The 57,671-nt window shown below is 37.6% G+C and carries 54 protein-coding genes (2 of these 54 only partly in view); 25 read left to right on the forward strand and 29 right to left on the reverse strand.

All coding sequences use genetic code 11. The annotated features are described in order from the left end of the window. The 3 genes from I3217_RS13275 to I3217_RS13285 all read right to left on the reverse strand — a co-directional run. Nucleotides 1-576 carry the 5' portion of a RagB/SusD family nutrient uptake outer membrane protein gene (locus I3217_RS13275; RefSeq protein WP_435050247.1) on the reverse strand. It extends 1,032 nt beyond the left edge of the window, so the window shows 576 of its 1,608 coding nt (coding positions 1-576); the start codon lies at nt 574-576; its stop codon lies beyond the left edge, outside the window. Between the two features lie 11 nt (nt 577-587). Next, on the reverse strand, nt 588-3,692 hold the full coding sequence (locus I3217_RS13280; RefSeq protein WP_435050248.1) for a SusC/RagA family TonB-linked outer membrane protein: 3,105 nt from the start codon (nt 3,690-3,692) through the stop codon (nt 588-590). A gap of 63 nt (nt 3,693-3,755) precedes the next feature. Continuing rightward, nucleotides 3,756-5,201 carry a glycoside hydrolase family 28 protein gene (locus tag I3217_RS13285; protein WP_435050249.1) on the reverse strand — a complete coding sequence of 482 codons (1,446 nt, stop codon included), beginning with the start codon at nt 5,199-5,201 and terminating at the stop codon, nt 3,756-3,758. 294 nt (nt 5,202-5,495) lie between these two features. On the opposite strand from I3217_RS13285, the gene I3217_RS13290 reads away from it, so the two are divergent. Beyond that, nucleotides 5,496-6,512, forward strand: a complete 1,017-nt coding sequence (locus tag I3217_RS13290) for a LacI family DNA-binding transcriptional regulator (RefSeq protein WP_435050250.1) — start codon at nt 5,496-5,498, stop codon at nt 6,510-6,512. Nucleotides 6,513-6,514: 2 nt separating this feature from the next. Here the strand turns inward: I3217_RS13290 and I3217_RS13295 are convergent, their stop codons facing one another. The 8 genes from I3217_RS13295 to kduI all read right to left on the reverse strand — a co-directional run bounded on the left by I3217_RS13295 (nt 6,515) and on the right by kduI (nt 16,001). Then, nucleotides 6,515-8,125: a UxaA family hydrolase gene (locus tag I3217_RS13295; protein WP_435050251.1), complete on the reverse strand. Its 1,611-nt coding sequence runs from the start codon at nt 8,123-8,125 to the stop codon at nt 6,515-6,517. A 21-nt stretch (nt 8,126-8,146) separates the two neighbouring features. Beyond that, nucleotides 8,147-9,607 (reverse strand): tagaturonate reductase, encoded by a 1,461-nt coding sequence (locus I3217_RS13300; protein ID WP_435050252.1) that lies wholly within the window; start codon nt 9,605-9,607, stop codon nt 8,147-8,149. 84 nt (nt 9,608-9,691) lie between these two features. Continuing rightward, the gene (locus tag I3217_RS13305) at nt 9,692-11,113 is read right to left on the reverse strand and encodes an MFS transporter (protein WP_435050253.1); all 1,422 of its coding nucleotides are present in this window, start codon (nt 11,111-11,113) and stop codon (nt 9,692-9,694) included. 98 nt (nt 11,114-11,211) lie between these two features. Next, nucleotides 11,212-11,886, reverse strand: coding sequence for a bifunctional 4-hydroxy-2-oxoglutarate aldolase/2-dehydro-3-deoxy-phosphogluconate aldolase (locus I3217_RS13310; RefSeq protein ID WP_435050254.1), 675 nt, complete (start codon nt 11,884-11,886; stop codon nt 11,212-11,214). Nucleotides 11,887-11,896: 10 nt separating this feature from the next. Continuing rightward, on the reverse strand, nt 11,897-12,907 hold the full coding sequence (locus tag I3217_RS13315; protein ID WP_435050255.1) for a PfkB family carbohydrate kinase: 1,011 nt from the start codon (nt 12,905-12,907) through the stop codon (nt 11,897-11,899). Nucleotides 12,908-12,941: 34 nt separating this feature from the next. Then, entirely contained in the window at nt 12,942-14,360 is a 1,419-nt protein-coding gene (gene uxaC, locus I3217_RS13320) for a glucuronate isomerase (RefSeq protein ID WP_435050256.1), read from the reverse strand. Nucleotides 14,361-14,371: 11 nt separating this feature from the next. Beyond that, nucleotides 14,372-15,157, reverse strand: a complete 786-nt coding sequence (locus tag I3217_RS13325; RefSeq protein ID WP_435050257.1) for a gluconate 5-dehydrogenase — start codon at nt 15,155-15,157, stop codon at nt 14,372-14,374. Nucleotides 15,158-15,164: 7 nt separating this feature from the next. Next, nucleotides 15,165-16,001, reverse strand: a complete 837-nt coding sequence (gene kduI / locus I3217_RS13330; RefSeq protein ID WP_435050258.1) for a 5-dehydro-4-deoxy-D-glucuronate isomerase — start codon at nt 15,999-16,001, stop codon at nt 15,165-15,167. A 530-nt stretch (nt 16,002-16,531) separates the two neighbouring features. Here kduI and I3217_RS13335 point away from each other — a divergent pair. Further along, nucleotides 16,532-16,726 (forward strand): PID-CTERM protein-sorting domain-containing protein, encoded by a 195-nt coding sequence (locus I3217_RS13335; protein WP_435050259.1) that lies wholly within the window; start codon nt 16,532-16,534, stop codon nt 16,724-16,726. Nucleotides 16,727-16,734: 8 nt separating this feature from the next. Here the strand turns inward: I3217_RS13335 and I3217_RS13340 are convergent, their stop codons facing one another. Then, nucleotides 16,735-17,328 (reverse strand): riboflavin synthase, encoded by a 594-nt coding sequence (locus I3217_RS13340; RefSeq protein WP_435050260.1) that lies wholly within the window; start codon nt 17,326-17,328, stop codon nt 16,735-16,737. Nucleotides 17,329-17,393: 65 nt separating this feature from the next. Between I3217_RS13340 and pdxA the strand changes: the two genes are divergently transcribed. The 9 genes from pdxA to I3217_RS13385 all read left to right on the forward strand — a co-directional run bounded on the left by pdxA (nt 17,394) and on the right by I3217_RS13385 (nt 24,816). Further along, nucleotides 17,394-18,416 carry a 4-hydroxythreonine-4-phosphate dehydrogenase PdxA gene (gene pdxA, locus I3217_RS13345; RefSeq protein WP_435050261.1) on the forward strand — a complete coding sequence of 341 codons (1,023 nt, stop codon included), beginning with the start codon at nt 17,394-17,396 and terminating at the stop codon, nt 18,414-18,416. A 97-nt stretch (nt 18,417-18,513) separates the two neighbouring features. Continuing rightward, the gene (locus I3217_RS13350) at nt 18,514-19,056 is read left to right on the forward strand and encodes a YceD family protein (protein ID WP_435050262.1); all 543 of its coding nucleotides are present in this window, start codon (nt 18,514-18,516) and stop codon (nt 19,054-19,056) included. A 7-nt stretch (nt 19,057-19,063) separates the two neighbouring features. Further along, complete coding sequence (gene rpmF, locus I3217_RS13355) at nt 19,064-19,267, forward strand: 50S ribosomal protein L32 (protein WP_007647175.1); 204 nt, start codon at nt 19,064-19,066, stop codon at nt 19,265-19,267. Between the two features lie 181 nt (nt 19,268-19,448). After that, the gene (locus I3217_RS13360; RefSeq protein WP_435050263.1) at nt 19,449-20,444 is read left to right on the forward strand and encodes a beta-ketoacyl-ACP synthase III; all 996 of its coding nucleotides are present in this window, start codon (nt 19,449-19,451) and stop codon (nt 20,442-20,444) included. 38 nt (nt 20,445-20,482) lie between these two features. Continuing rightward, complete coding sequence (gene accB / locus I3217_RS13365) at nt 20,483-20,971, forward strand: acetyl-CoA carboxylase biotin carboxyl carrier protein (protein ID WP_435050264.1); 489 nt, start codon at nt 20,483-20,485, stop codon at nt 20,969-20,971. Nucleotides 20,972-21,045: 74 nt separating this feature from the next. Beyond that, nucleotides 21,046-22,401 (forward strand): acetyl-CoA carboxylase biotin carboxylase subunit, encoded by a 1,356-nt coding sequence (gene accC / locus I3217_RS13370; protein ID WP_435050265.1) that lies wholly within the window; start codon nt 21,046-21,048, stop codon nt 22,399-22,401. A gap of 150 nt (nt 22,402-22,551) precedes the next feature. Next, a complete protein-coding gene (locus I3217_RS13375) occupies nt 22,552-23,673 on the forward strand; it encodes an NAD(P)/FAD-dependent oxidoreductase (RefSeq protein ID WP_435050266.1) in 1,122 nt (373 codons plus the stop codon). Then, complete coding sequence (mtgA, locus tag I3217_RS13380; RefSeq protein WP_435050267.1) at nt 23,673-24,365, forward strand: monofunctional biosynthetic peptidoglycan transglycosylase; 693 nt, start codon at nt 23,673-23,675, stop codon at nt 24,363-24,365. The genes I3217_RS13375 and mtgA overlap by 1 nt, the downstream gene beginning before the upstream one ends. Beyond that, nucleotides 24,355-24,816: a 3-oxoacyl-ACP synthase gene (locus I3217_RS13385; protein WP_435050268.1), complete on the forward strand. Its 462-nt coding sequence runs from the start codon at nt 24,355-24,357 to the stop codon at nt 24,814-24,816. Before mtgA ends, I3217_RS13385 begins: the two co-directional genes overlap by 11 nt. Here I3217_RS13385 and I3217_RS13390 read toward each other — a convergent pair. The 6 genes from I3217_RS13390 to I3217_RS13415 all read right to left on the reverse strand — a co-directional run bounded on the left by I3217_RS13390 (nt 24,813) and on the right by I3217_RS13415 (nt 31,430). Next, complete coding sequence (locus tag I3217_RS13390) at nt 24,813-25,727, reverse strand: ABC transporter ATP-binding protein (protein WP_435050269.1); 915 nt, start codon at nt 25,725-25,727, stop codon at nt 24,813-24,815. The genes I3217_RS13385 and I3217_RS13390 overlap by 4 nt on opposite strands. Before the next feature lie 96 nt (nt 25,728-25,823). Beyond that, nucleotides 25,824-27,989: a prolyl oligopeptidase family serine peptidase gene (locus I3217_RS13395; protein ID WP_435050270.1), complete on the reverse strand. Its 2,166-nt coding sequence runs from the start codon at nt 27,987-27,989 to the stop codon at nt 25,824-25,826. A gap of 98 nt (nt 27,990-28,087) precedes the next feature. Beyond that, nucleotides 28,088-29,077 carry an aspartate-semialdehyde dehydrogenase gene (locus tag I3217_RS13400; protein ID WP_435050271.1) on the reverse strand — a complete coding sequence of 330 codons (990 nt, stop codon included), beginning with the start codon at nt 29,075-29,077 and terminating at the stop codon, nt 28,088-28,090. Between the two features lie 136 nt (nt 29,078-29,213). Further along, the gene (gene mscL / locus I3217_RS13405; protein WP_435050272.1) at nt 29,214-29,624 is read right to left on the reverse strand and encodes a large-conductance mechanosensitive channel protein MscL; all 411 of its coding nucleotides are present in this window, start codon (nt 29,622-29,624) and stop codon (nt 29,214-29,216) included. 59 nt (nt 29,625-29,683) lie between these two features. Continuing rightward, the gene (gene alr, locus I3217_RS13410; RefSeq protein WP_435050273.1) at nt 29,684-30,790 is read right to left on the reverse strand and encodes an alanine racemase; all 1,107 of its coding nucleotides are present in this window, start codon (nt 30,788-30,790) and stop codon (nt 29,684-29,686) included. After that, on the reverse strand, nt 30,783-31,430 hold the full coding sequence (locus tag I3217_RS13415) for a thymidine kinase (RefSeq protein WP_435050274.1): 648 nt from the start codon (nt 31,428-31,430) through the stop codon (nt 30,783-30,785). The genes alr and I3217_RS13415 overlap by 8 nt, the downstream gene beginning before the upstream one ends. Nucleotides 31,431-31,531: 101 nt before the next feature. Here I3217_RS13415 and I3217_RS13420 point away from each other — a divergent pair, with 101 nt between their 5' ends. From I3217_RS13420 to I3217_RS13450, 7 genes are all read left to right on the forward strand, one after another. Beyond that, nucleotides 31,532-32,281, forward strand: coding sequence for a hypothetical protein (locus I3217_RS13420; RefSeq protein WP_435050275.1), 750 nt, complete (start codon nt 31,532-31,534; stop codon nt 32,279-32,281). A 116-nt stretch (nt 32,282-32,397) separates the two neighbouring features. Further along, nucleotides 32,398-33,069 (forward strand): 16S rRNA (cytidine(1402)-2'-O)-methyltransferase, encoded by a 672-nt coding sequence (gene rsmI / locus I3217_RS13425; protein ID WP_435050276.1) that lies wholly within the window; start codon nt 32,398-32,400, stop codon nt 33,067-33,069. Nucleotides 33,070-33,085: 16 nt separating this feature from the next. Then, on the forward strand, nt 33,086-33,430 hold the full coding sequence (locus I3217_RS13430) for a HopJ type III effector protein (RefSeq protein ID WP_435050277.1): 345 nt from the start codon (nt 33,086-33,088) through the stop codon (nt 33,428-33,430). Nucleotides 33,431-33,578: 148 nt separating this feature from the next. Beyond that, complete coding sequence (locus I3217_RS13435) at nt 33,579-34,589, forward strand: dipeptide epimerase (RefSeq protein ID WP_435050278.1); 1,011 nt, start codon at nt 33,579-33,581, stop codon at nt 34,587-34,589. 5 nt (nt 34,590-34,594) lie between these two features. Beyond that, nucleotides 34,595-35,620 carry an aminotransferase class I/II-fold pyridoxal phosphate-dependent enzyme gene (locus I3217_RS13440; protein WP_435050279.1) on the forward strand — a complete coding sequence of 342 codons (1,026 nt, stop codon included), beginning with the start codon at nt 34,595-34,597 and terminating at the stop codon, nt 35,618-35,620. Between the two features lie 47 nt (nt 35,621-35,667). Next, nucleotides 35,668-36,951 carry a D-alanyl-D-alanine carboxypeptidase/D-alanyl-D-alanine-endopeptidase gene (locus I3217_RS13445; protein WP_435050280.1) on the forward strand — a complete coding sequence of 428 codons (1,284 nt, stop codon included), beginning with the start codon at nt 35,668-35,670 and terminating at the stop codon, nt 36,949-36,951. 71 nt (nt 36,952-37,022) lie between these two features. Beyond that, the gene (locus I3217_RS13450) at nt 37,023-37,445 is read left to right on the forward strand and encodes an OsmC family protein (protein ID WP_435050281.1); all 423 of its coding nucleotides are present in this window, start codon (nt 37,023-37,025) and stop codon (nt 37,443-37,445) included. Nucleotides 37,446-37,466: 21 nt separating this feature from the next. On the opposite strand, the gene I3217_RS13455 is transcribed toward I3217_RS13450, so the two are convergent. Genes I3217_RS13455 through I3217_RS13485 form a run of 7 tightly spaced genes read right to left on the reverse strand, consistent with a single transcriptional unit; the run spans nt 37,467 to nt 43,684 of the window. Beyond that, nucleotides 37,467-38,084: a rhodanese-like domain-containing protein gene (locus tag I3217_RS13455; protein WP_435050282.1), complete on the reverse strand. Its 618-nt coding sequence runs from the start codon at nt 38,082-38,084 to the stop codon at nt 37,467-37,469. Nucleotides 38,085-38,113: 29 nt separating this feature from the next. Beyond that, complete coding sequence (locus I3217_RS13460) at nt 38,114-38,776, reverse strand: rhodanese-like domain-containing protein (protein ID WP_435050283.1); 663 nt, start codon at nt 38,774-38,776, stop codon at nt 38,114-38,116. A 15-nt stretch (nt 38,777-38,791) separates the two neighbouring features. After that, entirely contained in the window at nt 38,792-39,382 is a 591-nt protein-coding gene (locus I3217_RS13465; protein WP_435050284.1) for a YeeE/YedE thiosulfate transporter family protein, read from the reverse strand. Between the two features lie 18 nt (nt 39,383-39,400). Further along, a complete protein-coding gene (locus I3217_RS13470) occupies nt 39,401-39,931 on the reverse strand; it encodes a YeeE/YedE thiosulfate transporter family protein (protein WP_435050285.1) in 531 nt (176 codons plus the stop codon). Between the two features lie 10 nt (nt 39,932-39,941). Beyond that, nucleotides 39,942-40,898 carry an NrfD/PsrC family molybdoenzyme membrane anchor subunit gene (gene nrfD / locus I3217_RS13475; RefSeq protein WP_435050286.1) on the reverse strand — a complete coding sequence of 319 codons (957 nt, stop codon included), beginning with the start codon at nt 40,896-40,898 and terminating at the stop codon, nt 39,942-39,944. 12 nt (nt 40,899-40,910) lie between these two features. Beyond that, nucleotides 40,911-41,444, reverse strand: coding sequence for a 4Fe-4S dicluster domain-containing protein (locus I3217_RS13480; protein ID WP_053976641.1), 534 nt, complete (start codon nt 41,442-41,444; stop codon nt 40,911-40,913). Next, nucleotides 41,441-43,684, reverse strand: a complete 2,244-nt coding sequence (locus tag I3217_RS13485) for a molybdopterin-containing oxidoreductase family protein (protein ID WP_435050287.1) — start codon at nt 43,682-43,684, stop codon at nt 41,441-41,443. The genes I3217_RS13480 and I3217_RS13485 overlap by 4 nt, the downstream gene beginning before the upstream one ends. A 165-nt stretch (nt 43,685-43,849) precedes the next feature. On the opposite strand from I3217_RS13485, the gene I3217_RS13490 reads away from it, so the two are divergent. From I3217_RS13490 to I3217_RS13500, 3 genes are all read left to right on the forward strand, one after another. After that, entirely contained in the window at nt 43,850-45,736 is a 1,887-nt protein-coding gene (locus I3217_RS13490; RefSeq protein WP_435050288.1) for a hypothetical protein, read from the forward strand. A gap of 184 nt (nt 45,737-45,920) precedes the next feature. Further along, complete coding sequence (recJ, locus tag I3217_RS13495) at nt 45,921-47,609, forward strand: single-stranded-DNA-specific exonuclease RecJ (RefSeq protein WP_435050289.1); 1,689 nt, start codon at nt 45,921-45,923, stop codon at nt 47,607-47,609. A 75-nt stretch (nt 47,610-47,684) separates the two neighbouring features. Further along, nucleotides 47,685-48,953 (forward strand): MFS transporter, encoded by a 1,269-nt coding sequence (locus tag I3217_RS13500; RefSeq protein ID WP_435050290.1) that lies wholly within the window; start codon nt 47,685-47,687, stop codon nt 48,951-48,953. Here I3217_RS13500 and I3217_RS13505 read toward each other — a convergent pair whose 3' ends face one another. Both I3217_RS13505 and I3217_RS13510 read right to left on the reverse strand, forming a co-directional pair. Beyond that, nucleotides 48,954-49,712, reverse strand: coding sequence for a UDP-2,3-diacylglucosamine diphosphatase (locus I3217_RS13505; RefSeq protein ID WP_435050291.1), 759 nt, complete (start codon nt 49,710-49,712; stop codon nt 48,954-48,956). Between the two features lie 158 nt (nt 49,713-49,870). Then, nucleotides 49,871-50,323, reverse strand: a complete 453-nt coding sequence (locus I3217_RS13510; protein ID WP_435050292.1) for a 6-pyruvoyl trahydropterin synthase family protein — start codon at nt 50,321-50,323, stop codon at nt 49,871-49,873. A 139-nt stretch (nt 50,324-50,462) separates the two neighbouring features. On the opposite strand from I3217_RS13510, the gene I3217_RS13515 reads away from it, so the two are divergent. After that, nucleotides 50,463-51,104, forward strand: coding sequence for a 2OG-Fe(II) oxygenase (locus tag I3217_RS13515; protein WP_435050293.1), 642 nt, complete (start codon nt 50,463-50,465; stop codon nt 51,102-51,104). A gap of 100 nt (nt 51,105-51,204) precedes the next feature. Here I3217_RS13515 and I3217_RS13520 read toward each other — a convergent pair whose 3' ends face one another. Together I3217_RS13520 and I3217_RS13525 are read right to left on the reverse strand one after the other, a co-directional pair. Next, entirely contained in the window at nt 51,205-51,372 is a 168-nt protein-coding gene (locus tag I3217_RS13520) for a hypothetical protein (RefSeq protein ID WP_435050294.1), read from the reverse strand. A gap of 50 nt (nt 51,373-51,422) precedes the next feature. Beyond that, nucleotides 51,423-52,745, reverse strand: coding sequence for an MATE family efflux transporter (locus I3217_RS13525; RefSeq protein ID WP_435050295.1), 1,323 nt, complete (start codon nt 52,743-52,745; stop codon nt 51,423-51,425). 277 nt (nt 52,746-53,022) lie between these two features. Here I3217_RS13525 and I3217_RS13530 point away from each other — a divergent pair, with 277 nt between their 5' ends. The 3 genes from I3217_RS13530 to I3217_RS13540 all read left to right on the forward strand — a co-directional run. Beyond that, nucleotides 53,023-55,407: a TonB-dependent receptor domain-containing protein gene (locus tag I3217_RS13530; RefSeq protein ID WP_435050296.1), complete on the forward strand. Its 2,385-nt coding sequence runs from the start codon at nt 53,023-53,025 to the stop codon at nt 55,405-55,407. A gap of 30 nt (nt 55,408-55,437) precedes the next feature. After that, nucleotides 55,438-56,664: a DUF4374 domain-containing protein gene (locus tag I3217_RS13535; RefSeq protein ID WP_435050297.1), complete on the forward strand. Its 1,227-nt coding sequence runs from the start codon at nt 55,438-55,440 to the stop codon at nt 56,662-56,664. A gap of 61 nt (nt 56,665-56,725) precedes the next feature. After that, nucleotides 56,726-57,671 carry the 5' portion of a PepSY-associated TM helix domain-containing protein gene (locus I3217_RS13540; protein ID WP_435050298.1) on the forward strand. The gene runs 236 nt beyond the window's last position, so 946 of the gene's 1,182 nt are visible here — the first part of the coding sequence; its start codon is at nt 56,726-56,728; its stop codon lies beyond the right edge, outside the window.

The following is a 57,671-nucleotide window of genomic DNA, read 5'->3' on the forward strand; positions in this document are numbered from 1 at the left end:
ATAAGCACCGTCTTCCACTAAATTTATGGCTTCAGTTAATTCTGAAATGATGAAACTGTATACTTCTTCTTCAGAATTTCTATCGAAACTTAATATAGGGCTCGAAATGTAATCGGTAATTAAACCAACTCCTCCATAGGATTGCACCAATAAAAAGTAGGCATTCGCTCTTAAATATTTTAGTTCTCCTTTACGGCTGTTAATATTATCGGTTTGTTCTGTAACATCGGCATAATACAAGCCCATATTGGCCTTTTGTATGGCGTTGTAGGCATTAATATACAAATCTTCTATTTCATCTGTACTAGGACTTAAATTCGCATATTCACTAATTTCTATTGGTTGAGGGTTTCTTCCTTCCGAATACATGTCTGTACCAGCACAGAATACCCAAGGCTCTCCTCCGTAAATATCGCTTAAAAGAGCATAGTTGGCATTTACCAAAGCTTCGTATCCGTCTTCAGATACATAAAATTCTTCGGCAACTACATTGGAGCGCACATCTTCTTCAAGATATTTGTCGCAAGAGTTAAATAATAACCCGCAAATTGCTAAACTTATATATATTTTTTTCATGATTTCTGGTTTTAAAATTTCACACTAAGTCCTAATTGGTAAGTTATAGACCCTACACGACCAACACTTAAACTTGCATCTGCCCATTCCGGATCCCAACCATCGTAATCTGTGAATACAAATGGATCTAAAACATTCGCATAAACTCTTAGTGAAGATAATTTTAATCGTTCAGCCAAATCGTTGTCGAAAGTGTAACCAAACGAGATGTTTTTCACTTTTACGTAGGAAACATCGTGGTAGTTTTGAACGCCATCAAATTGTCCTGCATTTCTACCTTGTGGGTATTTATTTGAGAAATTTGATGCTACACCAGCGGTGTTTTCTGGTACATAATAATCTAAACCGGCTAGTTTTTGACGTCCGCGGTCTGTTGTGTTGGTAAAGTTGGCGTGGAATTCACTGTAGATTAAAGAACCCTGACTCGTTACTACAGAGGCAGACATATCGAACTGTCCGACATTTAAAGTCGTGTTGAAACCTCCGGTCCAGTCTGGTACCGTAGACCCTAAAATCATTCGGTCGTAATCTCCTGTTATTTTTCCGTCCGGCACACCATCAGCACCTGAAATGTCTAACACCTTAACTTGTCCTTCTTTTTGACCGTAAGAGGCTGCTTCATCTCTTTCGTTAGCCTGCCAGATGCCGTTAAATTTATAATCGTAAATAGATCCTAAAGCTTCACCAACAAATAGATTGTTACCTATATCGTCTGCGCCGTCACCGTAAATTTCTTCCACTTTGTTGTTGTTTTTAGCAAAGGTGAAGGTGGTTTTCCATCTCACTTTATCGGTTTTAATGTTTACAGTAGTAAGTCCTACTTCAACCCCTTTGTTAGAGATAGATCCTATATTTGAATTTGTGCTGTCCCAGCCAGATTCTATTGGTAGTTTTTGTCCGAATAGTAAATCTTCAGATAATCTGTCGTAAATATCTACCGAACCGAAAATACGTTGGTTAAAGAATCCGTAGTCAATACCAAAGTTAAATTCTCTTGTTTTTTCCCAGACTAAGCTGCTGTTAGAAAGGTCTCCTGGCAACCATCCGTTAGCTGTAGAACCTCCTAATTCGTAATAGCGTTGCTGATCTAAGATGTTTACAGTAGAGTATGGTGAAATTCCGTTGTTACCCGTGTAACCCCAGCTCACTCTAAATTTAAAGTCGGAAACAAAGTCTACATTTTGCATGAAAGATTCTTCGCTTAAACGCCATGCGAATGCTGCAGAAGGGAAAGAATCCCATTTGTTACCATCAGCGAATTTAGACGAACCATCCCATCTGTTTGAGAAGGTGAATAAATAACGGTCTAAGAAGGAATAATTTAAACGTAAAGCAAAAGATGCCAATGTTTCTTTATAGAAATAAGAGCCTAAACCAAACGTAGATTGCTCACCAGATCCCATATTGTAGAAATCTGTATCGAAAGGCATATTTCTCGAGCTCATGGTTGAACCTTCTGTCTCTGTAGAATAGATACTTTGAAGGGCAAGGAAACTAATAGTATGTTTATCGTTAAACGTACGATCGATATTCATCTGGTTGTCCCAGGTATAGTTAAAATTCGATCTCTTTTCCATTTCGGCAGAAGCTAAATCGTTGTTGGAAATACCTGTATTGGTTTGTGGACCCCAGGCTCTACCACGTCTCCAGCTGTCGTATCCGGCAGAGAACGTAGAACGGAAAGATAACCACTCTAAAGGGCTGTATTCTGCAAACACATTACCAATCATGTTATAACGCTTGGTTTCATCAGATGAATTTGCAATTTCCATTAAGGGGTTGTACGTACTGGTTTTGTTAATTAAGTAATCGCCGTTAGCGTCTACCAGTTTCCCCGGCTGCGGGAATAAGTTTCCGTCTAAGTCGTAAGGCGTCATCGCAGGGGCTAAACGGAAGGCTTCACGCATGGCGTACTGGCTTCCGCGTTCTATTTCGCTTAACGCGAAGGTAATGCTGGCTCCTGTAGAGAATTTGTCGTTTATTCTGTGATTAACACTCGATTTAAAAGTGTATTTGTCTAAAGATTCATTTTCAATGTTTCCGGTTTCTGTTTGTACCCCAACACCAACATTATAGCCTAGGCCATTGTCGGCTCTACCTGAAATAGATAAGAAATTGTTAGACTGAGTACCTGTTTTTAAAACGGCATCATACCAGTCGAAGGTTTCGTTGTTTAAGTAGCGTTCCTGTAAAAGGGTGTTTGAAGTACCGAATACTACCTGATCTAAACGCTCAGGAGAAATGTTCATTGGGTTACCTCCATCTGTAGTTGCTAAATACGCCGATTTATGATAGTCTACCCACTCGGCAGTATCCATCATTTTTGGTAAACGTGCAGTATTTTTTAAACCGTAAAATGTTTCGTAAGATACGGTTAACTTACTCTTGGCTCCGGCACCATTTTTAGTGGTTACTAAAACAACCCCATTAGAACCTCTGGAACCGTAAATAGCGGTAGATGAGGCATCTTTTAAGATGTCGATACTCTGGATGTCGTTTGGGTTTAAGAAGTCAATACCATTGGTAATTACTCCGTCTACCACGTATAAAGGGTCTGAGTCTTCGAAGAATGAGTTGTTACCACGAATAGTAATGTCAAATCCATCCCCTGTTCTACCTGAAGAGTTAGAGATTACTACCCCGGCAACGTTACCCTGCATGGCTTCCATAGGGCTGGTAACATTTCTTTCGGTGATTAACTGGGCATCCATACTACCTACAGATCCGGTTAAATCCTTTTTCTTTTGGGTACCGTATCCTACAAGAACCACTTCGTTAAGTTCTTCCAGATCTGGTGCTAAAGAAATGTTGATCGATGTTTGCCCAGAAACATTAATTTCCTGGGTTTTGTAGCCTAAATAACTAACGACCAAAATACCATTAGAGGCTACCGATAAGGAATAATTTCCGTCAAAATCAGTAGTAGTACCGTTAGATGTGTTTTTTTCAATAATATTAACTCCCGGTAAAGGCATATTACTGTCGGTGTCTGTAATTACACCGCTAACGGTTAACTTTTGCTGGGCAAAAGTTACATTGCAAATCAAAAAGGCCAGAATACATAAGTATTTGTTTAAGGACCTCTGATAGTTAAAAGTTAGAGTATTAAATTTCATAATTAGTGAATTGTTAGTTTCGAATTAAGTTTTGATTGTTTGTTTTAGTGGTTCATTTGTCATTTAATTTGTTTCTGTTTGATTTATGTGTGTATTTATTAATTTAAGGTTATCTACGTGTTCAACTTTTTGGGTCTGGCCAACCGTGTTTATGGTTACATTTTTTAAGGTAACATCTTCAATCGGGTAGTCTTTGTGCCCCAGAGCCAGAATACCATATTTACCACCATTGTCGACAGTTATGTTTTCCAGATTTATATTTTTGATTTTAGGGAAGTTTGTTCCTGACTGATTTTTGTAAATCCCGTAAAACAGATTGATTTTTAAAACAGCTTCTTTTACCTGACCAACCTTAAGATTTCTAACGAAAACGTTTTCGACAAAGCCGCCGCGTTTAGAGTTTGTTTTTATACGTATAGCACGGTCAAGATTCGGGCTGTCCATTTCGCAGTTTTCAACAAATACGTTGCGAACGCCAGCCGAAATTTCGCTACCCATTACCACACCACCGTGACCATCGATCATTTTGCAGTTTTGTACCAGAATGTTCTCACTGGCAATAGCTACACGACGTCCTTCGTCATTACGTCCTGATTTTATGGCAATACAGTCGTCTCCAGTATTGAAAATACAGTTTTTAATGATTATATTTTTAGAGTACTCCGGATCGCAGCCATCGTTATTCGGACCGTGACTTTCAACAGTAACACCATCAACAATTATGTTTTGGGATTTTAAAGGATGAATCACCCAAAACGGAGCATTTATTATTTTAACATCCTGAATTAAAATATTTTCACATTCTAAAGGCTGTATAAATGCAGGTCGTAAGTAATGACCATTTCCAAAAATTCGCTCAGAAACAGGAACATTGTTTTCAGCCATTTCAACTAATCGATCTCTGTTTTCAGGTAAGTGCTGTGATGGATTACCCTCCACCCAACCGTAGGTGTCTTTTCCAACCCAAGGCCACCAATTATCTTTGCTGGCATTTCCGTTCAAGATTCCGTTACCAGTAATGGCTATATTTTTTTTGCCTTTGGCATAAATCAATGGTGAGTAATTCATGAGTTCATTACCTTCAAAGGAGGTGTGTACCAATGGGTAGTAATCATTAGGATTGGAACTAAATTGGATTTCGCTCCCTGTTTCTAAATGTAGATTTACATTATCCTCGAGATGGATTGGTCCGGAAAGGAAAATGCCTTCTGGTATTATTACCTTTCCGCCTCCATTTTTAGTACAGGTGGCAATAGCTGCTTTAATGGCCTGAGTGTCGGAATTGGAATCGTTAGCGGTAGCACCAAAATTGGTAATGTTATACGTTTTCGATTTAAATGCTGGTACTTTTACCGTTTTAGAAATTAGGTCGGCCTGAGCCCATGGAGTAGAAGTATAGTCTGAATTTTGAGCCGTTCCCTGTATTTGAAAGAAAATTACAGTGAAAAGCGACAAGTAGATTGTTAATTTTTCACTACAATAATTACTAAAAAAGCCTGAATCCCCCATGTATATTAGCACTTTGTTAATTATTTGTTACAATTTCACATGTAATCGATTACACGAAGCTAAACATTTAGTATCAAAAAACAAATTTATTTTAGATAAATATGGTAATTATGTAATTTAAAGTATATTTTTTATGTAAAATGTAAACTATATCGGCTTTATATTATATATTTAACAATGTTAAAACGATTTTTTCAATTTGTTACCGATTTTAATGTATAATTATGTAATCGATAACATTAATTTAAGAACCAATTTTTTTAACCTGAACGTTTTTATTGTTAATCTTGCAGAATGAACGAAAAAGTTACGATCTACGACATTGCTAAGCGACTTAATATTACTGCAGCTACGGTATCAAGGGCTTTAAATAACAATCCTAAAATTAGTGAAGCAACACGTCTTTTGGTTTTAAAAACAGCCAAAGAGATGAACTATAAGCAAAATAAACTGGCTTTAGCATTAAAGAGTGGGAAGAGTAACAATGTTGGGGTTATTGTACCTTATATAAACAGAAATTTCTTTTCCTCTGTTATTCGGGGTATAGAAGAAGAGCTGTATCCTAAAGGTTATCATGTAATTATTTGTCAGACACACGAGGAAGAACAAAAGGAGATAGACACCATTAGTAATTTGTTAAATGCGCAGGTAGACGGGGTTCTGATGTCAGTTTCCAAACAAACGACAAAAACAGAACATTTTGAGCGTATTCTGGATAAGCATATACCACTGGTTTTTTTCGACAGACGTGCAAAGTTAAAAGGAGTAAGTAGTGTCACTATTGATGATTATCAGGGCGGCTATGATGCTACTAAACATTTAATCGATCAGGGATGCAGACGTATAGTTCATATAGGCGGCGATACAAAACTGGAAATCTATAAGGATCGTTTTGAAGGCTATAAAGCTGCTTTAGAAGCTTCGGGTATTCCTTTTAATCCGGATTATGTGATTATTACAAAAAGTGATACAGAGGCCGGTCAAAAGGCAGCAGAGGAGCTGTTAAAGATGAAAGTTGTACCCGATGCTGTGTTTTCTTCGAGTGATTTTGTGGCTTTAGGCGTTATTCAAAAGTTTAAGGAGCACGGTTTGAGTATTCCTGAGGATATAAGTGTTGTAGGATTTAGTAATGAGCCTTTTACTAAGTTTATGGAATCTACCATAAGTTCTGTAGATCAATGTGCTATGGAAATGGGACGAGTTTCTGCTCGTGTGTTTCTGGAGCAGGTAAAAAATCCGAAAATAAAAATTGAGAAGAAAGTCGAACTTTCTCCTCAATTATTAATTAGAGATTCTTCTTTAAAGAAGTAATTTTATAAAGAAACACCGCGCTTCCAAGGAATAAAGTCGCTTTGGTTTAATGCCATAGCTTTGGTTTGAACTTCACCGCTGGCTACTTGTAAAATGTGTTCCAGCATAGTATCACCCATTTCTTCAATAGATTTTTCACCACGTATCACGGCTCCGGTATCGATGTCAATAATATCCGGCATTTTTTCGGCCAATTCAGAGTTCGATGCTACTTTTATAATTGGTGTTACCGGGTTTCCTGTAGGTGTACCTAATCCGGTGGTAAATAATATAACATTTGCACCAGAACCCGCCATCGCCGTTGTGCTTTCTACATCATTACCTGGAGTACAAAGTAAGTTTAATCCTGGTTTGTGAATGTATTCACCATAATCCAGAACGTCTACCACAGGCGAAGATCCTCCTTTTTTAGCTGCTCCGGCCGATTTCATGGCGTCTGTTATTAAACCGTCTTTGATATTTCCCGGAGACGGATTCATATCGAAACCAGAACCAGCATCGACTACTGACTTTTCGTAAGCTTTCATTAAGTCTAAGAACTTTTTGCCATCTTCATCGTTTACACAACGGTTAACAAGTTCCTGCTCTACACCACAAAGTTCAGGGAATTCCGATAAGATTGCAGTACCTCCCACGGCTGCTAAAATATCTGAAACGCGACCTAAAGTTGGATTGGCTGAAATTCCTGAGAATCCGTCCGATCCACCACATTCTAAACCGACTTTTAGTTTAGATATCGGTGCAGGTTTTCTTTCGATGTTGTTGGCTGCTTTTATGCCTTCGTAAGAGTCTTTAATGATGCCTTTAAGCATGTCGTCTACCGTTCCCGATTTTTGTTGCTCATAAATGATTATCGGTTTTTTATTGTCCGGATTTATTTCAGCTAAAGCATCCTTAAAGATCTGAATTTGTAGATTCTGACAGCCTAAACTTAATACGGTTGCACCTGCAACATTAGGATTGTTAACGTAACCAGCAAGCAGTTTTGCCAGCAGTTCAGAATCTTGTCGAATTCCACCGCAGCCTCCCTGATGGGTAATAAATTTTACATCTATATTTTTAAAAACTCTGGTGTCTTCAATTTCTTCAGGTACATCTTCGCCAGAATCGCTTACGAGCGATCGTAATAAAAGACGATGTTTATTGATGTTTTTATGTAGTAATTCGTTTTCAAATACATCTTTTAACACTTCAATATTTCTGTTTTCACAAAATACCAAAGGAAAAAATAACCAGACGTTGGCCGTGCCTACCTGACCGTCTTCTCTGTGGTACCCCATAAAAGTACGGTCTTTCCATTTGTCTACATTAGGGGCATTCCAGCCTATAGTTTCAGTTTTTCCGAAAACCTTGGCGCTTTCATGTTTTACATTTTCGGTTGTAAGTACTTCTCCCAGTTCGATGATTCGAGAAGCTTTACCAACCAATACACCATACATTATAATTTCATCTCCAACATTAAAGTGTTGTAAGGCGATTTTATGTTTTGCCTTGGTGTCTTTTGTCGCTGTATAGGTATTTCCTTCCAGAGTTAATTGTTCTCCGGCTTTTAAATTGGTAAGAGCTACAGCAACATTATCATCTGCATGTACTTTTATAATTTTGTTTTGCATGGTGTAACCTTTTAAAAAGGATTAAAATTGTTTACTGAATTTATCGAATCCCGCTTCTGTACCTTGCTCGTCAATTGCTTTTAAAGCTGCAACTATAGCTGCTGTAAATTGATTTATTTTTGTTAAATCTTCTCCCCAGTAATCCGTATTCGCTAATATTGTCTTTGCCGTGGCTTCATAATCGTTAAGTGCCCACGCATCTTTAAAAGTTTTAACGATATCTGCATCATCGTTTATAGGTAAAGTTTCATTGTTCCATGTGCCTTGATAAAAACGTATTAATGCGGCAAAAGAAAACATAAGGTGTGTAGGTAGTTTGTCGTTCGTTTTAATATAATCTAACAAACTAGGCAGCACGCGTACTTTAAATTTTGAAATGGAATTTAAAGCAATACTGGAAAGCATATGCTTAATAAACGGATTTCTGAAACGATCGAAAACATCTTCGCCAAATTGTTTTAATTCGTCTTTATCCATGTCTAGCGTAGGGATGATTTCATTGAATACCGCATCTTTTATAAAGGCTCCGGTGAAACTATCGTCTACAGATTCTTTTACAGTTTGTTTGCCCGAAAGTAAGCAAAACGGTACCATAGCAGTATGCGCACCATTAAGGATTTTTACTTTTCGTGTTCTGTAGGGTTGCATGTTGTCTACGATAAGTACATTTAAGTCGGTCTTATCAAACGGAAGTTTTTTCTTTAAATCGTCTCCACCTTCAATAACCCATAAAAAGAACGTTTCCGCAGTTACAATTAAATTGTCTTTGTAATCCAGTTTACTATTGTAGGCTTCGATTTCGTCTTTAGGATAACCAGGGACAATGCGGTCTACTAAAGTGCTGTGGAATGTAGAGTTTTCTAATAACCAGGTTTTAAAGTCTTCCCCTAAATGCCATAAATCGATGTATTTTAGAATGATTTCTTTTAAGGTTTCCGAATTGTGATTTATCAATTCGCATGGAATTATTGTTAAGCCTTTAGAAGCATCTCCGTTAAAATGTTTGAAGCGTTCGTGTAATAACACTGTTAATTTAGCAGGGAAGCTGCTTGGAGGTTGCATATTTAAAGTGTCAGATTCCACATAAGCTATTCCAGCTTCAGTCGTGTTGGAAATAATGAATTCTAACTCATCTTCTTTAGCCAAACTCAGGTAGTCCTGAAAACTTTGGTAAGGATCTACAGATTTTACTATGTTGGTAATTAATTCCTGTTCCTGAGTTTCCTGGCCTTTTTTAATGCCTTTCATGAAAAGAGTATACAAACCATCCTGATCGTTTAACATGGAAACCAATCCACGATCTATAGGTTGAACTACGGCAATTCCTGCATTTAAATCTGCTTTTTTGTTTAATTCCTGAAAGGCGTAATCTACAAAGGCACGGAGAAAATTACCTTCTCCAAACTGAATAACTTTAACAGGAAGTTTATTATCTAATCCCAGATTAGCACGGGTTAATTGTTTTTTTTTTATATCTGACATTTTTTTTGAATTTATGCGGTTTTAAGTTTAAAGTATGATCTTTTATGAATGTCTGTATCTAAAAAAGGTTAGCGTTTTATATGATTATAAGTCTGTTACTTGTTCGTATTTCGGTAATAAGGCTCTCATTGTCACCCAGGCAATCATATAGGCCACAGCACATACACCGAAAATGATAAAATAACCAGATTCTTCGCCTTGGAAGCCCATGAATTTCATTTGAGTTTCTTTAGAGTAATCGAATAACATTCCTGATCCTTTATTGATAAAGAAAGACCCGATACCTCCCGCTAGACCACCAATTCCTGTAATTGTAGCGATGGCTTTTCTTGGAAATAAATCGCCTACAATAGAGAAAATATTGGCTGACCAGGCCTGATGTGCCGCTCCTGCTATACCGATAATAATTACCGGAATCCAATAACTTATGCGTCCTAAAGGTTGAGCTAGTAGGGTAAGTAGTGGAAATAAGGCAAAAATAAACATGGATTTTAAGCGGGCATCGTACGGGTGTTTTCCTTTGTCTACAAAATAACTAGGTAACCAACCACCAATAATAGCAAGCAGCGTAATGGTATATAATATAAATAAAGGAATAGCAGCTTCGGTAGAGTCCATGCCGTAAATTGAACTTAAATAAGCTGGTGTCCAGAAAAGGAAGAACCACCAAACACCATCGGTCATAAATTTACCAACTATAAATACCCAGGTTTGTTTATAGCTGAAACATTTTAAAAGGTTTACATTTTTACGTTTGCCATCGGTTGGTTCTACATCCATATCGTTGTCTTGCTGGATGTAAGCAAGTTCATCTTCCGATACTTTTTTGTGTTTTTCAGGTTTTTCATATAGGAATACCCAGGCGCCCATCCATATAAAACCTAGGGCTCCAATAATAATGAAAGACATTTCCCATCCGTAAGCTTCTGCAATAAACGGAATAGTTAACGGGGCTCCTAAAGCACCAACAGTTGCTCCGGCATTAAAAATACTGGTAGCCAAAGCCCGATCTTTTTTAGGGAAGTATTCTGCAGTAGTTTTAATGGCTGCCGGGAAGTTTCCTGCCTCTCCAAAGGCTAGTACAAGTCTGGCGAAAATAAAGAAAGTAACACTGGCGCTAACAATCATACCTGTATTACTGGCCATTTCTATAGCTTCTTTGGCATGAGAAAAACTTAGCGTCCATGTATCGGTAACATAACCGGCGGTAAAAATTCCTGAAAACGCATGTAAACAAGCTCCTGCTGACCAAATTCCAATCGCCCAAAGAAATCCTTTTTTGGTATCCAGCCAGTCAATTAACGGACCAGCAACAAGCATGCTTATGGCATAGAATATAGAAAATAACGCCGTAACGTTTCCATAGTCATTATTTGTCCAGTTAAATTCAGGGGCGATAAAATCTTTCCAGGTGAGCGATAATACCTGTCGGTCCATGTAATTGATAGTTGTGGCTACGAATAACATGGTACAGATATACCAGCGAAAGTTTGTTTTAGTTTTCATAAGCTATAATTAGTTTTTATGTTAAATCCTATGGTTAAACAGGGCTTTAGTTGTTTGTTTAATAATTTTTGTCTTTGACAAAGTGTGTTTTACAGACTTTAGTTAGCCGGCCTGTATGTTTTAATCATTTCTAAGGTTTCTGATACTTTTTGTGTTAAGGCTTCAAAATTCTTATTAGCAATGATGTCTTTTGTTATTAGTTTCGACCCCATGCCTACACAGGTTACACCAGCTGCAAACCAGGTTTCTATGCTTTCTTTAGTTGGAGATACGCCTCCTGTTGGCATTATACTGGTCCATGGGCAAGGGGCCTTTATGGCTTTAACAAAGTCTGCTCCGTAGGTTCCTCCAGGGAAAAGTTTTACAATTTCGCAGCCTAATTCTTCGGCTCTTGCAATTTCACCTAAAGTGGCACAGCCCGGTGACCAAAGTACTTTTCTTCTATTACAAACGATTGCAATATCTTCGCGAAGTAATGGCGTTACTATAAAGTGGGCGCCCATTTGCATATACAATGAAGCTGCTGCAGCATCGGTAACAGAACCAACGCCTAACATAAGGTCTGGGCAGGCTTTGGAACAATATTTTGCAAGCTCAGCAAATGTTTCGTGTGCAAAGGCGCCACGTGCTGTAAATTCAAACAGTCTTGCGCCACCATCGTAACAGGCCTTAACGACTTGTTGTAATAGTTCAACGTCACTATGATAAAATAGGGGAACCAGGCCAGTGGCCTTCATTTGTTGAGCAACTTCTATTCGAGAGAATGTTTTCATAACTAAAATATTATCGGCTAACACGACCGGAAAGGTCGCCTTGCATTAAATTTTCAACTTCTTGTTTGGAGACTAAATTAACATCGCCATAAATGGTGTGTTTTAAGCTTGATGCCGCGACTGCAAATTCCAGTGCTTTGGCATCATCATAAGTATTAAGACCATAAATTAAGGCGCCCATAAAACTATCTCCCGCACCTATTCTGTCTACGATATGAGTGATATCGTAAGTTGTGGATTTATGCATGGTTTTACCGTCGTAAAGCACGGCAGACCATGTATTGTGAGATGCGCTAATACTACCTCTGTTGGTGATGGCTATTTTCTTGGCTTTTGGAAAACGTTCCATTAATTTTTCAGATAAAGAACGTTGTAATTCTTCTTCGGTTTTTCCTTCAGGGATAATACTGAAATATTTATCTGAAGCATAATCTCCTGCCAGAATAACATCGCAAAGCCCGACCATGTGTTCCATGATTTCGCTAGGTGATTTACCGTAATTCCAAAGGTTGGCTCTATAATTGAAATCTGTAGAAATTGTCAGTCCTAATTTTGAAGCTGCTTCTATGGCTTCGACGCAAACATAGGCTGCATCTTGTGATACTCCAGGTGTGATTCCTGACCAGTGAAACCAGTTGGCATCTTTAAAAACAGCTTCCCAGTCTATCATTCCTGTTTTAATGGTCGAAAAGGATGAATGGGTTCTGTCGTAAACAATTTTACTGCCTCGCATAGAGGCGCCGTTTTCCAGAAAATAGATGCCCATACGTTCTCCTCCTCTTGGAATAAAAGAGGTGCCTACATTGTATTTATTCATTTGCATGACAGCGCTATCTCCAATATCGTTTTGCGGCAGTCTGGTTATAAATTCTACAGGTAATCCAAAATTTACTATGCTGGTAAGTACATTTAATTCGCTTCCGCCATAATCGGCGTTGAATTTATTCACTTGGGAAAATTTTAAACAATCTTGAGTAGAAAGCCTTAATAATATTTCGCCTAATCCAACTACTTTTTTCAATGCTATTCTGGGTATTAATTAATACGTTATTTTATTATTTAACAGGAAAATTAAAGTATTCTTTTGCGTTGTAATACGAAATACCTTGTATCATTTTTCCTATCCATTCCATGTCCTGTGGTAATTCTCCTTTTTCGATTTCTTCACCAAAAAGATTACAAACAATTCTGCGGAAATACTCGTGTCTAGGGAATGACATAAAGCTTCGGGAGTCTGTAAGCATACCTATAAAACAGCTTATAAGTCCCATGTTAGACAAGGCATTTAATTGTTTGGTCATACCATCTTTTTGATCTAAAAACCACCATCCGGAACCAAACTGCACTTTACCTTTTACACTACCATCGTTGAAATTTCCAATCATAGTGGCTAAAACTTCATTATCGGCAGGGTTAAGATTGTATATAATGGTTTTTGTTAATTTATCTTTGGTATCCAGAGTGTTTAGGAATTTAGAAAGATTCTCTGCCTGAGAGAAATCACCAATCGAGTCCCAACCGGTATCCGGTCCTAATTGTGTTAACATTCTGGCGTTATTATTTCTTAATGCACCTAGGTGGAATTGTTGAACCCAACCAAATTCGTGATAGGTTTCGGCTAAGAATAATAAAAGAGCTGTTTGAAATTTTAACGCTTCTAACAGAGAAATAGTTTCTTTGTTTCTGCGTTTTGCAAAAATGGTTTTGATTTCTGCGTCTGTAAAGTTTACAAACGGAATTGCATTTAAGCCGTGGTCTGATAATTTACAGCCATTGTCATTAAAATATGAAATTCTGTTTTTTAAGGCGTCACAAAGCGCATCGTATGTTTTAATTTCAGAATCGGTAACCTTTTCTAAGGCATCAATATATTCGTTGTAGGAATCTGTATCGATAAAAATGGCTTTGTCCGGTCTAAACGAAGTACTCACATAGGTTTGGTTGCCTTCGTTTTTAGCGTATTGCTGATGAAATTCCAGCGTATCTAAAGGATCTTCAGTAGTACAAACAACTTCAACATTCATTTTGCTTAAAATATTCTGACAGCTATAATCATCTGTTTTTAAAATATCAGAAGCTTGTTTGTAAATGCCAGGGGCCGATTTTTCATTTAAAAGTTCATCTATACCGTAATAACGAAGCAATTCTAAGTGCGTCCAGTGGTATAATGGGTTTCTCATCGTGTAAGGTACCGTTTTTCCCCATTGTAGAAATTTCTCTTCGTCTGAAGCACTACCTGTTATGTACTTTTCATTTACACCTAAAGTTCTCATGGCTCTCCACTTATAGTGGTCGCCGTGAATCCAGATTTGAGAAATGTTTTCAAAAGATCTGTTGTTTGCAATATCCTGTGGTGGTAAGTGACAGTGGTAGTCTATAATTGGTAAACTGCTTGCGTAATTATGGTATAATTCTTCAGCAAATTTGTTTTGTAGTAAAAAGTTGTCGGTAATAAAGGTTTTAGATGCACTCATGGTAGGGATAATTAGTTTTCGTTTGCTGGTTTTCCGATAGTTGCTAGTATACCTCCGTCGACATATACAACCTGTCCGTTTACAAAATCACTAGCTTCTGATGCTAAGAATACTGCGGTTCCACCTAAATCTTCAGGTTTTCCCCAGCGCCCTGCAGGTGTTCTGCTAATTATAAAATCATTAAATGGATGTCCGTCTACGCGAATAGGTTCAGTTTGTGATGTTGCAAAATAACCAGGACCGATACCATTTACCTGAATGTTGTACTTTGCCCATTCTGTCGCTAAGTTTCTGGTTAACATTTTTAATCCGCCTTTAGCCGATGCGTATGCAGAAACAGTGTTTCTTCCTAATTCGCTCATCATGGAGCAAATATTGATTATTTTCCCTCCATTATTAGCTATCATGTGTCGTCCGACTAACTGAGACATAATGAATGGTCCAGTAAGATCGACATCAATAACTCGTCTAAAATCTGCAACTTTCATATCTTCTGCAGGAACACGGTTAATAATACCTGCATTGTTAACTAAAATGTGTACAGGGCCTTCTTTTTCAATGATTTCGGTAACTTTGGCTTCGGCTGTTACTTCATCGGTAACGTCAAAAACGTATCCGGAAGCCTCCAGACCTAAAGCTTTATAGTGTTCTACTGCTTTGATTAAAGCATCTTCGGTGATATTTGTGATTACTAATTTTGCTCCGGCTTTTCCTAAAGCTTCTGCCATAGCCATTCCCAAACCGTGAGTCGCTCCAGTTATGATGGCAGTTTTATTTTCTAAACTAAATAGGTTCATATTGATATTATTTTAATTCGTTTGGTGGACAAACATCCATATCTCCGTAATCTAAGTTTTCACCAGCCATACCCCAGATGAACGAGTAGTTTGAGGTTCCGGAACCAGAATGTATAGACCATTCAGGAGATAATACAGCCTGTTTGTTTTTCATAAAAATATGTCTTGTGTTGTCTGTTTCTCCCATAAAATGTGCAATTGTCTGACTTTCGTCTAAGTCGAAATAGAAATAGGCTTCCATACGTCTGTTGTGCGTATGTGCAGGCATAGTATTCCAGACATTTCCAGGTAGTAATTCTGTTAATCCCATTTGCAATTGGCAGGTTTCTACTATGCTGTTTACTATTAGTTTATTAAGGATGCGTTTGTTGGCTAATTTTTCCTCTCCTAATTGAATGATTTCAGCATCTTCTTTTCCTACTTTTTTGGTTGGAAATTGTTTATGAGCCGGGGCAGAGTTGATGTAGAATAAAGCCTGTCCTCCCGGTTTGCTTTCAAAAGTCACTTCTTTATTGCCCTGCCCTACGTAAAGCGCCTCTTTTTTGTTTAACTCGTAAGTTACACCTTCTACGGTTACAATTCCAGGATCTCCAACACTAACAATGCCTAGTTCTCGGCGATCTAAAAAGTTATCTGACTTTAAATAAGGTATGGTTTCTAATTTTAAAGCTTTCGAGGTTGGCATAATTCCTCCTACGATATATCTGTCATACATTGAATATGTAAGTTGAATGGTGTCTTCCTGAAACAGGTTTTCAATTAAGAAATGTTCACGTAATTCTGTGGTTGAATATTTTTGAGCATCTTTAGGGTGTGATGCGTATCTGAAATTGTAATGAGTCATGCTGATTTAATTTTTGTGTAATCGATTACACAAATATATGTTTTTTATTTTAAAATAAACATGGCGAATTAGGATTATATAAAATTAACTGTATTTTTTTGTTTTTTTCTTTAAAAACACACTGCATAATTGTGTAATTGAGTGAATTTTAGAGGTGAAGCAGTCTGAGTTGAGTTGTTAATCGTGCGTTGTTTAATTAAAATTGTTTTTTTGATTTTATCTTTAGATATAGTGTAATGTTATAAGGGTAAATTAATTTCAGTTTTAAGCTAATGGTTTATTTTAAGTGGGTTTTTTATTGGACAAATTAACTTGAAGTTTGAAAGTTCTCCTTTGTAAAGACTTGATTTAAATGCGTTTGTTTTGGAGGAAATTCGATGAATGGTAAGTATTAATAGGGCAATTAATTGTTAAAGTGTTAATTTTTGTGTTAAATTTACCTGAATCAACTATTGATTTAGTAGTTAGTGAAATGAAACTTTCATAAAACCCCAATTTTTTGGTAAATAAAATTGACCAACTACCATAATATGCGAAAGAAAACCAAAATTATTTTACCCTTTTTGATTTTTGCAGGCATTATGTGTTTTGCTCAGAATCCGCCGCAACCAGATGTAGATGGTAGACTGCCTCCTCCTCCAGGTGGTTTACCAATAGATGGAGGAATCGGTGTGTTGTTAGTGGTAGGTGCGTATTATGGTGTAAGAAAATCAATGAAGAAATAAAGGAGTTTTTAATTAATGTTAAATTCCAGTAAACGTTTAACGTACTTTCCTAAAACATCAAATTCCAGATTAATTTCATCTCCAATTTTAAAATGTTTAAAATTTGTATGTTGGTAGGTGTATGGTATTATGGCTACACTAAATTCGTTGCGTTTTGAATTCACCACGGTTAAACTAGTGCCATTAACTGTGATAGAACCTTTCTCAATAGTAATATTATTAAGGTCTTGGTTATAGCTAAAAGTGAATAGCCAGCTACCTGAAGTCTCTTCAATATTAATACATTTTGCAGTTTGGTCTACATGACCTTGTACAATGTGTCCGTCCAAACGATCTCCCAGTTTCATTGCGCGTTCCAGATTAACCAAGTCGTTTACTTTTAGGGATTTTAAGTTGGTTTTATCCAAGGTTTCTTTAATAGCTGTTACGGTGTAAGTGTCGTTGTTAATATTAACTACGGTAAGGCATACGCCATTATGGGCTACACTTTGGTCAATTTTTAATTCAGAGGCCAAATCGCTTTTTATGGTTACATGGAGATTGTCTAATTCGGTTTGCAAATTTGTAACGATACCTAAATTTTCTATAATTCCTGTAAACATATTATCTCATTTATTTGGTTAAATTTGTGGTGATAAAATTACAAACAAATTAGTTATTAAAATTAATGAAGAAGGAAGAAAATATAGTTGTAGGAATTTCAATTGGTGATCTTAATGGTATTGGAGGGGAGATCGTTTTGAAAACCTTTGAAGATTCAAGGATTTTAGAGTTTTGTACGCCGGTTATCTTCGCATCTGTAAAAGTGATGTCGTTTTTTAAGAATCATTTTAATTTCGATATTAATTTTAATGGAATAAATCAGGTGAGTCAAATTATTCCCGGAAAAATTAATGTTATTAATGTCTGGAAAGAAAATGTTTCTGTAAAGTTTGGTAAGGAAGATTTTAAGATTGGTGAGTATGCTATAAAATCTTTAGAAGCTGCTACAGCTGCCTTAAAAAATGGAGATATCGATTTATTGGTAACTGCTCCTATTAATAAGCATAATATTCAGTCTGAAAAATTTAATTTTCCAGGACATACCAATTATCTGGAACAGGAATTGGAAGGGGATAGTTTAATGTTTATGGTTACTCCTGATTTAAAAGTGGGACTGTTAACAGATCATGTTCCGGTAAGTGATATTGCAATACATATCACTCCTGAATTGATCAACAAAAAAATTAATACCATTTATAAATCTTTACAGCAGGATTTTAGAATTAGCAAACCTAAAATAGCTGTTTTAGGCATTAATCCTCATACGGGAGATAATGGTGTGATTGGAAATGAAGACGATGAGGTATTGCGTCCAACATTGCGTAAAATAAAAGAGTCAGGAAAACTTGTTTTTGGTCCATATGCTGCCGATAGTTTTTTTGGTTCTAATAATTATAAAAATTTCGATGCAATAGTAGCATCATATCACGATCAGGGTTTAATCCCTTTTAAAACTTTATCTTTTGGAGAGGGTGTGAATTTTACCGCAGGATTAAATAAGGTAAGGACTTCGCCAGATCATGGCACGGCTTTTGAAATTGCAGGGAAAGGATGTGCTGATGAAAGTTCATTTAAAGAGGCTTTATTTACTGGAATTCAAATCTATAAGAATAGAATGGAGTATGAAGAGCTGGTGAAAAGAGCATAAATTATTGATTAAAAAAGATATAAACAAAAAAATGTTTATAAGTAAGCTTGCCTAAAATAAAATTTTATATATTTGCAGGCTCAAATTAGATATGAAAATGAAGCTGTTGAAAGAATTTACAATTCAATTTATTGGATTAAAATTAGGGAAGCACGAGTTCGAATATCAAATTGGACCAGAGTTCTTTAAGCATTTTGAATATGACGATTTTAATGATGCTAATATTAAAGTTAAGGTTCTTTTAGAAAAGAAGACCACTTTAATGGAATTGCACTTTGAGATTTCTGGAACCGTAAACGTTTATTGCGATGTTACTAATGAACCTTACGATCAGCCTGTTCAAAATGAATTTGATTTAGTGGTTAAGTTTGGAGACGAATATAACGACGAAGAAATAGACTTGCTAATATTACCACATGGCGAATACGAGGTTAATATTCAGCAATATATTTACGAAATAATAGTGTTGTCTGTTCCCTCAAAACGCATTCATCCAGGAGTTGAGGATGGAACCTTAAAATCGGATATATTGGATAAACTAGATGAACTAAGTCCGAAAGAAAAAGAAATAACAAAAGACCAGGAGGATACAGATCCACGCTGGAATACATTAAAAAAACTATTAACGGATAATAAATAAATAGAAAATGGCACATCCTAAGAGAAAAATCTCTAAAACTAGAAGAGATAAAAGAAGAACACACTACAAGGCAACTGCGCCACAAATTGCTACGTGTCCTACAACAGGAGAAGCTCACTTATATCACAGAGCACATTGGCACGAAGGTAAATTATACTACAGAGGTCAAGTATTAATTGACAACTCAGAGGTAGAAGAAAATTTAGCATAAGTATTATGCATGCATATAAAAAAACGCTCCATAGTGAGCGTTTTTTTATGTCATATATGTTTCTTTAAGCCAAAAAGCACTTAATTTGCATTAAAATAATTCAAAATAGAGTATTTTTGTCAAAATTTTGATGTTTTAGATCAAAATCACTCCATTTTTAGTTCTAAGTAACAAAAAGGTTATGAGTAAAATAACAGCGGCAATTACTGCAGTAGGAGGTTATGTGCCAGACTTTGTTTTATCCAATAAGGTTTTAGAATCTATGGTTGATACAAATGATGAGTGGATAACTACTAGAACAGGTATTAAAGAGCGCCGTATTCTTAAAGACGAAGGCAAAGGTACGTCTTACCTTGCCATTAAAGCAGCAGAAAACCTTATTAACAGATCAGGAGTAGATCCAAAAGAAATAGATTTGGTGGTTGTTGCAACAGCTACACCTGATTTATTAGTAGCGTCTACAGCGGTTTATGTAGCGTCTCAAATTGGAGCAACCAATGCATTTGCTTACGATTTACAAGCAGCATGTTCAAGTTTTTTATATGCTATGTCTACGGCATCAGCATATATAGAATCTGGTCGATATAAAAAGGTACTTATTATAGGGGCAGATAAAATGTCTTCTATTATTGATTATACCGACAGAGCAACCTGTATAATTTTTGGAGATGGAGCCGGAGCAGCTTTGTTTGAGCCGAATGAAGAAGGTTATGGTCTACAGGATGAATATTTAAGAAGTGATGGTGCCGGACGAGAATTCTTGAAAATTGAAGCTGGCGGATCCTTATTACCACCAAGCGAAGATACTGTTAAAAACAAACAGCATTTTGTGCATCAGGATGGTAGAACAGTATTTAAATTTGCTGTGTCTAATATGGCCGATGTGGCTGAAAAAATTATGATGCGAAATAATCTTACGCACGACGATGTATCCTGGTTAATTCCACATCAGGCGAATCTGCGTATTATTGACGCAACAGCTGGAAGAATGAATTTAGAAGATTCTAAAGTACTTAAAAACATTCAAAGGTACGGTAATACCACTTCGGCAACCTTACCATTGCTTTTAAGTGATTTCGAATCGAAATTTAAAAAGGGAGATAAATTAATATTTGCTGCGTTTGGAGGTGGATTCACATGGGGATCTACTTATTTAACTTGGGCATACAATTCCTAAATTGACTAATAATAACTTATTTTAAAATCTAAATTGGTATGGATTTAAAAGACATTCAAAATTTAATCAAATTTGTTGCTAAATCAGGTGCAAGCGAGGTTAAGTTAGAAACAGATGATGTAAAGATTACAATAAAAACAGGTGGTGACGATAAGGGAGAAACTACAACTTACGTACAGCAAATACCTGTTAACGCTCCTGTAGCTCAGGCTCCGGTAGCAGCGCAACCTGCTCAGCCTGCAACTCCGGCTCCAGTAGCAGCTGCCGCAGCTGATAATGATTCAAAATATATCACAATTAAGTCTCCTATTATTGGAACATTATATAGAAAACCATCTCCGGACAAGCCAGTATTTGTTGAGGTTGGACAGACTATTAATGAAGGTGATGTGCTTTGTATTATTGAAGCTATGAAACTTTTCAATGAAATTGAATCAGAAGTTTCAGGAAAAATAGTAAAAGTTTTAGTAGACGATTCGTCTCCAGTAGAATTCGATCAGCCATTATTTTTAGTTGATCCATCATAACAAATTTTAAAATTCCAAATCAAATCCCAATTCATTTGGTATTTGGAATTTGAGATTTTTAAATTATATGCGTTATGTTTAAAAAAATACTAATAGCCAATAGAGGGGAAATAGCACTTCGTGTTATTAGAACCTGTAAAGAAATGGGCATAAAAACGGTTGCAGTATATTCTACAGCCGATGCAGATAGTTTGCATGTTAAATTTGCAGACGAAGCCGTTTGTATAGGACCAGCGCCAAGTAGCGAATCCTATTTAAAAATGTCTAATATTATTGCTGCTGCAGAAATTACAAATGCAGATGCAATACATCCAGGATATGGATTCCTTTCAGAAAATGCAAAATTTTCTAAAATCTGCGAAGAACACGATATTAAATTTATCGGTGCTACAGCAGATATGATTTCTAAAATGGGAGATAAGGCTACGGCTAAAGCGACCATGAAAGCTGCCGGAGTGCCTTGTGTACCAGGTAGTGATGGAATTATTGAAGATTTTGAAAGCTGCCAGAAAATCGCTTTGGAAACAGGATATCCTGTTATGCTTAAAGCCACTGCCGGTGGTGGAGGTAAAGGAATGCGAGCTGTCTGGAAAGAAGAAGATCTTAAAGATGCCTGGGATTCTGCCAGAAAAGAAGCTAAAGCAGCCTTTGGTAACGACGGTATGTATATGGAAAAACTTATTGAAGAACCAAGACATATCGAAATCCAGGTTGTAGGAGATTCTACAGGTAAGGCCTGTCATTTATCAGAGCGTGATTGTTCAATTCAACGTCGTCATCAAAAGTTAACCGAAGAAGTGCCTTCGCCTTTTATGACTAAAAAGTTGCGTGATGATATGGGGAAAGCTGCGGTAAGAGCTGCAGAATTTATCAACTATGAAGGAGCTGGAACTATCGAATTTTTAGTAGATAAGCACCGTAATTTTTACTTCATGGAAATGAATACCCGTATTCAGGTAGAACACCCTATCACAGAACAGGTAATTGATTTCGATTTAATTAGAGAGCAGATTTTAGTTGCTGCAGGTGTGCCAATCTCTGGTAAAAATTATACACCAAATTTACATTCTATAGAGTGTCGTATTAATGCAGAAGATCCGTATAACGGTTTCCGTCCTTCTCCAGGTCGTATAACCACTTTACATGCTCCGGGAGGACATGGTGTGCGTTTAGATACGCATGTGTATGCGGGTTATAGTATTCCGCCAAACTACGATTCTATGATTGCTAAGTTAATTACAACTGCGCAGACCCGTGAGGAAGCCATTAGTAAAATGAAACGTGCTTTAGATGAATTCGTTATTGAAGGCATAAAAACCACAATTCCATTTCACAGACAGTTAATGGACGATCCAAATTATATTTCCGGTAATTACACCACGAAATTCATGGAAGACTTCAAAATGGAAGCTCCAAAATCAGAAGAATAAATCTTAAAAACTCCGAAAAAGCTTTCGGAGTTTTTTTTGCTTTAAATTTATTCGCTTCTCCTTCAGATAGTTTTAAATAAATTCTGTATTTCGTTTTATACATATACTTATAAATATGTACATTTCTGAAATAATTAAATTTTTACGGCTTTGAATTTATCCTATTGGGAAATAAAATCCTGGTTCTCCAATATCGATTATGCTATTGTAGGTAGCGGAATTGTAGGCTTAAATTGCGCGTTGTATTTAAAACAACAACATCCTAATGCTAATATTTTAATACTTGAAAAAGGGACTTTACCACAGGGTGCAAGTACTAAAAACGCCGGATTTGCCTGTTTTGGGAGTTTGAGCGAAATTTTAAATGATTTGGAATTTCATTCTGAGGAAGAGGTTTTGTCGCTGGTAAAGCAGCGTGTAAATGGCTTGAGATTACTGCGCGAAAATCTTGGAGATTCTGTCCTGGATTATGCGGCTTGTGGTGGCTATGAATTGTTTTCAGATTCCGATACAGCTTTTTATGAGACGTGTTTATTTCGCATGGATGAGGTCAATCATCTTTTAAAACCTGTATTTAATTACGATGTGTTTCAATTAAAGTCTAATCCCTTTGGTTTTAAAAATATATATGAAAAGCTTGTTTTTAATGTCTTTGAGGGGCAGTTGGATACAGGTAAAATGATGGAAGCTTTATTGCGGAAAGTGCAGGCTGCTGGTGTAAAGATTTTAAATAATATCAGTGTAGAAGCGTTTAGTGAGTTGAATTCAGAAGTCGCTGTAAAAACGAATCAGATAGAGTTCAATTGTAAAAAACTCATCTTAGCCAATAACGGATTTTCCTCGTTATTACTTAACGAACCTGTGAAACCTGCCAGAGCACAAGTATTAATTACAAAACCTATTAAAAACCTGAATATTAAAGGAACTTTTCATTTGGATAGAGGATATTATTATTTTAGAAATATAGATAATAGAATATTGTTTGGAGGTGGCCGACAATTGGATTTTAAAGCGGAAGAGACTACAGAATTTGGAGAAACCAAGAAGGTTCAGGATGCACTTAACCAGCTTTTAAAACATGTTATTTTGCCCGAAACACCATTTGAAGTGGATCATACCTGGAGTGGAATAATGGGGGTAGGAAACCAGAAAAAGGCTATAATTAAACAGGTTTCTGATTTTGTATATTGTGGTATCCGTATGGGGGGCATGGGTGTAGCGATAGGAAGTTATGTAGGGAAATCTCTTGCCAATTTATCTGGAAAAAATTAATGAAACGGCTTTATCGATTTATAGTAAAAGTAGTTAGTATAGCTATATTGGGCTCTGTTTTTGCGGTGTTTTTATTTAAATATATTCCTGTACCTATTACACCATTAATGGTTATACAGAGTTTCAAACAATCCGAAAGGAGTATTCCAAAATTATGGAGTCATGACTGGGTTGCCATGGATGAAATCTCGGTGAACATGCAAAAGTCGGTAATTTGCAGTGAAGACCAGCAGTTTCTTAGTCATAATGGATTTGATTTAAAGGCTATAGAACGCGCGATGGATTACAATAAAAAAGGCAAACACATGCGTGGCGGAAGTACTATAAGTCAGCAAACGGCTAAAAATGTATTTTTATGGCCAGACCGTAGCTGGTTACGTAAAGGTCTGGAAACATATTTTACTTTTTTAATAGAATTAATGTGGACCAAAAAACGTATTCTGGAAGTGTATTTAAACAGTATAGAAATGGGGAAGGGCATTTATGGTGTAGAGGCTGCAGCTCAATTCTGGTTTAAAAAACCAGCTTCAAAATTAACCGCATACGAAGCGGCTGCTATTGCAGCAATTTTACCGAATCCCAGAGTATATAAAGCTAATCCGGCATCGGTTTATATTCAAGGTAGAAAACAGTGGATTGTGAATCAAATGCAGTTTTATGGTCCATTAAAATTTGATGTAAATGGAAAATAATTCTGAAGTTAAAACTGTTTTATTTCAGTGCTGTGTACAATTTATAGAACAGCGATTAAAAAATGTTCAGACCAATATTTTAGAAGTGGAAACGGCTTTAACTTCCGAAACTAAAAGCACGGCCGGCGATAAACATGAAACGGGGCGTGCCATGTTGCAACTTGAGCGTGAAAAATTTGGCGTGCAGTTATCAGAGATAAACAAGGTAAAGCAAGTCTTGAATAAGGTGAATATAGAAAAGTCATCAAAAACAGTCTGTCTGGGTAGTGTTGTGATTACAGATTCAGCGAATTATTTTATAGCTATTAGTGCCGCTGAGTGTAAAGTTGGTACGGTAACGTATTTTGCTATTGCACCAAATACACCTATGGGTCTTCTGTTAATGGGAAAAGAGCAAGGCCATTCCTGTGAGTTTAGGGGACGAAAAATAAAAATTATGGACGTGTTTTAAAGAGGGACTATTTTTAAATAACAAGTTAGACCTTCTTGAAGTTCTGTATCGTTATAAAAATAGATAATCTGTTCCCTGTATTCTGCCGCAATTAAATATTCAGACCCTTTAAAATAGTTTTGTATTACCTTTACTTTAAGTTGAGAAGTCTCGGTTAATTTTAATTGATGCGCATAAACTATGCTACCATCAATAGTATTATATTCTCCAAAAAAGGAGGCTATAAGTGGTTTCTCCGGTGCTTTAAAAAGATTCTTTGGCGTACCTGTAGCAATTAATTCTCCCTTGTTTAACACCATCATTTTATCGGCATAAGGCAGTACGTCTTCGCGATCGTGAGTTGCAACGATACAGGTAATATTTTTGTCTTTTAAAAACTGAAATAAATTACGACGAAGGGTTTGTTTTTGAAAGCTATCAATGTGGCTGAATGGTTCATCCAGTAAGATGATTTCCGGTTGACGAGCAATGGCCCTGGCCAATGCAACGCGTTGTTTCTGGCCACCGCTAAGTAATTTTACCTTCACTTTGGCAAATGCAGTTAATTCAACCAATTCCAGGAGCTCCTGAGTGCGTCTTTCTTTTTCTTCGGGATAGAAATTAGATAGAAATTTACTTATGTTTTCTTCAACAGAAATAAAAGGCATCAAATCGAATTCCTGAGCCACATATTTCATGAAGTCGTAGCCTATTACCAGATTGAATTTAGGACCTAACATAGCTTGTTTTTTCCAGCTTATGTAGCCTTCATTTAAATCGTAAGTGCCATACAGAAGTTTTAATAAGGTGCTTTTTCCAGAGCCGCTTTCGCCTATAACGGATAGATGTTCGCCTTGTTTAACAGAGAACGAGAGGTCTTTAAGCACAGTAGAGTCGTTATAGCCAAAAGACAAATTGTTTACTTCTAACATAATTAAAATTGAAAGGCAAAAATAAGATAAAAAAAGGAAGCGTCATTACTTGCTAAATAACAATAAATGACGCTTTTAATGTGAAAAGGCTGTTGTTTACCCTTTTACATTTTCTTTAGTGGCGCTGGGTAAAACATTGTAACCCATGTTGTATAGGGTAAATCCGAATATGTCTGCATATTGGTCAATAATTTTGCTTACCGGTGTACCTGCACCATGGCCGGCATCAGTTTCTATTCGAATAAGTACCGGATTTCCATTTTTTTGCTTGCTTTGTAACTCGGCAGCAAATTTAAAACTATGGGCTGGTACAACACGATCGTCATGATCTCCTGTCATGATTAATGTGGCTGGATAATTTACACCTGATTTTACGTTGTGTACCGGAGAATAGCCTTTTAAATAGTCAAACATTTCTTTACTATCTTCGGCTGTACCGTAGTCGTAAGCCCAGCCCGCTCCGGCTGTAAATGTGTGGTAGCGCAACATGTCTAAAACACCAACCTGAGGTATGGCTACTTTCATTAAATCCGGGCGTTGTGTCATGGTTGCTCCAACCAGTAATCCACCGTTCGACCCACCTCTGATAGCTAGAAAGTCGGACGAGGTGTAATGTTCTTTAATTAAATATTCAGCTGCAGCAATAAAGTCATCAAACACGTTTTGTTTCTGTAATTTTGTTCCTGCATCGTGCCAGGCTTTACCATATTCTCCTCCTCCTCGTAAATTAGGAACGGCATAAATACCGCCTTGTTCCATCCAAAGCGCATTGGTAATACTAAACGCCGGGGTTAAACTGATATTAAATCCGCCGTAACCGTAAAGTATTGTCGGGTTTTTACCGTTAAGTTCAATGCCTTTTTTATATGAAATAATCATAGGTACTTTAGTGCCGTCTTTAGATTCGTAAAACACCTGTTTGCTTTCGTATTGATCCGGATCGAATTTCACATCTGGTTTTACGTACACCTTGGAAGTACCTGTCTTAGCTTCGTAAGCATAACTTGTTGAAGGTGTAATGTAATTGGAAAATGAGAAGTATAGCGTTTCGTCTTCTTTTTTACCACTGAATCCCGAAACGGTGCCAACGCCCGGAAGTTCAATATCGCGAATTAATTTCCCGTCGTAATCGTACTGTTTCACTTTAGATACGGCATCTACCATGTACTCTGCGAAAATATATCCGCTGCCTGTAGAAGGATTTAAAACATTTTCTGTTTCGGGAATAAAATCTTTCCAATGTTCTGGTGTCGGATTGGAAGCATCTACTGTAATAATTTTTTTATTTGGCGCATTTAAATTGGTTACCAGATACAGTTTGCTGCCAATATTGTCTAATAAATGTGTGTCGCTATCGGTGTGTTCCAGAATAGGAATAAATTTACTGTTAGGCTTGGTAAGATCTTTAATATATAATTTATTTCCGGATGTAGATGTTCTTGGAGATAATATCAAATAACGGTCGTCCTCAGTTACAGTACCATAAATATAGCGGTGCTTTTCTTTGTCGGTGCCGCCGTAAATCAGTTTGTCTTCTTTCTGACTTGTGCCTAATTTATGATAGTACACTTTGTGTTGATCGGTTTTTGCTGATAATTCGCTGCCTTTTGGTTTGTCGTAGCTGGAATAATAAAATCCTTCGTTTCCAAACCACGACATGCCGCTAAACTTTATATCTACTAGAGTGTCTTCGGTGATTTCTTTGGTTTCGGTATTTAGAATAATAACTTTTCTCCAATCACTTCCTCCTTCAGAAATAGAATAGGCTAACATGCTTCCGTCTTTAGAAAAAGACAGGCCTCCAAGCGATGTTGTGCCATCTTCGCTAAATGAATTCGGGTCTAAAAAGACTTCTTCGCCGGTGTTTTCACCAAGTGATCTGTAAATAACACTCTGATTTTGTAATCCGTTGTTTTTGCTGAAATAGGTGTATTTACCTTCTTTAAAAGGCGCGCCAATTTTTTCGTAATTCCACAGGGTTTCAAGTCTTTGTTTTAGTTGTTCTCGGTAAGGTATTTTATCCAGATACCCAAAAGTAACCTGGTTTTCTTCCTTTACCCATTCTTCGGTTTCTACGCTTCTGTCGTCTTCAAGCCAGCGATAAGGGTCTTTAACTTCGGTACCAAAGTAGGTGTCTGAAGAGTCTTTGGTTTGCGTAATAGGGTATTTCACAATCTGATTTTGATTTTTCTTTAATTCCTGTTCGTTTTTACAGGAACTAATGGTTGTTAAAACAATGAGAGAGGCAACTAGTCTTTTCATTTTTAATGTGTTTAATTCCTTCAAATGTAACAAAAAATGCTCCTAAGCCTGAACTTAGGAGCATCTTTTAGCTGTTAAATAAACCTAAAATTTTAGGCTTATAGCATATTATTCGCAATTAAATACTCTGCAATCTGGATGGTATTAGTAGCAGCACCTTTACGTAAGTTGTCTGCAACTATCCACATGTTTAAAGTATTTGCCTGTGATTCGTCACGTCTTATACGGCCTACAAATACTTCGTCTTTATCGTGCGCATAAATTGGCATCGGGTATGTGTTTGTGTCTGTGTTATCCTGAACAACAACGCCTGGTGTTTCGCTTAATATTTTTCTGATATCAGCTAATTCAAAATCATTTTCAAATTCCACATTTACTGATTCTGAATGTCCACCTGCTGTTGGGATTCTCACTGCAGTTGCAGATACGGCAAACGAATTGTCGCTTAAGATTTTTTGAGGTTCTTTAGCTAATTTCATTTCTTCCTTAGTGTATCCGTTATCCTGAAAAACATCGCAATGCGGCAAAGCGTTTCTGCCTATAGGATAAGGATATGCCATTTCGCCTTCTATACCTGCAATTTCATTTTCTAATTGTCTTACCGCTTTTACTCCTGTTCCTGAAACCGATTGGTAAGTTGAAACTACCACACGTTTCATTTTGTATTTTTTATGAAGCGGAGCCAAAGCCATTACTAACTGAATTGTAGAACAGTTTGGGTTGGCAATAATTTTATCTTCTTTAGTTAATTCGCCAGCGTTAATTTCAGGAACTACGAGTTTTTTAGTAGGATCCATTCTCCATGCAGACGAGTTGTCTACAACAGTTGTTCCGGCTTCAGCAAATTTTGGCGCCCATTCTAAAGAGGTATCACCTCCAGCAGAGAACAATGCAACATCTGGTTTCATGCTAACAGCATCGGCTAAACCTACAACTGTATATTCTTTACCTCGGTAGGTAATTGATTTACCTACAGATCGTTCTGATGCAACAGGAATTAATTCTGTTAATGGGAAATTACGTTCTGCTAGAACTTTTAGCATTACCTCGCCAACCATTCCTGTGGCTCCAACTACAGCTACTTTCATTTTATATATCTGGTTTAAAAGTGTATTGAATTATTTTGTGCAAAACTAAGTATTAATAATTTAAAAAAAGCCTTAGTCTGTTTAAAACCAAGGCTTTTTAACAAGAAATAACATAGTGTTAATTATTTAACAAATCTTATTTTTTTAGTAAATCGCGGATTTCAGTTAATAATTCTTCCTGTGTTGGTCCGGCAGGAGGAGCAGGCGCTGCTTCTTCTTTCTTTTTAGTTTTTTCGTAAGCTTTTAAAACCAGGAAGATACAAAGCCCGATGATGATGAAATCTATAATCATCTGAATAAAGTTTCCGTAGTTTACGGTTACAGCAGGAATAACTTCGCCGGCAGCATCGGTAGATGCTTCTTTAAGTACGCATTTTAAATCGGAAAAATTTACATCTCCAAGCATTAAGCCAATAGGAGGCATTAAAATGTCGTTTGTAAATGAAGTTACGATTTTACCAAAAGCGCCGCCAACAATTACGGCGGTTGCCAGATTGATAATGTCGCCTTTCATAAGAAAGGACTTGAAGTCTTTAAAGAAAGCCATACAGTATTTAGGATTGATTAATAAATACTAAAGTATGTAAATTTTCTTATACAGTAGGTTTATTTTGTAATGATGCGTTTTATGCGTTGTGATAAGCCTGTTAAGAGTTCATAAGAAATAGTATTTGCTGTAGCGGCAAAGTCTTCGGCAGTTGGGTTTGTGCCAAAAATAAGAACTTCGTCTCCTTCTTTGCAAGGGATATGGGTTACGTTAACCATTATCATATCCATACATACGTTACCAACAATTGGAGCAGGCTGTCCGTTAATAGTAACAAAGCCTTTGCCATTTCCATATTGTCTGCCAATACCATCGGCATGACCTATGGGAAGCGTAGCGGTTGTAATGGGTTCTGTACTGGTAAAGGCACGGTTATAACCAATACTTTGCCCGGCAGGAATATGGTGAATTTGAGAAATAACTGTTTTTAAAGTAGCTACCGGAATAAAGTTTTTATTTTCTTTTTCGGAGTTGCCATAACCATACATTCCTATGCCGCTTCTTACCATATCCAGATGAGCTTCAGGATAATTTAAAATTCCTGAAGTGTTACAAAGGTGTCTCAAGGGTTTGTAGGGTAATTGGTTTAAAAGGTTGTCTGCAATAGTTTTAAAGCTTGAAATTTGGCCTTTCGTAAATTCCAGTTCCTTTAAATCTTCACTTGCAGCCAGATGAGAAAATATTGAAGCGATTTTAACGCTGTTTTTGTCTTTTAATACGTTCAGGACATCGTCGCATTGGGATTCTGAAAATCCTAAACGATTTAAGCCTGTATTAAATTTTAAATGAATAGGATAAGCGTTTAAGTCTAAACTTTCGGTTAAGGCTATGAATTCCTTTAAAACTTTAAGGCTGTATAAATTAGGTTCTAAGTTGTATTCTATTAAGGTGTAGAAGCTTACGGCTTGTGGGTGTAGCACCAGAATAGGTTTTTTCACTCCGGCCTGTCTTAGGTCAACGCCTTCGCTGGTATATGCTACAGCAAAATAATCGACCTCTAATTGTTCTAAAAAAGGAGCAATGTCCTTGGGTTGACTGCCATAAGCAAAGGCCTTAACCACCGCTAAAAATTTAGTGTCTGCTTTCAGCTTCGATTTAAGGTAATTAATGTTGTGTTCTAAAGCTCTTAAGTCTATTTCCAGTATAGTTTCTTGAGCTTTAGGCATTAGGATTGTCAGGTTTTTGGGAGATGTCTTCGGCATCGTTAACAATCATGTTTTTAACCTTTTCTTTCATCATGGCTTTGTAAAATGCACCGCGACTTAAAGGCTCGTATTCTTCGGTTTCTCCTAGTAAAACCAGTGCGTCGCTAGGCGCTTTTCTGTAGCTGTACTGGGCTAAATTTCCGGTTCTGGTACAAATGGCATGTACCTTAGTAACATATTCGGCTGTAGCCATTAAATTCGGCATTGGCCCAAAAGGGTTGCCTTTAAAATCCATGTCTAAACCGGCAACAATGACGCGGATGCCTTTATTGGCCAGGTCGTTGCAAACCCTTACAATCTCGTCGTCGAAAAACTGAGCTTCATCTATACCAACAACATCACAACCGTCTGCCAGAATAGGAATATTTGCAGCTGCGGGAACAGGGGTAGAGCGAATTTCATTGGCGTCGTGAGAAACAACCATTTCTTCGTTGTAACGTATATCCACAGCAGGTTTAAAGATTTCTACTCTCTGTTTTGCAAATTGTGCACGCTTAAGCCTGCGGATTAATTCTTCGGTCTTTCCAGAGAACATCGATCCGCATATCACTTCTATCCACCCAAATTGTTCTTTATGGTTTACTGTATTTTCGAGAAACATTTTGTAATTTTAACACTAAAATTTGGCAAACTAAGGTTTGCATAAAGGTGGCGTAAATTTATTAAAAATCAAAAGGCGATTGTCGTTTAAATATAAAAGTTATGAAGAAGAAACTGGAACAGGAAGTGATTGGTGTAGCACAGCGAATTATAAATTTGAAAGATTTTAGCGATGTAAATGCAATGCACGCTGAGGTTGCTGTGTTGTACGAAAAACTTTCTGCATTAAAATATCTCGAAGAGAATTACGACGACATTCAATCCACAATAGCAAACGATGCTTCGTTCTTTGGTATGCTGGATTCGGCCTTTAATAATAAAGTTTCTGATAGCTTAGAAATAAATGACTCAGTATATATTAAAGAAGAGCAAAATCATATTCACGAAGAAGAGGAAGACATTGTAGAACCTTTAATGGAAAAGATTAAGGATATCGTTGCACAAATGCCACAAGAGGCAGATGCTGTAGATGATCTTTTTGAGGCTATTACACCAAAGCAGCATTACGAGAAAAATGATTTTGAAGATATAACAGCCGATTTTAAAGAGACCCCGATTTTCGAACCTGTGGCCAATTCGTCCTTAACTAATATAAAACGGTCGTTAAATGATAAATTAAAATCGGGCGGACTTAATATTGGGTTAAACGATAAACTGGCTTTTATAAAACAGTTGTTTGAGGGCAGTAGTGAAGATTATCATCGGGTAATAGCGCAAATAAATACCAGTAGCGATTTTGATGAAGCAAGACATCTAATTCAAAATGTGGTAAAGACCGAATATAACAACTGGGAAGGAAAAGAAGTTTTTGAAGATCGTTTTATGCAGATTATTGAAGCGCGATTTAATTAAACAGCTTTTTTTTATGTGTAAAAAGGGTAAGAATTCCTTCTTTAATTAATTTAGGATCCCGTTTTTTGTGCCCGGAAATTTAATATTGGTTTAATCGCGGTTTATTTCAAAATAACATGAGCAAATTATACATTGTACCCACACCAATCGGTAATCTGGAGGACATGACATTTCGTGCTATAAAAGTCTTAAAAGAAGCCGATTTAATTCTTGCAGAAGATACACGTACCTCAGGAAAACTTTTAAAACATTTTGAAATTTCCACACCTTCGCAATCTCATCATATGCATAACGAGCATAAAACAATCGATGGATTGGTGCAAAAATTAAAGTCGGGAACAACTATAGCTTTAATAAGTGATGCCGGGACTCCGGCTATTTCCGATCCTGGATTTTTATTAACCCGTGCCTGTGTCGAAAATAATATAGAAGTAGAGTGTTTGCCAGGAGCAACAGCATTTGTACCTGCTTTAGTCAATTCGGGACTTCCAAATGATAAATTTGTATTCGAAGGATTTTTGCCGGTTAAAAAGGGCAGACAAACTCGGTTATTACAGCTTGCAGAAGAACCAAGAACTATAATTTTCTACGAATCGCCTCACAAGTTATTGAAAACCCTTGCAAATTTTTGCGAGTATTTTGGAGAAGACCGTCCCGTTTCTGTCTCCAGAGAACTTACTAAACTATATGAGGAAACGATACGAGGCACAGCAAAAGAAGTATTAGAATATTATACTGCTAAACCTCCCAAAGGAGAAATTGTAATAGTTGTAGGAGGAAAGAAATAATTAATAAACTAAGAATATGACAATAGAAGCATTTAAAATAAAATTACAGGAAACACCACAGGATATTATGTTTTCTGATACGATGGATGTTATAGAATCTAATTTTCATTTTACGCCAACTGCGTTTCAAAACGGAACATTAGAAAATAAAGCCGGAGAGAATTCCGGATCTTGTAAGTTATTTGCTTTTGCTAAAGCACAGGGATTTACCAAAGAGGAAACCTTAACTTGTTTTGGGCATTTTTATTTCGAAGATGTGTTAAACGATCCAGAAGGTGCCGGACATCAAAACATCAGAAATTTCATGAAAACCGGATTCGAAGGGTTGCAGTTTGAAGGCGATCCGCTTCAGGCTATTTAAAATTATTAAATACTTAAAAAAAACAAGGTCTTTTTAGATTGAATGGAGTTGTAACAGGTCTTTTTTACAGCTTTTGTGAAATCTTTTCACGGGTGAAGTTTTAGAAATTTTATTTCTTAAATTTATTTCAAACTATAAGCTACCCATTATGACCTTGGAATTTAAAACCTATAATTTAAAGCTAAAACATACTTTTACTATTTCCAGAGAATCTCATGACGTACAACCCACTTTAATTGTAAAGTTAAGTCATGACGGTTTTTATGGGTTGGGCGAGGCGACTTCCAATCCGTATTACAATATTACCGTAGATAAAATGGTAGAAGCGCTTGAGGTTTTAAAATCTGTAATTGAATCTCATCCTAATGAGACCCCGGAAGCTTTTTGGGAACTCATGTATCCACATCTAAAGCACAATATGTTTGCCCTTTGTGCTTTAGATCTGGCGTATAACGATTTGTATGCTAAACGAAAAGGGGAGGTATTATATAAACTCTGGGGCTATAGTATAGAAAATAATCCTAAAACCAATTATACTATAGGTATCGATACTGTAGATAAAATGGTTGCCAAAATGCAGGAAATGCCGTGGCCTATTTATAAAATTAAATTAGGAACCCATGAAGATTTAAAAATAGTAAAAGTACTGCGCGAGTATACTAATGCTGTGTTTCGGGTAGATGCCAATTGTGGCTGGCAGGCAGAGGAAACTATAAATAATGCCATAGCCTTAAAGGAAATGGGTGTAGAGTTTATCGAACAGCCTTTGAAGGCTGGTGATTGGGAAGCTCAAAAAAAAGTCTTCGAAAATTCTGTATTACCAATAATTGCCGATGAAAGTTGCCAGATAGAAGCCGATGTCGATAAATGTTACAATTATTTTCACGGGATTAATGTGAAGCTGGTAAAATGTGGAGGGGTAACTCCAGCCAGAAGAATGCTTCTTCGGGCCAAATCACTAGGAATGAAAACTATGGTGGGATGCATGACCGAATCTACTGTTGGAATTTCAGCAATTGCACATTTATTACCACTTTTAGATTATGTAGACATGGATGGCGCTTTGTTATTGTCCGAAGATATTGCCACGGGGGTCTCTATAAAAGAAGGTGTAATTACCTATAGTGAATTAAATGGAATTGGTGCAAATTTGATTTAGAATTCATGCAGGTTAATAATTTTCCGGACAGAGTTATTCAGGGAGAAAACGAGTCTTATATCTATTTTGGGGGAACGTCTTATTTAGGCATGTCTACGCTGCCTGAATTTCAGGAGCAGTTATTCGAAAGTTTAAAACAATGGGGAACGAGCTATGGAAGCTCCAGAAATTCTAATATTAAATTACAGGTTTACTCCGATTTTGAAAATCAGTTTTCTGCCTTTGTAGGTGCTTCAAGTGCCTTAGCAGTGTCTTCAGGAACTTTAGCAGGTAAGCTGGTTTTAGATTATTTTTCCAGGACATATAGGAGAATCTATCATTACCCTATGAGTCATCCGGCCATATTAGTAAAGGAAAGTATGCCGCTGTATAATGGAAATTCTTTAAATCCGGAGTTGTTAAGCAATACGGCTGAAGAAATTGTAATTGTTCTTGATGCGGTATTGTCATCACAAGTAAAACCAACCTCACTGGAATTCTTAAATCACATTCCTGCTCAAAAACAGATTACTCTTGTTATAGATGAATCTCATAGTCTGGGGATTGTAGGTAACGAAGGTCGAGGTATTTTTAGCTCTATAAAAGCTCCAAACATTAACCGAAAAATACTGGTTGCGTCTATGGCGAAGGCCTTGGGGCTTTCGGCAGGAGTAATTGCTTCCGATAAAGAAACAATAGATGCTTTAGGGCAGGAAATTAGTTTTGTGTCGTCATCTGGAGCTAATCCGGCATATTTGGATACATATATGAAATCTGATCGCTTGTATGCTGAACAACGCAAAAAATTAAAGGAAAACCTAGAGATTTTTTTTAAAGGGGTGGAGTTGCCTGCGGATTTTAAATACGAGAAAAATTATCCGGTAATTTATTGTGAGCAGCGTGGCGTTTATGAGCGTTTGTTAGAAGAAAATATGGTTATTGCCAATTTTAAATATCCGAATTATAAAGAGCAACTTAGTCGGATTGTAATTTCCGCCAACCACACAAAATCCGATTTAAGTAAATTAAAAAATGTCTTAATTAATCTGTAATAATAGTAAGTCATTTTTAGTATAAAAACCAATAGGAACTAATTGTTATGAGTAAATTGAATCTGTTAAGAAAAGTGTTAAGTGTCTTATTTCTAGGGTTGTTTTTATTGGGCTGTAAGCCTGCTCGTATCCGAAAAGAAGTTACCCGGCAACTTGAAAATCCTTTTTACAACAATCAATTTACAGGTTTGCTGGTTGTTAATCCAAAAACCAAGGACACTGTTTTTAGTTATAATGCTGACAGGTATTTCACGCCGGCAAGTAATACCAAATTATTTACACTTTATACCGCTTTAAAATTTCTGCCGGACAGTATTCCTGCTTTTAAATACAGTGTAATTAAAGATACTTTACACCTTTTAGGTACCGGGAATCCTGCGTTTTTACATCCGTATTTTCAGGATAGCACAGCTTTAAAGTTTGCTGGAAAATATAAAAATGTAAATGTGATTTTAAATAATCTGGACGACGATAAATATGGTCCTGGTTGGGCCTGGGAAGATTACGATCGGTATTTTAGTCCGGAGCGCAGTAGTTTTCCTGTGTACGGTAATGTGCTGAGTATAAGCAATACCAATAATAGCTTGCAAACAACCCCGGCGGTTTTTAAGGAAAACGTTCAGGTGTTGCAGCATTCTAGTCAAAGAGCATATAACAATAATACTTTTTATTATAACCCTAAACGTCGCGATACAATAGAAGTGCCTATGGTTTTAAATCCTGCAGTTTTTGATAGTCTATGGCAGAATATTTTACCTGGTAAAGTTAAAATTACTAATTACAAAGGCCAGAAAATGGATGAGGTTGCATATGGTATGCCTTCGGATACCTTGTATAAAAGAATGATGCTTGTGAGTGATAATTTTTTAGCCGAACAGATTCTTATTTTATCAGCTTCAACATTGTCAGATACTTTAAGCTCCAAAAAAATTAGGGCGAACGTTTTAGAAACTTATCTTAAAGATTTAAAGCAAAAACCAAGATGGGTAGATGGTTCGGGCTTAAGCCGCTATAACTTGTTTACGCCGTTGTCTTTTGTGCAGGTATTATCAAAATTATATGCAGATATCCCGGAAGACAGACTTTTCAATCTATTCCCGGTAGGCGGGCAGTCTGGAACCTTGAAGCATTATTATTCAGGTAAGGATAGACCTTATATTTATGCTAAATCCGGTACGGTTGGTAATAACTATGCGTTAAGTGGATATCTGCTTACTAATTCTGGAGAAACCTTAATTTTTAGTTTTATGAATAACCATTATACTACTTCTACAAAAGCTGTAAAACAGCACATGACACAGGTGTTTGAATGGTTAAGGGATAACTATTAATGGCTGTTTTAACCGCGGGTTTTAAAAAATTAAGTGGTATTTTTGATCTGTTAAATTTTAAATCTAAAATCATGTCGCATATCGTTACTACCCAGTGGAAGAAGAATGTTCAATTTGAATCGGATAATCCCAGCGGGCATAAAGTCCTGATAGATTTAGGTCCGGAAAATGGTGGAAAAGGGGAAGGCTTGCGTCCAAAAGCATTAATGCTTACAGCTTTGGCAGGATGCTCTGGTGTAGATATTACCCCGATGCTGGAAAAGATGAAGGTAGAAATTGAAGATTTTAAAATTGTTATAGAAGGGCATCTAACAGAAGATACGCCTTCATACTATCACACTGTAACTGTAGATTATCATTTTTATGGGAAAGATCTGGATGAAAAAAAGATAAATCGCGCAGTAAATCTTTCAGTAGATAAATATTGTGGTGTTATGGAAATGTTTCGTCGTTTTGCCGAAATAAAAGTTACTTCACATTTTCATAACAGCTAATAAAGGAAATAAAGGTCTGGTTTAACATCCGCCCTCTGCTTTGCGTTTCTTTTTCTTTTCAACTGTAATTACTTTTTTAGGAACATTGACGGTTGGTGGAATTATGGTATTGGAGCTATCCAGATGTTTTTTTGAGTCCGAAATATACTCATTAATATCGTAAGGTAGATGTTCTGTTTTAGCCTCTTTCGTGATAAGTTTGTTCTGCGAGTAACTGAGTGCTACAGGAAGAATTTTAAGATTGTCAAATCCTAATTGGTATAGAATTAAGAAAGGGATGTTGGCTTCTTCAGGAGTGGCTCCATAAAGCGCCGTGGGTGTATCTGAATTTTTTAGGTCTTGCAGTAGTTTTTGCGAGGCTTCATTTAGAATGTCAGACGAAGGTATATTTATGGCATTTTGTAAATGACCTTTATTATACTCGTAAGGGTTTCTGATATCTATAAAAGTTACGTCTTGATTTTCGATAAGAGAATAAGGGAGAAAATAATCCTTAGCGCTAATTTTCTCTAATGTATTTTTAGTGTTAAATGCGTAGGTGTTTTTAGGGCGTTTAAAAGTTAAAAATCCTATAAGTACAGCGAGTATAAACAGGGTTGTGGCGATTGAAATCTGTTTGGTTTTTTCTAATTCTTTCATGATAAATAGGTATAAGGTCAATTTCAGACTTAACAGCCTCCTTCTGCTTTGCGCTTCTTTTTCTTTTCTACGGTAATTACCTTTTTAGGTGTTGTAGCGACGGTAGGTAACTCCGTACCTAAATTTTGATCCGGGTATGCTACGCCATAATACATACTGGCTGCCTTTCTGGTAGCATATAGTTTAAAGTCTGCCTCGGGCATGGCCTCGCTTGGTTTAGTAGGGTTGATAATGGTACTATACCAGGTGTTGAGGCCTCCTTGTAAAACGTGTAGATTCTTAAATCCTAGGCGGTCACACAGCATCCAGGCCTGATCGGCATAAAAGGAGTCGTTAGAATAGAACACGACGTCAAACTGGTCTTGGTTGAGGTAGGTAAGAGAGTCTTCGTCCAACAGTTTTGAAAGTGGGATATTAATGGCATTGGGTAAGCTATAATTATTATAGCTTTCTTCGTCCCTTACGTCTACCAAAATAAAGGAAGGGTCCTGGCTAATGAGTCTATGGGAAATATCATCGGTAGAAATATAACGCTCCGGGCTGATGGCATGGCTTAATAATTGTTTAGAGCGTATACCTTCCTGTTTGTCGTATTTAGGAAGTAACACTAATCCTCCAGCTAAAATAATCAGTGTCACGGCCAGAATTTGATATCTGTTTGAAAGAAATTTTATAGTTTTCTTCTGGTTCATGTTATTTTGGTTTAATTAGTAAAACACACTTTTTACCTTTTTTCGAACAATATCGGCAATTCCAAACGCCACTACGGCAATAATGGCAAAAACAAAAATGACCCAGTACGGATTCCAGCCAAAGGAATCTATCAAAGTAATATTGCCAAAGTTAAAACCGTCGTAGATAGGTTCGAAAAGATTGAAAAGCTCTGAAAAGATAAAGACACCAACCATAATACCGAAAACATATACCCAGGCATCCAATTTACCAATGGCTACGGCACACAAACTGGTGCCAGGGCAGAACCCACCGGTTACAAAACCAGCTCCCATAATAACACCGCCAATGATGGCTCCCCATAGGTAAGTTGGGTGCACGTAGAGTTTTGAGATATCCAGATATCCTAGGTAATCCATATAGTAAATGCCAATTACAGATACAGCTGCTGCGGTAAAGAATACTTTCAACACGGCGAAATCGTAACCGTAAAATACACCCGCCAATTTTCGTGAGGATGAGAAGCCGGAAGCTTCTAATACAAATCCAAAGGCAATACCAATAAATATTGCAATAATACTATCCCATTCTGCAGGGATATAACCACCAGGAATTAAAGGTCCCATAATTCTATTTTTTAAGTTTTAAATCCAGTTCTTTCTAAAGAAATAAGCAAAGGCATAGGCCGATCCAAAAATGGCCAACATGGTTAGGAAGCCACCTGTAGACAAAACAGCCATGCCGCTTAAAGCAGCACCACTGGTACATCCTCTTGCAATTTGAGCGCCTAATCCAAATAATATGCCTCCAATTAGTGCAAAAATCAAACGGCGTTTCGTTGTAATTTTCGGCGAATGCTGAACGCGCCATTTTATACGGCCGCTGATACTTCCCGAAATAAACGCGCCAATTAAAATGCCTAAGGCTTCAAATACCAGCCAGGTGTTCATAGGTGATTTATCATCTGTTATAAACTGACTGTAATAGCCATTGTTTTCGGCGTGTTTGGGAGCTATGTTTTCAACTACCGTTACCACGCTGCTTTTTATAGCACCACTTGCTCCTAAACCTCTTCCGGTGAGATAAAAGGTGAAAATAATGATGATGCCCAAAAGGAAACCTCCAAAATAAGGGTTCCAGTATTGGTGTGGGTTTGTTTTAAATTTTGTATTCATATCAAATAATTTAATAGAGGTATCGGGTTAATTGTCCTGCTTCTACCATAATAAACCTAAAAAGAAGTCCGCCAATTATAACTAAGGCAGCCGGCACGGCAACAGGAACTTTATAGCCAAATAATTCAATAACTTCTAATATGGCAGGTACGAGTAATCCAAGTAAGATTACAAAGCCAAAAAACATCAGGGTAAATTCACCGCCTACCAAAAGGTCCATGGCTTCCAATTGTACTTGCGAACCTGCATAATAGCCCATAATCATATGGGTTATCAGTGCAATTTCTATAACAATAAGACCTAAATCTATTTTACTGAACAGATGACGTTCTTCTCTGTTTCTGGACAGTAAAATAATGGCTGCGGCTCCTGTAGATAAACCAGAGGTTAAGAACAGTGGCCCCAGAATAGCATTGTTCCACAGAGGACGTGCATTAAAGGCCGATAATAAAATACCTGTATACACCCCCAAAATTATCGATAAGGGAACAAGGGCATATGCCATATAGGTTCTGTTGGTGATAAGGAATTTTTCAAATTTTTCCAGAAACTTAAATTTTTTAAATAGTTTGAGTTTCAATTCCAAGTTAGGAAAGGTTCTTCTGTAATAGCTAAACATCCATAAAAAGGACAGGGGTGTGGTAATCAAGAGCACCCAAGCGCCCCAGGACATTGGGGATTCTATCCTAAAAGTAGTGTATAATCTCCAGGTGTATAATGGATGTGTTAAATCGTAAACCAGAGCCAATAGGCCAATGGATAGGGCGATTGGCGGTATAACAGCGGCTGCTTTCAGAGCGGGATACTGCTTTTCTTTTCCCATAAGGTAGAATAAAGCTGCAAAGAATAGGATACCTGCAGCAAGTCCTCCCAAAAATAGATACAGGGAGATGGGCCAATGCCAAATTTGTAATGAAGGATCAATGTTTGGAATATTTCGGCCGCTTGTAAATAGTTCTTCTTCCATGGTACTTAAGCGTTAAATGAGATAAAACACGTGAGGATCGGTTCCTGCTTCTGGGGATAGGGTTTTATGTTTTCTGTTTTTCAACAATTGTGATATTTCGCTATTCGGGTCGTCCAAATCGCCAAAATACATGCATTTTGTTGGGCATACAGAGACACATGCGGGCTGTTGCCCTTTTTCCAATCGGTGATGGCAAAACGTACATTTGTCTACATAACCATCTGGGTGTTGGTATCTGGCATCGTAAGGACAGGATTCTATACAGGCGCCACACCCTATACATTGGTCGGCAGTCACCAAAACAATGCCGCCTTCTACAACATGGCTAGCGCCAGTTGGGCAGCATCTTACACATGGCGGATTGGCGCAATGGTTGCAACGTTCCGAGCGCAATTCCAATTCTAGGTTAGGGTAGGAACCGCTAACAGCTTCAGTAATCCAATCCCTGCAATAGCCATGGGGCACATTGTTTTCTGTTTGGCAAGCGACCACACAGTCACTGCAGCCAACACATTTTAAGGTGTCTATCACCATTGCATATCTCATACCATTGTATTTTTATGTGGGTCTTCGGTTAAAATAGAAACAAAGTTTCCTCTTAATCCGGTACCACCCATTAGTGGATCTACGACGATTTGGGAAATAAGTTCGGCGTCACTGGCACCTTTTCCAAAGGCGCGGGTCAATTTTTTATTGTTATGGCCAAAGCCGTGGTACATATACACAGAATCCCAACGAATACGCTCTGTAACTCTCACTTTGATAGGGAAGGCAGATAGAATGCCATCTTGGTTTTTAAGCCAAACGGGTTGGTCTTTTTTAAGATCTAGGATTCGGGCTACCCTAGGGTTGACCCAAAGGGTGTTTTCATTTTTTAAATCACTTAGATAAGGATTGTTGATCGTTCTGCTGAATGTGTGCATTGGAGATCTTCCGTAATTTAGCCTATAAAATCCTTGAGGTGGTTGCGGATGGTGTGTGTAGACAGGCATAGGATCGAATCCTAAATCTTCCAATTCCTGAGAATAGAATTCTATTTTACCGCTTTGGGTACCAAATTCATAATCCTGTCCTTCTTCAAGGAATAGTGGTCCCGAGGTTCTTTCGAAGTTCTTAACACCAATCTTTTTCATTTCATCCAACGACGTCCCCAATTTATTGAGTTGCCATTCAATCACCTCTTCAAAATCGTTGTAATTAAAATAGTCGCCCAAACCAATACGGTCACCAATTTGTTTACTGATCCACCAAGCCGGTTTGGAATTGTATTTAGGTTTTACAGCCGGTATACGAACGGCAATGGACGGATGTCTGTTAGTGGCAGAGCGAATACCGTCATAACGTTCCAAATAGGTGCATTCCGGCAGTACCACATCGGCGTAACCTGTGATTTCCATGGGCATGGTATCTACCACGACCAAAAATTCAACGGCGTTAATAGCTTCAAGGGTTTGTTCTCGCTGTGGTAGGGTGTTTATTAAATTGGTTCCGGCAATCATCCATGCTTTAATAGGGTATGGATTATCTTCATTAGGAATGGTAGCTTTGACTACTTCCGAAGTATTGCCCATTTCGGCAAATGGATATTGCTGACCTATTTCATGCCAGCCCCATTTAGGTTCTGGATAGGCTGGATGCGGATATTTTGGAATACTGATTTTTTCTTTAAAATAGAAGCCACCTCGGTTACCCCAAGAGCCCAACAGCCCATTTAAAATGGCAATGGCTCGTTCGCGTTGCGAGTCGTCTCCATACCAGGTCACATGGCGTCCTGGGTGAACGATAGTAGCTGGGGCGGCCGCAGCCATAAGGCGAGCAGTTTCCCTGATGCTATCAGGTTTTATGGTTGTGATGCCGTAGGCCCATTCCGGGGTATATGGTTTTACGTGGGCTTTTAGTTCCTCGAAACCAATGGCATATTTTTCAACGTATTTTTTATTGTAAAGCTCTTCTTCAATCAACACATGCATCCAAGAGAGTAGTAGGGCAATGTCAGTCGCGGGTTTGATAGGCAACCAATGCGACGATTTACTGGCCGCCGTAGAAAATCTAGGATCTACGGTAATAATCGTGGCGCCATTATCGATGGCATCGGACATCTCTTGAACCTGCGTATTGTGCATGTTCTCTCCAATGTGGGAGCCAATAAGCACTAAGCATTTGGTATCCCGAATATCGGTAGGTTCTGGAGAGCCTACCCATGAGCCGAAGGTGAGTCCAAAGCCCGTTTCTCTTGGGCCTCTACATTGTGCGTAGGCAGGTTCAGCAATGGTGTCGGAACCATAGGCTTTAAAGAGGTGTTCCAAATGACTTCCTGGAGACCCGTGTTTTAAAAGCGCGAACGATTCAGGGCCGTACTTCTGTTTAATTTCTGTGAATTTCTCGGCAATCAGGTCCAAGGCCTCCTCCCAACTGGCTTCCCTATAAGTTTCTTCACCGTTTATGGTGGTTCTTATTAAAGGTGTTTTAAGGCGATCTTCATCGCTGTACATGCCAATTCCTCCCGTACCTCTTGGGCAGAGTCTTCCGTTACAGTGCGGGTCATCATCATTTCCAATCACTTTTTTGATGTCGCCAGTTTCGTCTGTATAGGCCCATGCGGCACATTTCCAAAAGCATACCTCACAATAGGTAGCAGTTCTGGAAAGTTTTTTGGCAAGGTTCTCTTTTACGGCAGCATCCAAGAGTGGATTGGGCGCTAATAAATTGACTGCTGAAGAGGAAAGTGCTAAGCCCCCTAACCCTAAAGCTGAAATTTTGATGAATTTTCTTCTGGATGTCACCATAGCTATTTGGATTCGTTCTTAAAGTTAAGGAATTTTTTAATCTTTTTAGACAGTTTAAAAGTATCATTTCTACACTTGGTTTCTTGTAACAATTGTTACAGTTGAAGCTCTTTTTTGATAGTGTTTTGGGGGTAGATTTATTGTAAATTTGAACAAGCGCTCACTATGAAAGAAAAGACCTATTTTAGATGGATTTTTGCACTGGCCATTTTGTTATTTGGCTTGCTTTATGTTGTGAGGCATACGGATGTTTTTAGGTCTCAGGAATTTTCAGTGGAGCAATATGAAGGTAAGGTTGTTTCTGGAGGTGAATCCTGTTTGCAGTGCCATCAGCAAACCAAGGGGTTTTCAGAATACCACAATCCGGAACTCATAGGCTGCGCCAATTGCCATTTGGGAAATACAAGTTCCTTTAATAAAGAGGAAGCGCATGAAAGCATGGTTTTGATACCGGGTAATTTAGCCGATGCCCAAAAGACCTGTGGAAAATGCCATGCCAACGAATTACACAATGTAGAGCACTCCCTTATGACTACCAATAGTGGGTTGGTGGCGGTCGATAAATTTGTGTTTGGTGAAGCCGATAGCTTGAATGCCTATTACCACATTAAAGACTTGCAGTATTCGGCTGCCGATAAACACTTACGGGATTTATGTGCCAATTGCCATTTGGGAGCCCAAAAAACCGATTATGGGCCTATTACCCAATTAAGTCGGGGGGGAGGGTGCAATGCTTGTCATTTAAATTATTCCCAACAAGCCAAAGCAGACCTTTCTAGTTACATGGTATCTAACAAAACCCAGCTGCCACAAGTACATCCTTCCAATGATGTGTTTATGGATGATACCCATTGTTTTGGCTGCCATAGCCGTTCCAGTAGGATTTCCACCAATTACATAGGGCTTCAGGAAACTTTATTGGATGAAGCTGAGGTGGTCCATGCCAAGGGGTATGTGGTATTGGAAGACAAAAGAGTCTATAAGCAGTTACAGGAAGACGTACATCATACAAAGGGTCTATTGTGTATCGATTGTCATTCCTCGCATGAGGTGATGGGAGATGGTAAGACCTATGCCCACGCCGAAGATGCCGTTACCCTGCAATGCAATGATTGCCATTTCAAATCCAAGCCTCGTACGGTTCCTTTCGATTCAATTGATAGGGAAAGTAGATTGGTTTATTTACATAGAGGTTATGAGCACCGTGACAAAGAAATATTAATTGCAGAAAAAGATGGGCACCCTTTAATAAATACCTATGTGGACTCTTTGGGGAATGCCTTTTTAATTGGAAAAAAGGATCAGAAATTGCATCCTTTGGCTCCCCAATCGGCTGTGTGTTCTCGTGACAATGCCCATAAAAATGTGAGTTGTAGTGCCTGTCATTCCTCATGGACGCCACGTTGCATTGGTTGCCACAATAAGTTTGAAGGCAATGAAGCCCAGGCCTTCGATTTGTTGGATAAGAAATTGGTGAAAGGCCAATGGAAGGAATATGTTGCTGAGTTTTCGGCCTCGCAACCGGCTTTAGGAGTTAGGGAACATAACGACGGTATTATGGTTGAACCCGCCATACCGGGGATGGTCATGACCATAGATAAAGGTAGCTACAGCGGTCAACCTGATACCGATGTGTCCTTTCATAGACTCTTTGCTCCAAATTCACCACATACCACTACTAAAGCGGTGCGCGACTGTAAATCCTGCCATGCCAATCCCTATACTTTGGGCTATGGCAACGGAACTTTGGTATATCAAACAAATAAAGAAATAGGGGAATGGGTCTTTACTCCAGAATATGCCTTAAATCCTAACGATGGTTTACCGGAAGATGCCTGGATTCCTTTTATGAAGGAGGGAACTGCCCAAGAGCCAACATCAACAAGAACCAATTTCAGGCCTTTTAATGTTGAAGAACAAAAGCGTTTGTTATTGGTTGGGGCATGTTTACAGTGCCATGATGATGATTCCAAAGTCATGCAGCAAACCTTGGAACAGGGATTGGAGATGAGTCTGAAACAATTGAGCAAGGCTTGTATTTTACCTGAGTAATATTTTATTTTAAAAATGTAAGCTCTTTTTTATTAGTATTTGGGTTTATAATGATTAAAATGAAAGGATAATTGTTTTAAATAGAAAAATATTGTGGTGTTAAGTAAATGTTTCGCAGTTTTGCAGAGGTAAATGTATACAGGCATTTACGCGATGGTAAAAAACAGACTTCAGATTTAAGACTATGCGTTGGACTTTAAAGCCAAAACCAGATTTAAATAAAGTATCAGCATTAAAAAACGCCTTACAGGTAGACGATTTAACAGCGTCTTTACTTATTCAACGGGGCATTGAAACGTTCGAAGAAGCCAGGTCATTTTTCAGACCTGATTTAAATGCGCTTCACGATCCGTATTTAATGAAAGATATGGATAAGGCTGTTGCGCGAATTGAGCTTGCTTTAGAGCGCGGAGAAAATATTCTGGTTTATGGTGATTACGATGTGGATGGAACAACGTCGGTTGCTTTAATGAGTTCGTATTTAAGGACGCGTCAGGATAATGTAGCGACCTATATTCCAGATCGCTATGATGAAGGTTATGGCGTGTCTTTTAAAGGAATAGATTTCGCCGATGATAACGACTTTACTTTAATTGTGGCTTTAGACTGTGGTATAAAAGCAATTGATAAGGTCGCATACGCCAAGCAAAAAGGTATCGATTTTATTATTTGTGATCATCACCGACCGGGCGCGGAAATCCCTGAAGCTGCTGCGGTACTCGATCCAAAACGCGAAGACTGTAACTATCCGTACAAAGAATTGTGTGGTTGTGGCGTCGGCTTTAAGCTAATTCAGGCGCTGGCTGATAGACAAGGCTTAACTATTCAGGATTTAGGAACGTATCTGGATTTAGTCGCAACAGCAATTGGAGCAGATATTGTACCCATTACCGGAGAAAACAGAATTCTGGCCTATTACGGGTTAGAGGTTATAAATAGTTCACCCAGAGCAGGAATACAATCTATTTTAAATCAGGTAGACAAAACCGAGTTTACGATTACCGATGTGGTATTTATTGTAGCGCCAAGGATAAATGCAGCAGGACGAATGAAGCACGGAAATTATGCAGTCCAGTTGTTAACCGAAACAGATCTTAATTTAGCAGAACAATACGCTGCCGAAATTGAAAGTTTTAATCTAGACCGAAGAGAAGCCGATCAGGATATTACAAAGCAGGCCTTAAGTCAGATAGAACAAAATAAGGAACAGGATAGGTTAACCACAGTGGTGTATCAGGACGACTGGCACAAAGGCGTAATTGGCATTGTGGCTTCGCGATTAACAGAAACCTATTACAGGCCCACTCTGGTATTTACTAAAAGTGGCGACAAGTTGGCGGCATCTGCCCGTTCAGTAATCGGGTTCGATGTTTATAATGCCCTTGAAGCCTGCAGTGAACACATCGAGCAGTTTGGAGGACATAAATATGCAGCGGGTTTAACTTTGAAAGAAGAAAACTACGAGGCTTTTAAACAGGCTTTTGAAGATGCTGTAAGTAATACGATAGACAGAAAATTGCTAACCCCGGAAATAAAAATCGATGCCAACATTGATTTGAAAGATATCACACCTAAGTTCTATCGTATTTTAAAACAATTTGCGCCTTTTGGTCCCGGTAATATGACCCCAATTTTTATGAGTGAAGATATTCTGGATACGGGATACAGCAAGCAGGTGGGGAAAGAACAAGATCATTTAAGAGTCGTATTAAAACAACGAAATTCGCCCACATTTACGGGTATTGGTTTTGGTCTGGGTGAAAAAATTTCGGTAATGTCTACAACAAAACCTTGTAGTATAGTGTATTCTGTGGACGAAAATCACTGGAATGGTACGGTGAGTTTGCAATTAAAATTGCGGGACTTAAATTAAAGCTCCTGCTTTTAAGGTTTCTTCATCTAGTTTAGAAATTCACTTTTGTACATTTGTTATGGTAGTCCATAGTTTATGAAACAAAAAGATCCTTACGCTGCGCTGCGTTATAAAGAATTCAATTGGTTTTTACTCGTGCGTTTTGCCATGGTGTTTGCCTGGTCTATGCAGTTTATCGTTATTGAATGGCAGGTTTATAGTTTAACTAAAAATCCATTGTCTTTGGGAATAATAGGCTTAATGGAAGTTATTCCGGCTGTGTCCATGGCTTTATTTGCTGGACATATAGTCGATCAGAAAGAAAAGCGCAGTTTATTGTTTAAATGTATTTTAGGATTTTCGGTCATCAGTTTAGGGCTATTTTTATTAACCTGGCCTAAAGTTGTCGAAGGGTTTTCAAAACAGTGGATTTTATATGCTATTTATGCCTTAGTATTTTTAGGTGGATTTGTACGATCGTTTTTGGGACCTACAATTTTCTCGTTGTTATCGCTAGTGGTACCTAAAAAACTATATCCTAATGCGGCCACATGGAGTAGTTCGGTATGGCAGATGGGAGCGGTTTTAGGTCCGGCGCTGGCAGGTTTTTCCATTCATTTAATTGGGGTGCACTGGTCTATGTGTTTAATTGTAGGCTTTGCGATAACGGCATTGTTAGCTTTGACTCAAATTTCAAAAAAGCCCATTTTGAACCCTAAAATAGGCGAACCTGTTTTACAAAGTTTAAAAGAAGGTGTGAAATTTGTTTTTGATACCAAGGCCATTTTGGGAGCTATTACTTTAGATATGGTTGCGGTATTGTTTGGAGGTGCTGTCGCACTTTTACCGGTTTTTGCTCAGGATATTTTAAAAGTCGGGCCTCAGGGCTTTGGTGTACTTCGGGCGGCCCCGGCCATTGGTGCGTGTATTACCATGCTTATTTCGGCGTATGTGCCTTTAAATAAAAATGCGGGAATGAAATTGCTTGTGGCCATTTTTGGTTTTGGTGCATCTATAATAGTGTTCGGACTTTCCAAATGGTTCTGGCTGTCTGTTGGTGCTTTATTTTTCAGTGGGGTTTTTGATGGTATTTCCATGGTGATTCGTCAGACGATTTTACAACTTAAAACACCAGATAATATGCGTGGTCGTGTAGCTTCGGTAAATTCCATGTTTGTTGGATCTTCTAACGAGTTGGGAGCTTTTGAAAGTGGATTAACCGCAAAATTAATGGGTACGGTTACTGCTGTAGTTTTTGGTGGTAGTATGACCTTGTTAATTGTTATAGCAACTGGCTTAGTATCCCCCACATTCAGACGTCTGGATTTACGAAAAGATCTTGAAGCTCATGAAAATGAAGCGTAATTAGCTTTCCAGTTTTTTTAGTTCGAATGTTTCTCCATCGAACTTTCCATAGGTATAATAATTAATCCAATCGCCCAGATTAAAATATTTAGAAGTTTCTTTTAACGCTACTTCCATTGGTAAGTGTCGGTGTCCGAAAACAAAAAAATCGTAGGTTTTAGTTTCCAGTTTACGTTTACAGTATTGTACCAGCCATTCGTTGTCTTCGCCTAAAAACTTCGCGTCTTCATCTCCGGAAATAAGTTTGTTTTTTACAGACATGTACTGAGCCAGACGCACACCTAAATCAGGATGTAACCAACGAAAAAGCCATTTTGAAAACGGATTGGTAAATACTTTTTTCATGCGTTTATAACCTTTGTCTCCCGGTCCCAAACCATCGCCGTGGCCAATTAAAAACGTCTTATTGTTGAAAGTGAATTCCTGAGGTTTGTGGTATACAGGAATATTGAGTTCCGTTTCAAAATAATCGTCCATCCACAAATCGTGGTTTCCGACAAAAAAGTAAATGGGAATACCTGCATCCCGTAATTCGGCAAGTTTCCCCAGTGTTCTTACAAAGCCTTTAGGAACTACCGTTTTATATTCGAACCAGAAATCGAACAAATCGCCCAATAAAAATATGGCAGCGGCGTCGTGTTTTATGCTATCCAGCCAGGCTACAAATGTTTTCTCTCGCGGGAGAGATTCCTGTGTTGTAGGAGCACCCAGATGATTGTCTGATGAAAAATAAACGTATTTGCCTTTGGGAATTTGCATGTTGTAAATATAATTAATGTTTGCTCGGTTTTGGAACGTGCTTCGGGATTTGGTTCTGCGTTAAGGATTGAGCCTTTGTTGGAGCTCTTTTTAGAGTTTTAAACCTTAAAAAAGCGACTGGCAAAAGCCTGACCCGTAGCGTAGCTTAGGGTAACGCTCTACTGATTATCGCTGGCATACCATTCGGCAAAACTGGTATCGGTTTCCTGTAATTTTAAAGAATGCAACTGGATGTGATCGGGAAGGTGTTTTTGTATTTTTTGAGCAAAATCGATGACCATCATTTCGCTGGTAGGCTGGTAGTTTACCAGTAAAACATTGTGGCCGCGTGTTTCCAATTCCTTGGCCAGTTCTATATGTGGTGTGTTTTTGTTAAATACAGTAGCGTGGTCGAATACATCTACAATTTCATGCTTTACGATTTTTTTTAAATCGCCAAAATCGATAACCATTCCAAATTTTACATTGGAGTTATCGGTAATTGGAGTGCCAATTACGGTAACCGATAGTTTATAACTGTGGCCATGTACATTCTTGCATTTTCCATCGTAGCCGTAAAGGGCATGACCGGTTTCGAAAGTGAATTGTTTAGTGATTCGAATATTACTCATTATAAAATAATTTAACAGTGCAAAGGTATTGAATTTGTGAAAGCAATTTGTTTTTAGATTATATTTGCGCGCTTTTTATATGAAATACGTGTTAAGGTATTAATTTTTAGGAGTGTAACTAAATGAATAGACGCTTTTAATGCAAATGCTTTTTGAGCATTTGGAGGTTGCTGAAAATCCGTTATACGAGAAGATCATAGATGATCTTTTAAATCAGCAGTACAGTATAGTAGATGACTTTTTTAATGCCGACGAGGTTTTAAAACTCCGGGAATCTATTTTACTTAAATATGAGGAAGATGCATTTAAAAAGGCTGCCATTGGTAATCGCGTAAATGAAACGATTGAAAAATCGATTCGCGGTGATGTGATTCTATGGATAGATGAGCAGGAACAAAATGGGGCCGAAACACTGTTTTTTTCTAAAATAAATGCTTTGGTGCAATATTTAAACAGAACCTGTTTTCTTGGGATATTGCATAAGGAATTCCATTACGCCATATATCCAAAAGGGACGTTTTACAAGCGTCATTTAGATACCTTTCAAAATGACGACCGTAGAAAACTGTCGTTTGTGTGCTATTTGAATGATGAGGACTGGGCACCGGAAAATGGAGGCGAGTTGGTTATTTATACCGATGAAAACGGAGTTGAGGTAGAAAAAGTAATTTATCCGTTTCCTGGTCGAGTGGTTGTTTTCGAAAGTCAGGTATTAGAACACGAGGTAAAACCTGTAAATACTAAACGCTATAGCATTACAGGCTGGCTGAAAACGCGTTAAAATTAACGACGATTTTTTGTGCGGTTATAAATGTAAATTATTACCAGCACTAAAGCGAGTACAAGAAACAGGCCGTTGCCACTTAAAAAGTTTAAAATATTCATAGGTCTTTGTTTTTCTTTTTGTTGTAGTTATAGAGCAGATACGCCACAAGTACTAAAATAATAAAGGGTAACATAGAACCAATAAAAACGCCTATCTGATAACTGGAATCGGGGGCGTTTTGTATTTTTTGCTCAATATCTATGTCCTGAATAAGGGGCATCATTATTTTAGTATTTTGGTTATATCGTCGTTTTCAAATTTAGGAGAATTATATTACCGGACTAAAAAAAGTTGTCTGAATTTTACAATTAGCGGAATACCTCGTGCAGCCATCCAGAGGGTAAAGGCAATAAAAACAGCGTAAAGTTTGTAGTCTAAACGGTCGAACAGTAATAGTGTAGGGACAAATACCAGAAATGTAGAACCTAGTAATACATTTCTCAAATATTTCATCTTTCCTAATCCTTTAAACATTCCATCAAAAATAAAGGCCAGAGCACACAGGGGTTGCATCGCTAAAACAATCCAGAAGACGTCGTAAAACTGCTCCAAAACCAGGGGTTGTTTGGTAAATATGTGACCGATAGGTTTATAAAATAAAGCCCCTGTAAGTGCCAGTACGATGCCAGATAAAATACCGTAAACGATTAATGTATTACTGAGTTTAATTAACAGATCTGGTCGTTTGGCTCCGAATAATTTACCCGATAGTATATTTCCTGCGCTGGCAAATCCGTCAATTAAAAAAGCACCAAAAAACCATAAGTTTATAGCAATGGTGTATGCGGCAATATATGATTTGCCATAACTGGTAGAGAATGAACTGGCTAGAAATAAAGCGGCATTTAGCGCCAGAGTTCTTACAAATAAATTAAGAATCATTACCACGAAATTGTTTATTTCCTTGTTAAAAGGGAAAGAGACAAGTAATGGAATGTCTGTTTTTCTGAACAAATAAATACCCGATAATAAAGCCATTAAAATTTGAGCTATAACGCTGGCATAAGCTGCACCTTTTATGTGCAATGCGGGAATAATTTCGGGAATGCCGTAAACCAAAACATAATCTAAAACAATGTTGGAACAAGATCCCACTATAGCAATTACCATAGGGTAATAAGTGTTTTGTAAACCTCGGAATGTGCCGAAAATGGCAATAGTAAATAAGGTAAAAGGAAAGCCGAAGACTCTAATTTTATAATAGGCTTTAGCGTAATCCAGGATAAGTCCGGAGGCGTTGTAAAGTTTAAATATGGATTCAGCTAGCGGATATGTAATTAGAATTATTAATAGGCTTAGCGCAGTTATTAAGAAAATAGCCTGAGCGGGTAGGTTTTTAACGGCGTCTAAATTGTTGGCGCCTAAATACTGCGAAATAATCGAAGATATGGCACTACGACTCTGTCCCAGTACCCATATTAGCATAGAAATAAAGGTGCCGACTATACCTACTGCAGCCAAGGCCTCTGTGGGATTTATGTTAACATTGCCTACAATTGCAGTGTCGGTAATAGATAAAATAGGTTCGCTAATTCCGGCAATTATAGCCGGAATCGCCAGTTTGTTAATGTGTTTTAGACTAATGGATTGATCCAAATTTTTATGATGTATTGGGTTTAAATCTGCGAAGGTCGTATTTTTTTGTAAGCTGAACTTTAAGCAGAAGAAAGATTATTGGTAGAGTTTTAGATGTTTTAGTTTTTTAATAGTAGTAATTACGGAGTTATTTTATTACTAAGATATTTTTTTAACAATAGAATTTCAGTTTTTATAATACCTGATTTATCTGATTCAGAAGTTTTTTACTTGTTGTGAATTTTCTAAATTTGCATTTCATTTAAAATTAATCTAAATAAAGATAACTGTTTTTGATATGAAACATCTGCTGTATCTTATGTCTGTTATTTGTGTGTTGTTCACCACAAACGCCTGGGCTCAAATTTCGGAAACAGCAAGTTTATCTGGTCGAGTAACCTCAGGTGACGGCGAGCCTCTTACAGGTGTAGATGTCGTTTTGATGAATACAGGGATTGGTACTTATACAGATGTGGATGGGTTCTACAGGTTAACCAATATTCCTGCGGGGACACACAACGTTCAATTTAGTTATGTTGGTTTTACAACACAAACCGTGGTTATCGAGTTGAAATCAGGTGAAGCGTTGGAAAAAGCGATTGTGTTAACGGAAGATGTAACACAAATTGATGAGGTTACAGTTAAGGGCTTGTCTAAAGTTCAAATAGTAAAAAGAGAACCATACAGCGTTAAAGCAATTTCAGCTAAAACATATTATAACCTTTCAACCGATGTTCAGAGTATCCTGGGCCGTGTGGAAGGGGTGAATATTCGCGAGGAAGGTGGTTTAGGATCGGATTCTCAATTTTCTTTGTTTGGATTTTCCGGAAATCAGATTAAATTTTTTATAGATGGAATTCCTATGGATAATTATGGTTCGTCCTTAGGTTTAAATACTATTCCTGTGACTTCCATTGAAAGGATAGAAGTGTACAATGGCGTTGTTCCGGTTTATTTGGGTACAGATGCTTTGGGCGGTGCAGTAAACATTATCACTAAACAGAATAGTAATTTCTTGGATGCAGCCTATACTTTTGGTTCGTTTAATACCCATCGCGTAGCAGTAAATGGAGCTTACACCAATAGTGAAACCGGATTTACAGTACGTGGAAATTTCAACTTTAATTATTCCGATAATGATTATGAAGTTTTAGCCGATATAACCGATGTCAACGGAAATATAGAAGATACGCGTTGGGTGGAACGTTTTCATGATACTTATAAATCGGGAACCGCGAAAGTGGAAGTTGGAGTTGTAGATAAAAGCTATGCCGATCAGTTGTTAATTGGAGTTACGGCGGCCAAAGATGAGAACGATGTGCAGACGGGCGCGACCATGGAAACCGTGTACGGAGGTATAGAGCAAAATAGTGAATCTTTAATTTCAACTTTAAAATACAGTAAATCAAATTTATTTACGGAGGGATTAGATGGCAGTTTTTACGCAGCGTATAATGCTACGAGAACCTTTAATTTAGATAGCTTAACTGGTGTTAGATATAATTGGTTAGGCGAACGTATTTATACGGGAAGTACAGAAGGCGAACAAGGCGAAAGGAATGATGAAACCATGACCGATAACGAATTTAATACCCAATTTAATTTGGGGTATGCGTTAAATGAAGTACATACTGTAGCTTTTAACCATGCGTTTCAGTATTTTAATCGCGAGGTAGACGATGTTTTAAATCCTGATAAACCAGAAAATCAATTTCCAAAGTCTTATTACAAAAATAACCTAGGGGTTTCGTACACTTTTAGTCCAAACAAAAAATGGAATGCAACCCTGTTTGGAAAAGGCTATTTTTTAAATGTTGAAACCAGTAAACAATATGATTTTGGTACTCCTAACGTAAGAATAGATTCTTATAAAAATTCGAAAAATGCTTTTGGTTATGGTTTGGCAACCACTTATTTCCTATTGGAAAACCTTCAGTTAAAAGCATCTTATGAGCACACTTACAGAATGCCTGCTCCAGAGGAAATATTTGGGGACAATCTGTTTGTAACGGCCAATCCAGAGTTGGGGCCTGAGCAAAGTGACAATTTTAATTTTAATGCGAAATGGGATTTTGAGCCTGCAGAAAACCACAATGTACAGTTGGAAGGTAGTTTTATTTATAGAAATGCTTCCGATTTAATTTATCAGAGAGTAACGGTAGCGAATCCGCAAACCAGTTATGCAAATTTAGCGGAGGTGAGAACCCTTGGTTATGCCGGAACGCTTAATTATAAATTTAAAGATTGGTTGCGATTGGGAGGAAATATTACCTATCAGGATATCACGGATCAGGCGGATTTTGTCTATAACGATTATGCTGGTCAGCAAACAAATTTCCAGAAAGGCTTTCGAATTCCTAACACACCTTATTTGTTTGGTAATGTAAATGCTGGTGTCGATTTTAAGGATGTTGTAGTAAAACAATCGCATTTAAGTGTCAATTATTTTTTCAACTACATCAACGAATACTTCTTAAGCTGGGCGGAATATGGATCGGAAGATTCCAAGAAAATTATTCCTGAGCAGTCTTCACACGACTTGGCCGTTAGCTATAGCCTCAAAGATGGCAAATACAATTTCACTTTAGAATGTAAAAACCTAACAGATCAGATGCTGTTTGACCAATATAAATTACAAAAACCGGGACGGGCTTTCTATTTAAAATTCAGATACGCTTTATAAACACAGAACAATAATTAAATACTTTATACTATGAAAATATCAAGAAAAATTTCAGCATGGAGTTTAGGACTTATGGCAGCGGTGTCTATGATGTCTTGTAGCTCAGACGATGATAGTAACGATTCTGGTAGTTCGGTAACCGAAAAACCATTCGCCTTATCATTGGCAATACAGGGGAGTGAAGGTGGTTTTACCTATTATACTGTGCCTTTTGAAGATGTTATGGAAGGAACGCTTTCGGCTTCAGGTCAAGGTATAGAGCAGCCAGGATATTACGATTTTACTAAAGTAGACAATACCATTTATAGTATTGGAGGATTGGATAATACCGATGTGTCTGCCATCACTCAAAATGCCGATCAAACGCTTTCAACAGAAGGGAATGTATCTTTAAATGAAAGTATTTTGGATTTGGTGAAGGCTGATGATGAGACGTTGATTTCTGTGTCTCTACCTTCTACAGTTGGAGGTGTGGTTACCTTCCGTTTGTTTGATGCAAACACTGTAAGTATTACCGAGACTGTAGAATTGCCATCCAGCGATTTACACTCTGCAACAGATGCTGTTCCTGCATATTCAGGGTTACGCGTCGTGGGCAACCATGTATTTTTAAGCTACTATATGAGCAATCCAACAACGTGGGCAACAGAATATACTGATCAAGCACAAGTTGCGGTATATTCTTATCCGGAATTGGAATTCATTAAAGTAATTACAGATGACCGTGTTGGACCAATTGGTGGATTTAACATTAAGTCTGGTTTGGAAGTGGACGAAGCTGGAAATATTTATGCTATTTCTCACTCCAATCCTGCAAACGGATATAGTCAATCAACCAAACCTGCTGGAATTTTAAAAATTAATGCAGGAGAAACTGAATTCGATCAGGAGTATTTCTTCGATGTTGAAGCAGCTGCCGATGGTCATAATATTTCCCATTTAAAATATATTGGAAACGGAAAGGCTTTTGTAGAAGTAAATACAGCAGCTAGAAGCGAGCAGGGGACTTGGTCTGATAGTCCGTTACGTTCGGCTGTTGTGGATTTAAATAACTTCACAGTAAATTATATAGACGGTGTACCACTACATAATGGTGACGGTCGTCGTTTGGCAGCATTGTATAACAATGGTTATGTATATTTATGTATTCCTGAAGATGGTAGTATCCATTTGTACAGAATGGATACAACTAATTATACATCTACCAAAGGAGCTCATATTCAAGCTAATTTCGTAGCAGGATTCTTCAAATTTTAATTTATAAAATATACCGGCTTTCGTACCTATTGTGCAAAGCCGGTTCCTTTTTTAGAGGCTAATGAGTAAAAAGCGTAAAAACCCGAGTAAATTGAGGCAATTAAATAACTGGCTTCACCTATGGCTGGGATTAATTTCCGGTATTGTAGTGTTTATAGTGAGTATTACCGGATGTTTTTATGCCTTTCAGCAGGAGATTAAAGACAGTTTGGAGCCTTGGCGCTTTGTGGAGGTTCAAAACAAACCCTATGTAACCCCTAGTCAATTGCTGGATACTGCAGCCGTTTATATGCCTAATGCTAAACCCACTGGATTAACTTATGCTAATGTAGATGGCGCAGCAGCTGTTGGGTTTGGAGGAATGGAAAACGGAAAACGTACTTTTTCAGTTGTTTTTATGAATCCGTATACAGGAGAATTTTTAAAGAAACAACAGCCTATAGGAAGTGGCCAATTTGACTTCTTTCGTTTTATCATAGATGGTCATAGAGCACTTTGGTTACCATACGAAATTGGGCGCCCTATCGTTGGGGTGTCTACCTTGGTGTTTTTATTGTTGCTTATAACCGGTTTGGTGATGTGGTGGCCGAAAAACTGGAAGAAAAGTAATCGTGATAAAAGTTTTAAGATAAAATGGAGGGCAAAGTTTAAACGCCTTAATTACGATTTACATAATGTTTTAGGCTTTTATGCATTGTTGTTTGGGTTGATTTTGGGAATTACCGGATTGGTCTGGAGCTTTCAATGGTTTGACCAAGCGGTATATTTTGTTGCTTCAGGTGGTGAAATTAAAGAGATGGGGCATCACCATCCTCATTCCAATTTAGAAAATAAAACCTTGGTTTGGAATGATAGCTTGTCACCTTTGGACAAGGCCTGGTATAAAACGCTGGAAATTGATAAACAGGTAAAGGGGATGTATATGACGCCAATTTTGGAAGATGAAGATGATCCTATAGAAATTACGGTATATCATAAAGCGGGATCTTGGTACGACCATAACGAAT

It is taken from the genome of Formosa sp. S-31 (genome assembly GCF_051172795.1).
Classification (GTDB): domain Bacteria; phylum Bacteroidota; class Bacteroidia; order Flavobacteriales; family Flavobacteriaceae; genus Formosa.

Coding starts and splice junctions, on each gene's coding strand:
- I3217_RS13400 (WP_435050271.1), bottom strand. CDS start 29,077: ATGAAAGTAGCTGTAGTTGGAGCCACAGGAATGGTTGGCGAGGTAATG.
- I3217_RS13485 (WP_435050287.1), bottom strand. CDS start 43,684: ATGGTGACATCCAGAAGAAAATTCATCAAAATTTCAGCTTTAGGGTTA.
- I3217_RS13440 (WP_435050279.1), top strand. CDS start 34,595: ATGCAGGTTAATAATTTTCCGGACAGAGTTATTCAGGGAGAAAACGAG.
- I3217_RS13360 (WP_435050263.1), top strand. CDS start 19,449: ATGAGTAAAATAACAGCGGCAATTACTGCAGTAGGAGGTTATGTGCCA.
- pdxA (WP_435050261.1), top strand. CDS start 17,394: ATGAAGAAGGAAGAAAATATAGTTGTAGGAATTTCAATTGGTGATCTT.
- I3217_RS13420 (WP_435050275.1), top strand. CDS start 31,532: ATGAAGAAGAAACTGGAACAGGAAGTGATTGGTGTAGCACAGCGAATT.
- I3217_RS13335 (WP_435050259.1), top strand. CDS start 16,532: ATGCGAAAGAAAACCAAAATTATTTTACCCTTTTTGATTTTTGCAGGC.
- I3217_RS13310 (WP_435050254.1), bottom strand. CDS start 11,886: ATGAAAACATTCTCTCGAATAGAAGTTGCTCAACAAATGAAGGCCACT.
- I3217_RS13480 (WP_053976641.1), bottom strand. CDS start 41,444: ATGAGATATGCAATGGTGATAGACACCTTAAAATGTGTTGGCTGCAGT.
- rsmI (WP_435050276.1), top strand. CDS start 32,398: ATGAGCAAATTATACATTGTACCCACACCAATCGGTAATCTGGAGGAC.
- kduI (WP_435050258.1), bottom strand. CDS start 16,001: ATGACTCATTACAATTTCAGATACGCATCACACCCTAAAGATGCTCAA.
- I3217_RS13325 (WP_435050257.1), bottom strand. CDS start 15,157: ATGAACCTATTTAGTTTAGAAAATAAAACTGCCATCATAACTGGAGCG.
- I3217_RS13435 (WP_435050278.1), top strand. CDS start 33,579: ATGACCTTGGAATTTAAAACCTATAATTTAAAGCTAAAACATACTTTT.
- I3217_RS13520 (WP_435050294.1), bottom strand. CDS start 51,372: ATGATGCCCCTTATTCAGGACATAGATATTGAGCAAAAAATACAAAAC.
- I3217_RS13385 (WP_435050268.1), top strand. CDS start 24,355: ATGGAAAATAATTCTGAAGTTAAAACTGTTTTATTTCAGTGCTGTGTA.
- I3217_RS13460 (WP_435050283.1), bottom strand. CDS start 38,776: ATGAACCAGAAGAAAACTATAAAATTTCTTTCAAACAGATATCAAATT.
- accB (WP_435050264.1), top strand. CDS start 20,483: ATGGATTTAAAAGACATTCAAAATTTAATCAAATTTGTTGCTAAATCA.
- I3217_RS13415 (WP_435050274.1), bottom strand. CDS start 31,430: ATGTTTCTCGAAAATACAGTAAACCATAAAGAACAATTTGGGTGGATA.
- rpmF (WP_007647175.1), top strand. CDS start 19,064: ATGGCACATCCTAAGAGAAAAATCTCTAAAACTAGAAGAGATAAAAGA.
- I3217_RS13395 (WP_435050270.1), bottom strand. CDS start 27,989: ATGAAAAGACTAGTTGCCTCTCTCATTGTTTTAACAACCATTAGTTCC.
- accC (WP_435050265.1), top strand. CDS start 21,046: ATGTTTAAAAAAATACTAATAGCCAATAGAGGGGAAATAGCACTTCGT.
- I3217_RS13470 (WP_435050285.1), bottom strand. CDS start 39,931: ATGAATACAAAATTTAAAACAAACCCACACCAATACTGGAACCCTTAT.
- I3217_RS13340 (WP_435050260.1), bottom strand. CDS start 17,328: ATGTTTACAGGAATTATAGAAAATTTAGGTATCGTTACAAATTTGCAA.
- mscL (WP_435050272.1), bottom strand. CDS start 29,624: ATGGCTTTCTTTAAAGACTTCAAGTCCTTTCTTATGAAAGGCGACATT.
- nrfD (WP_435050286.1), bottom strand. CDS start 40,898: ATGGAAGAAGAACTATTTACAAGCGGCCGAAATATTCCAAACATTGAT.
- I3217_RS13490 (WP_435050288.1), top strand. CDS start 43,850: ATGAAAGAAAAGACCTATTTTAGATGGATTTTTGCACTGGCCATTTTG.
- alr (WP_435050273.1), bottom strand. CDS start 30,790: ATGCCTAAAGCTCAAGAAACTATACTGGAAATAGACTTAAGAGCTTTA.
- I3217_RS13390 (WP_435050269.1), bottom strand. CDS start 25,727: ATGTTAGAAGTAAACAATTTGTCTTTTGGCTATAACGACTCTACTGTG.
- uxaC (WP_435050256.1), bottom strand. CDS start 14,360: ATGAGTGCATCTAAAACCTTTATTACCGACAACTTTTTACTACAAAAC.
- I3217_RS13300 (WP_435050252.1), bottom strand. CDS start 9,607: ATGTCAGATATAAAAAAAAAACAATTAACCCGTGCTAATCTGGGATTA.
- I3217_RS13500 (WP_435050290.1), top strand. CDS start 47,685: ATGAAACAAAAAGATCCTTACGCTGCGCTGCGTTATAAAGAATTCAAT.
- I3217_RS13305 (WP_435050253.1), bottom strand. CDS start 11,113: ATGAAAACTAAAACAAACTTTCGCTGGTATATCTGTACCATGTTATTC.
- I3217_RS13450 (WP_435050281.1), top strand. CDS start 37,023: ATGTCGCATATCGTTACTACCCAGTGGAAGAAGAATGTTCAATTTGAA.
- recJ (WP_435050289.1), top strand. CDS start 45,921: ATGCGTTGGACTTTAAAGCCAAAACCAGATTTAAATAAAGTATCAGCA.
- I3217_RS13535 (WP_435050297.1), top strand. CDS start 55,438: ATGAAAATATCAAGAAAAATTTCAGCATGGAGTTTAGGACTTATGGCA.
- I3217_RS13350 (WP_435050262.1), top strand. CDS start 18,514: ATGAAGCTGTTGAAAGAATTTACAATTCAATTTATTGGATTAAAATTA.
- I3217_RS13430 (WP_435050277.1), top strand. CDS start 33,086: ATGACAATAGAAGCATTTAAAATAAAATTACAGGAAACACCACAGGAT.
- I3217_RS13280 (WP_435050248.1), bottom strand. CDS start 3,692: ATGAAATTTAATACTCTAACTTTTAACTATCAGAGGTCCTTAAACAAA.
- I3217_RS13465 (WP_435050284.1), bottom strand. CDS start 39,382: ATGGGACCTTTAATTCCTGGTGGTTATATCCCTGCAGAATGGGATAGT.
- I3217_RS13515 (WP_435050293.1), top strand. CDS start 50,463: ATGCAAATGCTTTTTGAGCATTTGGAGGTTGCTGAAAATCCGTTATAC.
- I3217_RS13445 (WP_435050280.1), top strand. CDS start 35,668: ATGAGTAAATTGAATCTGTTAAGAAAAGTGTTAAGTGTCTTATTTCTA.
- I3217_RS13510 (WP_435050292.1), bottom strand. CDS start 50,323: ATGAGTAATATTCGAATCACTAAACAATTCACTTTCGAAACCGGTCAT.
- mtgA (WP_435050267.1), top strand. CDS start 23,673: ATGAAACGGCTTTATCGATTTATAGTAAAAGTAGTTAGTATAGCTATA.
- I3217_RS13290 (WP_435050250.1), top strand. CDS start 5,496: ATGAACGAAAAAGTTACGATCTACGACATTGCTAAGCGACTTAATATT.
- I3217_RS13505 (WP_435050291.1), bottom strand. CDS start 49,712: ATGCAAATTCCCAAAGGCAAATACGTTTATTTTTCATCAGACAATCAT.
- I3217_RS13285 (WP_435050249.1), bottom strand. CDS start 5,201: ATGGGGGATTCAGGCTTTTTTAGTAATTATTGTAGTGAAAAATTAACA.
- I3217_RS13530 (WP_435050296.1), top strand. CDS start 53,023: ATGAAACATCTGCTGTATCTTATGTCTGTTATTTGTGTGTTGTTCACC.
- I3217_RS13295 (WP_435050251.1), bottom strand. CDS start 8,125: ATGCAAAACAAAATTATAAAAGTACATGCAGATGATAATGTTGCTGTA.
- I3217_RS13455 (WP_435050282.1), bottom strand. CDS start 38,084: ATGAAAGAATTAGAAAAAACCAAACAGATTTCAATCGCCACAACCCTG.